Source organism: Salipaludibacillus neizhouensis, from assembly GCF_002886185.1.
Taxonomy (GTDB): domain Bacteria; phylum Bacillota; class Bacilli; order Bacillales; family Salisediminibacteriaceae; genus Salipaludibacillus; species Salipaludibacillus neizhouensis.
The window spans coordinates 3,056,609-3,114,279 of sequence record NZ_KZ614146.1; the positions used below are offsets into that span (position 1 = coordinate 3,056,609).

A 57,671-nucleotide genomic window follows, 5' to 3' on the forward strand; every position below is an offset into this window, starting at 1 on the left:
AATGCCTCATCTAGTGAAGATACTTCTTTTAGTATACCAATAATTGCTGTAAAACCATTATCATATAAACCTTCTACTCCGCTTCCAATTCGTCCTGCAAATGCAACAACAGGGACCGAATGCTTCCTAGCAATGTTTGCAACTCCATATGGTGTCTTTCCAAATAAAGTTTGTCCATCTATACTTCCTTCTCCAGTGAAAACAAAATCAGCATCTTTTATTAAGTCTTCCAGTCGCGTGTACTCGATTACAAGCTCTATCCCTTTTTGTAAATTTGCGCTTAAAAAAGCAAGTAACCCTGCCCCGAGACCCCCAGCAGCTCCCGCACCGGCTATATTTGTAATATCTTTTCCTAATTGCTCTTTAATCACTTTGGAATAGTGCACTAAGTTTTCATCTAAAACCTTTACTATTTCCGGAGTTGCTCCTTTTTGTGAACCAAAAATTGCTGAAGCTCCGTTTTCACCTGTTAATGGATTCGTCACATCACAGGCTACATCAATTTGAGTAGTTTTTAACCGTTCATCTAAACCATTCACATCGATCGAATGTAAACGATGCAACTCTCCACCACCATATAGCAGTTCATCGCCGTTTTCATCCTTGAAGGAAACACCAAGTGCTTGAAGCATTCCTACTCCACCATCATTGGTAGCACTTCCGCCAATACCGATTAAAAAGTTGCTTACACCTTTATCTAAAGCATCCTTAATTAGCTGACCTGTTCCATAGGTTGTTGTTCGTAATGGATTACGTTCCTCTGGTTTGATTAATTCAATGCCACTTGCACTGGCCATTTCAATAACAGCTGAATTCCCATCATTGATTATTCCGTATACGGCGGTCACTCTCTTCCCTAAGGGACCAACCACTTCAACACTGACCATTTCACCATTCGATATACTTACAAGAGATTCTACTGTTCCTTCCCCACCATCCGCCATTGGCGCAATTACACACTCTGCTTTGGGAAAAACATTCTTTATTCCTTTCTCCATTGCATGAGCAGCACGTTTCGCGTTCATACTTTCCTTAAAAGAATCTGGCGCTAGCACAAATTTCATTTTAATCGGTCCTTTCCTTTTAACAACACAGAAACGGAATTAGGCTGACTAATTTCAGTCTTACTTCTAACCCCGAAAACGAAAAAATACGAACACGAACATTTTTCATCACTTTCTATTCTCTAAAATTAATATTACATGACGTGAAATCTTTTCTCTCGGGAACCTTAGCCAACATTATTATACAATTAAATTCGCATTTTAATTTCTTTTTAAATTCTATTTGATACCTGAAATTAGCTAGACAGGCATATTGTCAAACTACATTTAATATCAAAAAGTTTTTTATAAGTATGTACCATGTGCACGACAAGAATAAACAGCATAATATTACGGCTAACTACAAGATAGAGATCCCAGTTCTTAATAACCGGACCAACACTTTTACTGTTATCATAATATACAACTCTTGATTTATATTTACAATGAGAAAGGAACTATTAATTCGTTCCCTTCTCATTATAGCTCTTCTTTAACTTTATCTAACTACTCTTAAGTTAAAACAAGAAGCATGACAATTCAGTCCTATTTTTTATGAACGTATTCTAGAAACTATCGGCCAATACGGATACCAGTCAGATTTTCATAATATTTAGCAATGGCAGAATGATCTTTATCACCATGACCGTTGTGATGCAAGTTTTGTAAAATCTCTTGGACCCCTGCAGTCATAGGTACAAGTGCCCCTACAGTATGAGCGCAATCCAAGGCATTGTTCAAGTCTTTGATGTGCAGGTCAATTTTAAAACCTGGTTCATCGTTACCGGAAATCATCATTGGTGCCTTGGCATTCATCACAGTCGAACCTGCCAGTCCCCCTTTGATGGCCTCAAAAACCAACTGTGGATCAACATCTGCTTTCTGTGCCATTGTCAATGCTTCAGATAAAGCCTGGATATTACATGCCACAATGATCTGATTTGCTAACTTCGTCGTATTCCCTGCACCAATTTCTCCGCAGCGAACGACAGATGCACCCATTGTCTCTAACAACGCTTTATAGTTATCAAATACTTCCTGCTTTCCACCCACCATAAAGCTAAGGGAACCATCGATGGCTTTTGGCTCTCCCCCTGAAACAGGAGCATCCAGCATCTCTACGCCTTTTTTAGCCAGTTCAGCTGCAATCTCTTTGCTTGCCACAGGATTAATTGAACTCATATCAATAAACACCTGTCCAGCTTTCATGTGATTTACAACACCGTCTTCTCCAAGCATAACCGACTTCACATGAGGTGAGTTTGGCAACATTGTCATTACAAGATCACAAGTAGAACCAATTTCTGTATTGGTTCCTGCTTTGGCACCTAATTCTACTAGTTCCTCCACTGAAGCTCTATTAAAATCATTAACCACTAAATCATTGTAACCCCCGTTTAGTATATTCTTTGCCATAGGTTTACCCATTATTCCTAAACCAATTAATCCTATTTTCATCTGAAATACCTCCCTAGTAAGTATCATTCTATTTTTGTTTCATTGTAAATTACACAATAACAGTCTTCTTTTTTCTGTATTCACTTGGTGTTTCACCAGTACTTACCCTAAAAATGCTAGTGAAGTAGCTTCGTGACCCGAAACTGGAAAAAGCAAAGTATCTGTTGACAACAACTAATATCAATATTACTATCCTCCAGTCAATGTCATAAGACGCTATACAAGGCTCCCTTCATTTTTACGTAATTCATCATTATTGCACATATGTTTATATGAATTATGAAAGAACTAGAGCTTCATAGTCTTTTAGCACATCCAAATTAACATTTAAATATCCATTTTCAAATCGATAGTCCACTTTACCGCCCCGTAAAGTTTCAATATGTGCACTTTCTTTCACGTCTTTCAGACGCAGAGAGATGTTGTGTATCGGAACCGGACTAAAGTTACTATTTCCGAAACATCCAGAGTTGTTAACAAACTGTATGATTTGTTTTTCATTATTTTTAACCATATTAATTTCTACCATTGGCGTTAGGTCCGGAGCAATCTCCTCTATTCCACATAGTGAGAAAAGAATATCCTGCATGATGTTCAGCGTATTTTGGTGGCCTTCCTCACGATAGAAGGTTCCGACTTTCCAAGGAATGTAGACACCACGTCCCTTATGATAATTCGACACGAGAATTCCCGGATCTTGGGTAACCTCATTATAGTAGCAAATCTCGGGCGGACCGAATGGGTGTTCTGGAATTAACTGTAAATATTTTTTTACGTTTTCTTTGGGTTCAACCATTACGAGATTGGTGCCCGGTGCAATCAATGGTGTTTTAATGCATCGTGGGAACAGGTCTTTCTCCGCCTCCGGGATTTCAAATATCGAAGACATCAGGTCATTCTGGATTTCTTTGACATGTTCAATCCCAAGACAGTTCAACGCCATACCGTTACGAGCTTCAAATTGATTATCATAGAGTCCTGTTTCTCCTGTTGCAATGATAGTTCCTCCATTTGCTGCAAAATCATCAAGCAACTTGGCCTGTTGGTCTGATATAAATTTGATATCCCCTAGAACCACAAACTCTTTGCCATTAAGCTGGCCTAAGTCATTCAGTTCCGAAAGGAACATCTCGTCGAAGGGAATATGGCTTTCTGTAAGTGCCCGGATCCATCCATATACTTCGGGATCATTTTGCTGCCACCTTGCCTTCCTCATGACAACAACCTTCGCCATCGAAACAAGGTTACTATAAAGTTTTTCGTGTTTTTTGTGGAATTGAAACACTTTTTTGGTGCCTTCAAAGCCTGAAGTGTCTTTATGATTATCAAGTCTGCCCATGATATACATACTTAGACTGCCAGCATTCGCCAAGTTCTGCCACTGCCGAAGTTCCATTAAAGCGGGCGATACTGAAACATGACGGTATCGGACGCCCATGAAATCAACACTGGCATTATCAGTAGGTCGGGCACGCTCCGGTCCACTGATTACCCTGGAATTTGACGAAGCACTGTACTGCCATTTGGCCCTTCCTTTATCAGTATTTGACTCACTTCGTATATAATCCAATCCATTTATTGCAATATCTGGATTTATATCTTTCACCAAATGTCTTAGACGCTCCGTATGGTCCTTCTCGCAATCCTTTTTGAAAATCATATACTTTTTGTACACAGGATTACGGGGATCATCCTTTTCTGGAAGTTCCAATCCGTATTGCTCTTTAAATTTGTGCTGGCAGTTCTCACAATGGCAAGGTCCATGATAGGTATAATTGTAATCCACTACAAGAAATCCACTCATATTGCAAAACAAGCCGTCAAAGGAATGCGTTGTGAGCACTTCCTGGAGAATATCGAGCATATATTTCTGCTGATAGTCGCCGTTCGGACAAGTATGCACAAAACCGTTATAGTTGACAATTTCTCCATCTCTCGTACGATAAGCCCAATCCGGATTCTGTTCATAGACCGAATAACGAATCTTAGAAAAATCAGTTCTTGCGATTACCCGGATTCCCTCCTTATGGCATTCCTCTATTATCTTCTTCAGGCTATCACCATGTAGATATTCGCTGCGTGGCTGAAATGGTAGCTTCGAATCGTAGCTGGCGATAATCCCTGCCGCATTAAGCAATACCACAGTTGCGCCAAATTCTTTTAGCTCCTTCGCATAATTGACAGCATCAATATCTTCCATATCAATTTCTCTTAAATTTGTCTGGATCATCCTCCAAGGATATCCATTCCACCAATGTTTCATTTTTATTTCCTCCTAGTCTTTATTCAAAATTCAAAATACTGTGACCTGACTTTGCCCTTTGTGTTAGACGGGTGACGAAACCTCTATCCTTACATTAATCTTTTACAGCACCAAGCATGGCACCTTTCACAAAATATTTCTGTATAAAAGGATAAACCATGATAATTGGAGTGATGGCAAATATGATAGCCGTTGCCCGAAGCGTATATTCATTATAGTTGGGACGTTCTTCAGCCATTAAAGCCGGCATTACACTCTCACTTGTAATAAATTGCCTTATTTTGAGCTGAAGCGGAAATAAATCGGGATCCTGAATAAACATCACAGGGTGCTGAAATTGGTTCCAGATGACAACTGCATAGAACAAACCCAGTGTAGCCAATACGGGTTTGGATAATGGAAGTACCAATTGAAAAAATACTCGGAAATAACCGCAACCCTCAACCTTCGCAGCCTCCTCCAACTCCTGTGGGAAGTCTTTAAAGAATGTCCTCATGATTATTAAATTAAATGCAGTCAAAACATGCGGGAAAATCAACACCAAAATATTATTGTACAATCCATACTCGCGCAACGTTAAAAAGTAAGGTACAAGCGGTGGTTTTAATACCAGTGTGATGACCGCTGCGATTATTAAAAATTTACCAAGCATAAACTCTTTTTTGGCTAAAGGATAAGCCATCAAGGCCGTGATCAGCAAAGATAATATCGTGCCAATGATCGTTGTAAAGAGCGTAATCCCAAAGGATTTCCATAAATCCGGTCTGAAGATCATATACTTCCATGAATCAAAGGTAAATCCAATCGGCCAAAGCGTCACTTGATTCATGTCAACTGGCAATCTCGAACTAAAAGATGTAGCCAGCACTGATACTACCGGTATAATTGCGATAATAGATAAAAGGCATAATGTTGTGACAATTATGACTTGTAATATTTTTTCCCCACGTGACATCGCCATCATTACCACAACCCTCCGTTTGAGTATTTTTTAGAAAGTTTGTTAAATACTATAACTAGCACCATACCGACAACAGCCTGGAACAATCCGACTGCGGTCGCAAAACTATACTGAGCTTGTTGGATTCCCGTTCGAAATACATAAGTGTCAAAGATGTCCCCAACTGAGTAAGTCATCGGGGTTAGCAGATTATAGACTTGTTCAAAACCCAATTCCATAAAATTACCTATGTCAAGCAAAAATAGGATGGCTGCCGTCGGTAATATCATCGGAAAGGTGATATAGAGAATTTGCTTTAATCGGGAAGCGCCGTCCACGACAGCAGCCTCATATAATTGAGGATTGATGCCACTGAGTGCAGCCAAATAGATAATCGTTCCCCAGCCCGCATCCTTCCATAACCCAGTAAGCACAAAAATCGGCCTGAAATAAGATTCCATCTGCATATACAACATGCTCTCTAGTCCGAACCATCCGCGAACCGTGTTGACCAAACCGCTTAAAGACGTCATTTCAAACGCAATACCGGCAATGATAACCCAGGACAAAAAATGAGGAATATACAATGCTGTCTGAACCCCTTTTTTCATTAAAGAATGCCGGATTTCATTAATCATAAGTGCCAAAATGAGCGGAACCGCAAACATGAATGTGACCCTTAGAAAACCCATTACCAATGTATTTCTAAGCACACGATAAAAATCGGGATATTCGAATAATGAAGTGAAATGCTTGAAACCAACCCATGGACTTCCATTTATTCCTTTAAACACTGAATAGTCCTGAAACGCAATCACCGATCCTCCGAGAGGTATATATTTGAATAATATAAAATACAAAGTGCCTGGAAGTGCCATCACATACAATGGCCAGTATTTCCTCATATTATAAGTCAATTTCCCCATATTCTAACCTCCTTTTTCAGTAATAAAGAGAACGGACAAATATGACATAATTGCAAAATCTGTCCGTTCCGCTATTTCAAAATGGTATTATTTCTCTAATTTATCATACCAATCTCTTGCTCTTTGTGTTACTTCTTCCCCACCGGTCTCGTACCAACGGTCCACAAATTCATCAAACTTCTCAATCGGATACTCCCCTAAAATAATTTTAGTCGCATATTCCTGATAGATCATATTGGACCGGATATCCGGATAGTCATTATAAACACTTTCAGGCATACCGTTGCCCGCAATGACCTTTACATATTTCTGATTTTCCTCCATATTCCTTATTCCTTGTTCAACGTACTCCATCTGCTCTTCACCAACTGCCTCCATTAGCAGATTTGACTTGAAATCAATCAAACTGAAATGATTGTAAGCTTTAATGACATCCATAACTTGCTGGGTGCTTTTATCTTCAGGAAGAAGAACACGTTTGCCGTCTATGATTTTATGATGCATGCCCTCCACACCATAATACATATCTTCCCAATTTTCCTGATTCGCATAATTATCAAGGAATTTCATGGTCGCCATCAATTTTTCCTCTTCCATACCGCTTTTGACCACCCATTGCGGACCCAATGTGGGCTCGTGGGAATAAAAACCTTCATATCCAGGGACTTTGGGAACTGGTAAAACTGGTAAATCTGCCTTTACACCGGTGCCCGCTTCTATTTGCGGTAGGCGGTCATATACAGTCTCCGTCCAATGAAAGTAACTTCCGACCAGTCCTGAATTAATCTTGCCGTCCCAAGCTTGCTTGTCATTCAAGAAGGTCTCCTGATCGATCAGTCCTTCCGCATACAACTCTGAAATAAACTCCAAGGCGTCTCTCATATTCTGTGTAACTGCGGAATTGGTCAACTCGCCGTCATAGATATCCCAGTCCGGAAAACCCTCGAACATGGCAATACCGTACATGGCAAACAGATGATCCATCCAGCGCCCGTTTTCCCGGCCTCCTGTCGGTATTTCATCCTGCATTCCGTTTCCATTTGGGTCTTCATTCTTGAATGCTCTTAACACGTCAACATATTCTTCCTGGGTCGTAGGCATTTCTAATCCGAGTTTGTCGATCCAGTCTTGTCGGATCATACCACCTGTAATCCCATAGTCCCGTATAGCCGGAATATAATAAATACGCCCTTCACCGGTCGGGTCATTGGTCCGAACTGTATCCCATACTTCATCAGGAATTAGTTCCCATAAATTTGGGGCATATTCCGGAAGTAAATCCGTTAAATCTTCAATCGCTCCGTTTTTGGCGAGGTCATACTCGATCCCATTATATGGAAGGAACATATCTGGCATCTCTCCGGCTGCAATCCGCATATTCAATTGATTAGTATACCCTTTACCTCCATTCCATTCTACGTATGGGCTGATGACGCCTACACCAATTTCGTCAACAATAAACTCGTACAATGGACTACCAGAATCGATTTCCTTAAAACCTTCGTTGACACTCCAGACTTCAATATCAACAATTTCTTCCTCACCCGTTTCTCCTTCACTTGAGTCGTTGTTTGTACCATTGTAATTTTGTCCAATTTCCTCGCCCGAAGAACATCCTACCGCCAATACAGCCACCATCAAAACTGTCAGCAACAAAATAAATAACTTTTTTCTCAATATGATTCCCCCTTATTATTTTGCTGTATCCCTTCAAGTGAATACGCTTACATTAAACATACCTGATTTCTTCCCCAGCTTAAACGGGCATCTCGCAGTACTTACTGTGTCATTTTTAAGATGTGCTGGAATCTCGTCTTTTTTTCCTGAATGCGCTTGGTTTACAGCCGACAAACTTCTCAAATAATCGGCTGAAATACGTAGTATCTATATATCCAACCGCCTCGCAAATTTCATATATTTTCATATCCGTTTGATCCAGAAGCTCTTTTGCGTGATTGACGCGAATACGCATCAAGTAATTCAAATACGTTTGCCCGGTTTTTTCATGGAACAATTGACTCAAATAATGTGGATTCAAATAAAAACGGGCTGATAAATCAGCAAGACTAATATTTTGATGATAGTTGTCCGCCACATACTTTTTAATCTCGAAAATGACATCCCGTTCTTGTGAGACCATGCTGGCTGAATGGAGATCATTCACCTTATGCAAAGAAGTTTTGACCCATGTTTTCAGCTCCTCCATCGTGTGAAAACTTGAGACCCCTTCCAAAGGTACGATCTCCGCGCGTATCCATTCGGAATGTTGAAAACGATTGTATGATACACTGCGAATGCCGAGTAATACCAGATTGAAACACTGGAGCTGAATCTTGGACCTACTTACACGACAGCGATAAATTTTCTCGAAAATATGATTAATCAAATGGTTACACGCTTCACGTTCTGCATTTTGTATATACTCCTCCAGATTTTTCATATCCTGCTCGTCAATCACGGTATCGTCGACAGGTTGACTTTCAATATCACTGAAATCTATAAGTCTGCCCGTCCCTTTAATCCATTTATAGTTCAATGATTGGTTTGCCGATTGAAAAGATTCACTTATTTCTTCCCAACATTGGAAAGTACGTCCGACGCCTATGGTCAATATTCGTTTCAATTGATTTGCCGCTTTATTTCTCGCACTTGTGATCAATTCATTAAAAGAGGAAGAAACCACGTTATTTCCCCTCGCTGCTGCAAGCATCCCGACATGAGCCGTTGTATACCTGAATGTATAGATATCTCCGTATTTGGAAAATGTATCTTGCAACGTCCCCTGCAATATTTCATATTCTTCTTTATCAAGCGCCTCTCCTTCCGCTTCCAGTAATACGCAAGTATAATGATCGGCATGGAAGGGAAAATCAATGCTTTCCAACAGACCCTTGAATTCACGGGTGTTTTCGTTACCTGTATCCAAAATATCTCTGATTATAAATTCCTTCAAATTTTTTATATTATTTTTGATACGGATTTTGTATCCATCCATTTCAAGTTGTCTTGTTCTTTCCGACTCAATTTCTTCAATAACACTACTGATGCAATGGTGAAGTTCTTCTTCCTCTACGGGTTTGTTGATATAAAACTTGACTCCAAGCTGTATTCCTTTTTTCGCATACTCAAATTCCGAATAACCGCTCAAGATAATGAATTTGGATGTACACCCCTCCGCAAGCAGCCGATCAATCATTTCCAATCCGTCACATTGAAGCATCCGAATGTCAGTAATGACAATATCCGGAATGATTTCCATGCAGGTTTCATATCCCTCCGTGCCGTCAAAGGCACAACCGACTACACTACAAAAAGGAAACTCTCGTTTGAACAAAGCCTTTAAACCTTCCACAATTCCTTTTACATCATCCACAATCACAACTGAATACATAATATAATCATTCCTCCAGTTTGTTTTTAGAATATTTAGGGATTAATATTTCTACTGTCACGCCGTTTTCCGTTTGTGGGATCAATTTCATTCCGTACCTCTCTCCATAATGCAATTTGATTCTTTGCGCTATATTTACCAATCCAATGCTCTTGTCTGAATCCCTGTTTTCTTCCTCTTGTTCCTGCATTCCCCTTAATCCAGTTTTTTCATTTTTTGTGAATTGGAGCTTTTTATTCAGTTCTTCAACCTGTTTTAAAGGCATGGAAACTCCGTTATCAGCTATTCGAATCAGTACATCGTTTTGTTCGACAATTTTTCCTTCAATACGAATAGTCAAAATGGTATTATGATATCTAAAACCGTGTGTAATGCTGTTTTCCACAATCGGTTGAAGAACGATTGGAAAGACAGGAGTGTTCATAATTTCCTCATTCAACTGCAATTTCAGTAAAAACCGGTCTTCATATCGCATATTTTGCAGTTTAATATAATTCGATACATAATCAATCTCATTTCTTATCGTATAGTTCCCGGTTTCTTTACCCAACGAAAGTTTGAACAATCGGGCCAGAATTTTAATCATATCGGCAATTTCATCTTGATTTTCCACAAATGCTTTCATACGAATTTGTTCCAGCGTATTATAAAGCATGTGGGGATTGATTTGTGTCTGCAGTGCCAAAAATTTGGCTTGCTTCTGTTTGATTTCCGCAATAAAAACGTCTTCAATTAGTTCTTTGATCCTCAGAATCATCTGGTTATAACTCTCGACCAGCTCTCCAATTTCATCCTTTCTTAGAGAAGAATCTGTAAGTGGGACATATTGTCCGATCTCCGCCAGTTTCATGCTTCTGCGCAAATACAATATCGGTTTTGTGATGCGGTGGCTGAAAATCACGGAAACGATTACGACAAACAGTACACACCCCATTGTCGCGAACAACGTCACATATCGGATCCTGTTGATGTTCGCTAACAACTTGTCCTTGGGAATTTCTGTACTTAACGATATCTCCCCTATATTCGATGAATCGGACAGAACAATCAGGTCATCCTTGGCCTCTTGGTTTTCTTCAACCACATACTCCTCCCCGATAATTTCACTCCAATCACGACGGTCTGTCGTTACATCTGAATGATAGATTATTTCTCCATTATCATTGGACATCACCAGTCGAATATCATACTGATTGCGAGCCATAAGAAAATCTTCATTCAATTTGATCAATTTCTGCGGTTCCAATTCCATTAAAATCATGCCGACATAAGAACCGCTGTAATTCGATAATTTACGACCGACCGTAACCACGGCTCCTTTGTTTCCGTTGTTATAATAAGACCCTTCATGTGCAGGCGTGATAAACAAGTTTTTTTTCGAATTCTTCAGTTCTTTCAACCATGGTTGCGACAGCAATATTTTCTCATCTATGGATACGCTTGTCCTAGTATACCGATAAACATCTTGATTGGATCCGATTAGCATCACTGTGTCAATTTCCGGTTTCAAATTCACCATTCTGATGAGAAAATTTTGGATAAGTTCTTTATCCTGAATTCTTTGCTCCATCGTTACGAGGGTTTTACCTTCAAGAATTTGTAAAATATGCGATTCTGCCAGGACGGACTTAGTCATTTGATCATATTCCATTATGAATTCATCCATGGTTGTTCTTGCCTGTGAAGTATACATCGAAGCAAACAGTCTAGCCGAATCCTCTAAGCTCTTGGCCGTCAGATTGTAAATGGTCAGAGTTATGATCATAATCGGGACAATCAAGGCGATCAGGTAACTGGAGATCAGTTTATGTTTTAATCGCATTTCCCGTATCCTCTTCAACGGAATCACCTTCTTTCATCAAGATAATATAACCATTTTGATTAAGTCCGTATAATTGTGTAAAAAGAAAGGGCCACTATCAGAACCTGTGTTACAATGTTTTCGACCAAAAAACAGACACGGAGGTAATGAGAGTAACCCAAGTCAATTTTACTTTTAATTTAGAAGATCTTAAAGAAAAAATCCAGGAAAGTACATTGGAAGCTACTGTTAAAGCTTCAACTACAATGGCGTAATGAACTTATAAAGAAAGAACAGGAAGAACATTTACAGGTTGATGCTTATGAACGTTCTTCGAAACGTAAAAGTTATCGAAATGGCTCATACGAACGTTCGCTCATAACGTCTGCTGGAACCCTTCTACTCAATGTTCCAAGAACAGAAATATGAGCGCATTGACCAGACTTTTACGCTTTCAATGATTGAGATGGTTAGGGCAACCCCCTATAAGTTCAAATTCTTAAAAGATCAATTTTACACTCGGTAGAATTTAATATATATTTATTAGTTGAAACATTGTATTTTACTTTTACACATAAATATGGACTTGACTACCATTTTCATCATTGTAATAGTGGAATCTACTAATTCAAGTCTACTGTACTATTTGGTTAATTGCTATTGGGGTTTTAGGATTATAAAAGCTAATCAATAACAAGGAAGATTACTTCTAATCTACTAAACCATCTAATTGCCTAGGTCTCGTGTCTAAATAATTCCTAGCATTTTCTTCTAGCCCACTAAACTAAAGCCAGCTACTCCTACCTCCATACGTATTTTCCTTTTAACATTCTTCTTCACTCGACCAAAATAAAGCGGTTTCATAAGTTCAAATTAAAATAAAATTACATCACTTTTGTTGCATCGATTTATTTTCTCTATAAGAAGCACTCAATATATTCAATAATACCGTATCGAATTTAGAGTTTCAGCAACTGGAACTTGTAAAATATCTCTTTATAATCCTTTGGATTAAATGCAATTTCTTGTTGAGCACCTTTAACATGTATTTGTAGCATATCAGGCATTAATTCTGGCATTGAATGATAATACTTTGAAAATGGTGTATTACGAATAATTGATGAAAAAGATGAAGAAGTACTAATTAAATAAATTTGAACTCGATTCTTTATTAACTTCCGATATTCATATATTTTTTCAGGATAGGCTTCTGACAACAGAAGAAAAAGCAAAAATAAAAAATCCTTATCGAGATCGTTTTGAAGGATTGAAAGGGGGAAAAGAAAAAATGCAAACTTCAGAAAGTTAGGCAGTGGAAAATGGTAGGCCCGTGCTCACAAGGATGGAAAATTAGTAAGCCTTGGCACATTCAAAACAAAAAAGGAAGCAGAAGTTGAAGCAAGAAAATATTATGGACAAATAATAAATGATCCAAATATGCTTTTTGATGAAGTTTTGAATGATTGGCTTGAACATAAAAAAGCTAATGTAAGGAATCAACATACATACAAATTGAAGTAGTTATAAGGAATCACATTTTGCCCCACTTTTGGACATAAAAAGATCAAGTCGATTCATAGACCTGAAATAAGAAGATGGATCGCTGCATTTGGTGAACTTGATGACAAAAGAAAAATATTCATTTGGTTCCAGGTTAAAAAATCTTTCTCATATGAACAGCATCCTACATTATGCTGTTCATGAACTTGTAGTACTGGAAAATTTAAAAAATAAAACTTTATTTTCTATATTTATTCTAGAAATGTCGTTAGATACAGTACATTCTTTCTCAAAGTTTATCTAAAATAGAATCTAACTGAGGGAGTATAGGTCAAATACGAAAAGACGATCACTTTAGAATGCAATCGTCTCTTAAAAGGATATTATTTGACCAGTATTCTTGTACTGTGCACCAAATTACTTTGTGTTGTTAGTTGTTCTTCTTAAACACAAGGCACCCTTTAGTTTAAATTATTTGTCTGAAGAAGGGTTCTCAAGTTTTAAAAAACCATCGATAAAATAATCTTGATGAATAATAAGATATACCTATAGTAAGGAAACTCCAAGACCATTTCTTTTTTATATTAAATAAGGTTAGTGAATCATTCCATCATCACTTCAAAATCTGTAATAATTCCAGAATGCATAATATAATAGAGGAGCTTGAAAAACTTATTTTCACTCTTTGGATAAAAGATATTAAAAATGGAACACAGAGCGGGAAAAATAAAGTACTCAAATGAGAAATTAGATTTGTTCGATTTTTTGAGAAATCTAACTGGATATTTTATCAGCCCTTTTTCTGCTACAATCAAACCCCAAAACCAAGTAAGAGTTTGCATATAGAAAAACGCCAAAATACCGTGTCTAGTTTTATTCTGTGGGATACATTTAAAAAGAACACCAGCCGTGATTGACAATAGCCTGTAGAGTAAAAAAGCCGGGGCAATAAATCTCCCCTGGCTTTCCGCTTAAATAATGCTTTCATTCTTTTCCACAAGTATTGTTTCGATTACAACCTTATGATATTGATTTGTCAGCAGCACCAACTACCACTATTACGACATTTTGAATGACGCTTTACGACTAAGTGAATAGGCTTATCGTCCACACCTTGTGTCAAACAGCAGAATTGCAGGCGTTGGTCTTCAACTCCCCTGGATGAATTCACTTTTTAATTTTTGATAGTTCTTTATTTAATACAAATACCAGCTTTTCAGGCATAGATTGAGGGGCCATATCCACCAAATTATCGATCGTAAATCCTTGGATCAAGCTATACGAAGAACTATCTCTAAAACTTTCCCCTAAATATTTATTAAGCACTGCTTCCGCTTCTTTATTGTCATAAAGCTCTTTAAACGTACAGTGGATGGAATAAACATCATCTATAATCTGTAATTCCTCTATCTCTACTCCATCCAAATCAGGAATTTGGAACCCTTTACTTGTTTCTCCGCCTTTGTCCTCTTCCTGATCCGGCGTATATATATCACTTTCCCGCAGTTGATTAAGAAGCGGCTCGCCAGCACGATAACGCCTGATATTCTCCCTGATAATGTCAATAGTGCGGCCGGTGCGGTCGGGTACCTGCGGCGTCGTATGCGGTGTAATCAAGGTATTAGGCGCATCCCATAACGGACTATCCACAGGCAGAGGTTCCTTTGTGAACGTGTCGAGACCAGCGCCGCCGATTAGCCCTTCATACAGCGCTTCCGTCAATGCTTCTTCATCAATGACAGCTCCGCGGGCCATATTGATAATGTAGGCAGAGCTTTTCATAAGCGACAGTTCCCGCCGGCCGATCAAGTGGTGCGTCGCATTGTTCAGCGGCACAGCCAACACGACGAAATCACTCTCGGTGAGCAGTCCATCCAGCGTGTCGCCATTCTCCGCACAGTAGAGCCGATCAACTCCCAGCGGCGGGGATCCTGCACTACGACGGTAGCCGAGCACGTTCATGCCCATCGCTTTCAGCCGTACAGCCATCTCGCTGCCGGTATGTCCGAGACCAACGACGCCTACCGTGCGTCCGTACAATCCGCGAAGCTCGTCCGAGCCCGGCACTCCAAATTGGTGAGCCCGCTGAGCATCAAGGAACCGCGGGTATTCATACGCCAAGTTCAACATGAAAAATATCGCATGCTCCGCAAGCACCGGTGCCGAACGTCCCGCAGAGCTCGTTACAAGCAGCTCCCTTTCAAATATCTTCGGCCCGGCGAATTTGTTTAATCCGGCGTGATCGCAGTGGACCCAGCGGAGCAACGGTGCCTGTAGAAACCGTTCATCGAGATCTCCTCCGATCACAGCGACATCGGCGGTTTTTAGCGCTTTCTGTATCCCTTCGTTATTGTTTGCTCGTAAACGAATGACTTTTGCCGGTGCGAAGGCCTCGACCAATTTCTCAAAATGTTCATCGCTGTAGTTTACGGTGGTAAGTACTTCGTTAATTTCCCTCATTTTATATCCTCCCCAATTTTTGTGCAGAACTTCGACGATCGGCATCAAAATTATATTATCCACCAGCACAATCGTCTCAAATAATTCGAGTTTTTCCAGTCTGAACGATACTTGTCCGTCGTTGTATACAGATGGAGGTCCCCGGAACGCCGCAGAGCATGGACGCGAGACGGTTTGTTCGCATCCGGCCTGCGTATGGATACCGACCATGAGCTGATTTCAACAGCTTGACAACCGTTCCGCTGCCGGTTTCACCTACATAATAAATATTTTGGCCAAGCTTCTCGAACGTTCCGCAGCTAATTTGATTTTCAAGTTCAGGTCCTCCGTTGATATAGTGCTGAAATCGATCAAGGTCAATCCGCTCCGCCCTTGGTTGACAATGCCTTCCGTACCGAGATAAATCTCTTCCATGTCCGAAGGCATCGGCAGACAGGTCATCACGATATCCGCTTCACCTACGAGTACCTTTAGCGTAAACCCGATCTTGCCACAAGCAGCCGCGAAGCTTTGTTCCTTGCCTTTACTTCGATTCAACATACACCTTGAACCCATCATTTACCAGATTCGTGGCCATTGACAATCCCATATTCAAAGTGCGATAAATGCAATTTTCATGATTATTTCCACTTTTTAATAATCTTTGTTTAAGGAATACAAGTGTTTTAATCCTCAAGAACGATTGTCTCAAATAAATCAAGTTCTCCTAGACTGAATGATACTTGACCGTCGTTGTAAACGAATGGGATGTCCCCGGAACGTCGCAGGGCATGGACGCGAGACGGTTCACGTTCTGCCTTCAAACTGAAATGTATATTCCGAATTGGCAGCGGTTCATGAAATGCCGTTCCGAGCTGACCAGATACGTTTACAGCGCTTACCAAGCGACGTGAACTACCTCGTGCTTCGTGGAGCGATATTTCAACTAGTGGAGAAGCCGTTACCTCCAACTGTTCACGGTGACCAAGCACATCTCGGAGCTTGGCCAGAAACACGCGGGCATGACCGTGATTGCTCATTTTTTCATAGTGAGCTCCAAGACCCCAAGGAATATAGGCGGTCTCCCCTTTTCCGTAACGATTGAAAATCAATCCCGGAGTATCAGTCTCCTCGGTGATATAACACTTTTCCGGCGGCCCAAACATACAGGAAGGAATTAAACCAAGAAAACCTTTTGCGTCATCCTCCAACTTACACTCCAAAGCATCTCCATTAAGGTACACAAGATCGAGCGATTCAAAGCCGTTCATCTTGGATTTATCCCCTTCTCTAATACGATAATAGGCACCCTGAGTCTTTGGTTTATGGGTGAAATCCTTCACCCCCAGGCTCTTTAAGCGTACCTGTCCCAGAGGACGGCCTTTCTTATCGGAGGTAGATGTCATACCAGTAACGAGCAGTTTTCCTCCCTGTTCAACATATCGATCAACGGTAGCCACCGCCACATCGCTCATATTTTTAAGGTCAGCTAGAATTATCAGCTTGTAACGCTGAAGTTTCTCGAAAGCCTCTGGTGATTCTAACACACTTTCATTTAATAAATTGTATTGTATGTGGTTCTCGCTTAGCATCCTCACGATTCCATTAAATTCCTTTTTACTGTCAGGCCTTTTGGTGTCTGGTGCAACCAGGCAAACCTCAGCCAACGATTGAAAGTTCGTATAATAGTGCTCATGTTCTTTATGAAAACGGTAAATATCTTTCACCAAATCAAAGCAAAGTCTATCGTCCTGATTGACGAGGGTACCGATCACGTAATAATCGAGCCAGCCACCGTTCACAAGATTTTGTACTAGTCGCAATGCAGTCAAATGAGGGGAAACTGCCGAATGACGCATGGCAAAATCAACGAAATGAACTGCTGCATTGCTCACAGCCATCCCCTCCCAGGATCCTGTTACCGTTCGTACATTTTCAGTAGCTGAGTAGTTACATTCCGGTAAGGGGAAGTACATACACGAACCGGACTCTTTACGGTAGATATCGGCGTTAGTGTGGGTATAATTACTTATAGCGATATTGGGGTTGATGTTCTTAACCAGAGTCACTCGTCGATCAAAAAGTTCTTTTACTGTTTCGATGCAGAACTGTGCATAGTCACGGAATACTGGGTCATTCGGATCTGCCTTTAATGGCAACCGATCGTGGCCGGCAAACTCCGTAAATCGTCTCAAGCAGTTATCGCATTGGCAAATCCCGTGAAAATTGTAGCTGTAGTCCATAGTTACATAACCAATCATATTAAAAAATACGCCATCTACAGGGTATTTCTCAACCACTTCCTTCAATATTTTTAATGAATATTCTTGTTGGTAATACCCATTGATGCAGGTATGAACTTGACCATTGTAATTGACGATATTCCCTTCGGCGCTGCGATACAACCAATCCGGATTGGATAGAGCATGCACCTCGTTTAACCGGCTGAAGTCGAAGCGGGCTATAAACTTCATCCCTTTCTCGTGTGCGCGTTCTATCACCTTACCAGTAAAATCGTCCTTCAAGAATGGATTTACATAATGATATTTAAGTTCTGATGGGTAATTAGCCGCAATTCCTCCGACGTTAAACAGCAGTGCGTTTGCGGAAAATTTCTCGAGACTCTGCATGTACGTATCGACATCAAGCGTTGCATCAATCTCTCTTAAATTTGTCTGAATTAGACGCATCGGTTTCTCTTGCCACCAAACCATAATTAATTCCTCCTCTAAAATTAACTTTAGACCCGAGCCTCCACAAATCATTAAAACCGCTTTACTGTTAATCATATCGATTTGTTCAATGAGCGACTAACAGTTTGACGACTTTTTGAATACCGTTTTGGCGATTCATTACTTTTTCTTAGGCAACATGCATAAATTCTTTTCAACACTTAATAATTATAACTTTTAAATTCCAATCATTATGGTATTATAGTTCTTTTTTTTGTATAAACAATTAAAAAAACATTCTCTAATAGGAGGTGGTTTAAGATTGGGGAATAACTTCATTTTTAAAATATGTTTAATCTCGCAACAGAAATCATTGCGAAAAGCATTAGAACTGGAGCTAAATTTAGAAGAATCTTATGGAGTTTGCTTATGTAAAAATGGAAAGAAAACGATTGAACAGATGGGGAAATAGGAAGTTCCAAAATCACTAAGTACGAAAAAATCAATCAGAACTACTAATCATTTTTCCAACAAAACTGGTGCCAAGTTTGGTGCCCATTTCAAAAAAATTGTTGATACTGCGTAATATTCTATATCACATAAACCTTATTAAATAGCACGTTACAGAACTTAATGGTACTACAAAATACTTACCACCAAGAACTTCAAAACCGCTTGGGAGGCGCGTGCCGTCTCCGGTAGGTTCGATTCCTACACAGTCCCGCCAAAAATGCCTATATATCAAGTGTTCGCTTGATAACTCATACAAATATCTTAATGGATATACCTCCACGGTCTTCTGGGCTAAAAAGAGGAAACCGTTGCAGACCGTTTAGACCGTGAGGAACAATTACTTGTAGTCGCCTATTAAAATTATAGGGGCTTATTTTTATGCAGAAAAAAACGATAAGGAAACTTTAAAGGAATCAATCGCCGATACAGACAAAGAATGTACTTAGTTCACTAACCTTACCCCGACTGTCCCTGGCTATGTTTCGAAACGGAAAAAGGAGTTAAAAGATTATCAAGAAGGTGCAGTTCTACCACTAGAGTCTTTCCCAGGAACAGCTCAAGTGGACTTTGGAACAGCATCATTTAAGTACCAATCAAAAATCATTGATTTGCCATATTTGGTTGTGTCCTTCCCTTTTAGTAACACCTTTTATTTTCAAGTATTTCCTTCGGAAAATACAGAATGTTTACTAGAAAGATTACAACGTATATTTCGTCATATCGGTGGTGTTCCAACAACTATTCGATTCGATAACTTGTCACCTGCGGTCTCAAAAATCATGGGAAAAGGAGCACGGAAACTGACCGATACCTTCGTAAGGTTTGTCTTACACTACGGTTTCCGATATGAGTTTTGTAATCCAGGGAAGGAAAATGAAAAAGGGCACGTAGAAGCGATGGTTAAATACGTGCGGAACAATTTTCTTTTGCCTGAATGTACGGTGGCTAACTTAGATCACTTTAATAAAACGCTTTGGAATAAGGAAGAGGAAGACCGGTACCGCGTGCATTATTAAGAAGCAAGTACTTCAACCAGAGTTATATAAAGAAGACCAAAGTAAGTGGCTTCACCTTCCTGAGAAAGATTTTGAATGTGCTTATTACCATGAAATGAAGGCTGATAAGTATGGCATTGTGAGTTTGGATAATAAGGAATATTCTACCTCTCCGAGGTTTGCGAAACAAAGAGTAAAAACACGTCTTACCTTTAATACTGTCGTGGTATTAAAGGTAAGACAATGAACCCATTGTCACGCATTCTCGACTATATGGTGTGAAGCGAAAATCGATGATATGGCAGCCTTATCTTGAATTATTATCAAAACGTCCGAAAGCTATTAAATATTCAAGCTTATATGATCAATTCCCTTATGCTTGGTCTCAATACTTAAAAGATTGCACAGAAAAGGAACGGAAAATGGGGTTACGTTTACTAGCGAAACTCTTAAAAAATGATGATTTCACATTACTGAACAAAGCGCTCCAATTCGCTTCCTCTCATGATCATCCTAGCGCACAGTGACCTATACTGGCGGCAATGCCCCTGAGACTGATCCCCTCATCGTGTGAATATTGCGGATGAATAGAGCCACTTGTGCGGAGTTTTGAGCCAGTGATTGCGGAAGATAGAGCCACCGTTTGCGGACGGGAGGCCAACAATATAAATTAGAACGACCTCTTGTATAATAAAAGTTGCATGCAATCAAGCATGACATTATTATACAGGAGGTTTTTTTGTGATTAATTGTCGTAAAATTCTAGAGTTGTATTTTGAAAAAATCACTCAAAGGACAATTAGTTCTAGTACTGGTCATTCGAGAAATACAGTCTCTGAAGTCGTTCATCGAGCGAAGAAACTTGGTGTGGAAAGCTGAACGATACCATGACCAATCCATGGCTAGAATCGTTTCTCTTTCCAGAAAAACAGGCTATTGAGAAAGGTTACTTCCCGGTTGATTGGGAAAAAGTGCATAAGGAGTTACAAAAGAAGAATGTAACTTTGACTTTATTGCATTATGAGTGTGCAACGGAAGCACGTGAGGGTGGAAAGATTCCTTACGCTTATCGAACATTTACCGAAAATTATGGAGAATACGCGAAGAAGTACAAATTGACAATGCCTATTCTAAGAAAACCTGGTGAAAGTATGGAAGTAGATTGGGCAGGTTCTACGTTGGAAATTATTGATCGCTCAACAGGAGAAGCTATACCAGCGTACATTTTTATTGCGACCTTACCCTATAGCCAATTCAGCTACGTGGAAGCTTTCATGGATATGAAATCGGCGAATTGGCTTATCGCTCATATTCATGCATTAGAATACTTTGGAGGTGTTCCTGAAACGTTGGTTCCAGATAATTTGAAAACGGGAGTTATAAAAGCCCTCAGGAGTGAGCCTATTCTCAATGAAGCCTATCGTGAACTAGCAGATTATTATCGTACGGTAATTGTTCCAAGCCGTGTCCGGAAACCAAAAGATAAAGCAAGTGTCGAAGGAACAGTTGGATATCTCTCTCGACAGATCATCGCTACATTAAGAAACTATCATTGTTTTCATATCGAAGATTTGAATCAACGAATCTTTGAAAAGCTAGAAGAAATCAATACGATTGATTTTCAAAAACGACCTGATTCTCGTAAAAAAGTATTTGAGGAAGAAGAGAAATCCTACCTTCAACAGCTTCCTCAAACACGTTACAAACTTACGGAATGGAAATCAGCAAAAGTTCAACTCAACTACCACATCCAAGTTGAACGCATGTATTATTCCGTTCCATATAATTATGTCCGTGAGTAAATCGATGTGCGACTAACCACGGATCTAATTGAAGTTTACTTCAAAGAAGCTCGAATTGCATCCCATAAAAGACTAAATGGTGAGATAGGTCAATATTCTACAAACATCGACCATATGCCTGATAATCATCGATTATATCTAGAGCACAATCCTGAAAACAATCGCAAATGGACAGAGACGATTGGAACTTCAATGGAGCAATTTGTTTCTTATATCTTAGAAATGAATGTTGAAAAAAAGCATTAAATATTCTTAGTACATTAAGAAATCTATCAACAAAGTACCCAAAAGATGAACTCGAAAAAGCAGTACAAATATTACTAGAAATATCAACAAACCCTACGGTTTCTGTATTAAAGGGTGTGCTGGAAAGAAGTAAGAAGCGAAAACAAAATCAAAAGACAGATACAAATAGAGATCAAATCAACAGCTATAACTACGGATTTGTACGTGGAGCTAAATACTTTTGGGGGAATAAATAATGATGAACCAAGAAACGTTACGTAAGTTAACTGAAATGAAAATGGGTGCAATGGCAGAAGTATATTAACAACAAGGGCAGAATAAGGAATATCACAGCATGGATTTTGATGATCGTTTCAACCTTTTGGTAGATTATGAGTATGATCGTCGTAAGTCTAATAAACTCGATCGACTAATTAAACAAGCAACATTTAATGAGCCAACTGCAGCTATAGAAGATGTAGAATATCATCCCGATCGGAATCTAGATAAGAAACTAATTCTAGAGTTAGCAACAGGAAACTACATTCAAAATCACCATAATATTATTTTAATGGGAGCATCCGGGAACGGAAAAACATGGATATCCAATGCATTTGGGGTCCATGCATGTCGGCAACTTTATAAAGTAAAGTATATCAGTTTACCAGAATTACTTGATGAATTGACTGTAGCGAAGTATGAAGCTGATGGCAGTTTCCGTAAGATCATTCAAAAGTATAAGAAGATCAAATTATTGATACTTGATGAATGGTTATTAACCGAGCTTTCAGAGGAGCATGTACTTCATGTGTTGGAAATCATTGAGGCGAGATTAAAAAGAGCCTCGACTATTTTCTGTTCACAATTTTCTCCAGAAGGTTGGCACTCAAAGCTAGGACAGGCACAAGTAGCTGATGCGATTCTTGATCGTATTGTTCATGATTCCCATAAGATCCTAGTAGATGGAGAAGTTTCAATGAGAGAACGTCATGGGTTGGGAGTAATGAAATGATTCCTGAAGAAGTTGAAAATCGCATAGCGAAGTACTTTTTCCATAATTATTTACCTGATGAAGTGATGATGGAAATAGTAGATAAACTATTACCGCCATGCATATACACCGAGGAAGAGGATTTAGACATTGATGAACTTATCCTTTGGGCTATTGAATAACAATAAAGTTAAAATCACCTCTCTAAAAAATTCATCGAGTTATCGTCATATTAAATTGGATAAGGATGTTCTCCGGGTATTAAATAAGTTTAAAGTAGTACAGAATGAAATGATCTTACAACATGAGTCTTTCCAACAGAATAATGACCGGATAATTTTCCAAAATGCTTTTGGAAGATATCTAACCCCCTCAACTTTGCGGGATTCTATTAAAGATTATTGTGGACAAGCCAAAGTGAGTTATAAAGGCTTGCATGGTTTCCGGCACACGCACGCTGTATTATTGATCGAAGCTGGAGCAAGTATTAAGTATGTATCAAAAAGGCTTGGTCATAAATCAATCAAGACTACAGCTGATACTTATCTAGATATAACACAAAAAATAGAAGAAGATGAACTCAACAAGTTCGCCTCTTACACCAAAAGAAAATCCTGAGTCGGCACTAAATCGGCACGGCTCAGGATTTATAATTTAGAAAACCTCTCAAAATGTTGATACATCAATGTTTAAAGAGTTTAACCGATTGAGCCTTCCATTTCGAACTTGATTAAACGGTTCATTTCATTCGTGAATGGCTCAATAAAGCCCATTACGATCATTTTAGTTGCTTCGTGCTCTAATGTGATATTGTTATTCAAAGTCTCATTGTATGGAATGGTATCTGATGTAGGTTTGTTATCCATAATGAGCGTATCACACTCGATATTCGCTTTAGAGCCCTCAGATTTACGGCCAAAGTGACAGATTCCTCTGTAAGTAACTTTTCCACCTTGTTTAGAAATTGATTTAGACACAATTGTAGATGAACAGTAAGGTGCCAAGTGATGCATTTTAGCTCCTGCATCCTGATGTTGACCTTTTCCTGCAATTGCAATGGAAAGAACATTACCACGAGCTCCGCGGCCTTTCATTACAACAGCTGGGTATTTCATTGTAAGCTTCGATCCAATGTTACCGTCAACCCATTCCATCGTTGCATTTTCATGTGCAACTGCACGTTTGGTGCCCAGTTTTGAATCGTTGTATAACGGCAGTAAGCGTCTTTCTTAACAATGATCTCTACAACCGCACTGTGCAAGGAGTTTGTAGTACAAACTGGAGCCGTACAACCCTCTACATAGTGAATAGAACTATCTTCATCGGCAATAATGAGCGTACGCTCAAATTGTCCCATGTTTTCAGAATAATACGGAAGTAAGCTTGTAAAGGCTGCTCCGTTTTAACTCCTTTAGGCACATAAATGAAAGATCCGCCTGACCATACTGCAGAGTTTAAAGCTGCGAATTTGTTGTCAGTTGGAGGAATTGTTTTACCAAAGTGTTCACGGATAATATCCAGAGAGACATCCTGTGATAAACCCAGAAGCTTTATCAGAAGTGGGTACACGTCGTTTTACTGCTGAGAAAGAATAGAAGAGACACAAATACATGCAGTTCAACTAGCAACTAGCCACGAGGAGAGGCTTTAATTTTTTTGCAACGCTATTAATCGACATACATTTTGCGCGGCAAAGGCCAGATTATCTTCTCCATTCTTTAATGCCTCATCTAGTGAAGATACTTCTTTTAGTATACCAATAATTGCGGTAAAACCATTATCATATAAATCTTCTACTCCGCTTCCAACCCGTCCTGCAAATGCAACAACAGGGACCGAATGCTTCCTAGCAATGTTTGCAACTCCATATGGTGTCTTTCCAAATAAAGTTTGCCCATCTATACTTCCTTCTCCAGTGAAAACAAAATCAGCATCTTTTATTAAGTCTTCCAGTCGCGTGTACTCGATTACAAGCTCTATCCCTTTTTGTAAATTTGCGCTTAAAAAAGCAAGTAATCCTGCCCCGAGACCCCCAGCAGCTCCCGCACCAACTATATTCGTAATATCTTTTCCTAATTGCGCTTTAATCACTTTGGAATAGTGCATTAAGTTTTCATCTAAAACCTTTACTATTTCTGGAGTTGCTCCTTTTTGTGGACCAAAAATTGCTGAAGCTCCGTTTTCACCTGTTAATGGATTCGTCACATCACAGGCCACATCAATTCGAGTAGTTTTTAACCGTTCATCTAAACCATTCACATCGATCGAATGTAAACGATGCAACCCTCCACCGCCATATAATCTGGGACCTTAGCCAACATTGTTATACAAGTTATTCGTATTTTCTAATTTCTTTTATTCTACTTGATATCTAAAATTAGCTTGGCAGGCAAATTTTCAAACTGCATTTTAATATCAATAATTTTATTGTAAAGTATGTACCATATGCACGACAAGAATAAACAGCATAGTATTACGGCTAACTAAAAGATAGAGATCCAAGTTTCTTAACAACCTGACCAACACTTTTGTCACTTTTACTGTTATAAATTATTTATATTTATAATGAGAAGGGAACTATTAATGCGTTCCCTTCTCATTATAGCTCTTCCTTTACTTTATCTAACTACTATTCAGTTAAAATAAGAAGCAAGACAATTCAGTTCTATTTTCCATGAAAATATTCTAGAAACTATCGACCAATTTGGATACCAGTCAGATTCTCATAATACTTAGCAATGGCAGAATGATCTTTATCACCATGGCCGTTGTGATGCAAGTTTTGTAAAATCTCTTGGACCCCTGCAGTCATAGGTACAAGTGCACCTACAGTATGAGCGCAATCCAAAGCATTGTTTAAGTCTTTGATGTGCAGGTCAATTTTAAAACCTGGTTCATCATTACCGGAAATCATCATTGGTGCCTTGGCATTCATCACAGTCGAACCTGCCAATCCTCCTTTGATAGCCTCAAAAACCAACTGTGGATCGACATCTGCTTTCTGAGCCATTGTCAATGCTTCAGATAAAGCTTGGATATTACATGCCACAATGATCTGATTTGCTAACTTCGTTGTATTCCCTGCACCAATTTCTCCGCAGCGAACGACAGATGCGCCCATTGTCTCTAACAACGCTTTATAGTTATCAAATACTTCCTGCTTTCCACCCACCATAAAACTAAGGGAACCATCGATTGCTTTTGGCTCTCCCCCTGAAACAGGAGCATCCAGCATCTCTACGCCTTTTTTAGCCAGTTCAGCTGCAATCTCTTTGCTTGCCACAGGATTAATTGAACTCATATCAATAAACACCTGTCCAGCTTTCATGTGATTTACAACACCGTCTTCTCCAAGCATAACCGACTTCACATGAGGTGAGTTTGGCAACATTGTCATTACAAGATCACAAGTAGAACCAATTTCTGTATTTGTTCCTGCTTGGGCGCCTAATTCTACTAGTTCCTCCACTGAAGCTCTATTGAAATCATTAACCACTAAATCATTGTAACCCCCGCTTAGTATATTCTTTGCCATAGGTTTACCCATTATTCCTAAACCAATTAATCCTATTTTCATCTGAAATACCTCCCTAGTAAGTATCATTCTATTTTTGTTTCATTGTAAATTACACGATAACAGTCTTCTTTTTTCTGTATTCACTTGGTGTTTCACCAGTACTTATCCTAAAAATGCTAGTGAAGTAGCTTCGTGACCCGAAACCCAAGTCCAAGCTTATTTCTTCAATATTGGTATTAGTTGTTGTCAACAGATACTTTGCTTTTTCCAGTCGTTCATTTTGTATATAATCGGTAATGGAGCATCCCATTTCTTGATTGAATTTCCTAGATAAATGGTGTTCACTGTAACCAACTTTCTTCGCCAGAAAACCCAATGCAAGCTTTTCTTCTAAATTAAGGTTGATATATTCACAACATTCTCGAATCTGGCTCGAACAAGAAGCAACCCTTTTTGACTCCCGAACACGATGTACATAATCCAACAAAATTTCATCACTTAAGGCATTAACCTCACTCATCGATGAACATTTATTCAGAAGCCGCCTATAGTCGGCGCATAATGAGAAAGCTAACTTTCTTGACATACCGCCTTCCGCAGCTGCACGTGACACTAATGTAAGTAAGATATGGATCTTCTGTTTATAAAAACCAACACTTTTTTTATCACCGTCAAAAATCCCACTCATAAGGGGGGTGGCCCGGTTTACTACTTTTATAACATCCAAGTCCCCATTGCGCACTCTGTCTAAAAGCTCATGTTCAATATTCCAGTAGCCACTCTCCCCCTCAAACTGATCAATCATTACTTTGAAAGTACTTTTCTTCTTTTTACTTATAGAACTTAAAGATGAAACGTGATCAACAGTAATAGTCTTACCCGTTAAGCAGTAATGGAGCATTAGCGCAAATTGCATAATGCTGGATGATGTAAGCATCGGTAATTTCTTTAGAGAGGCAAGCATAATTTCCTCTGTATCCGCTGTCAGTTCGATCGCATCGATAATATCGCTGTAACTCTTAGGGTCATTATACCCGCTAAAAAACGGTCCTTTCACGTAAATGGCATTAATACCAACAGAGGAAGGTTCAAAGGCAACAATCCATGAGAGCATTGTCGAACTGGTAAAAACAATCGGCAGTGTGCTTTTGCTCATGTATTCTTCAATTGCTGCACGCCGCCCATTTGCAAAGAAAAGACTATTGAACAAAGATTCATTCGGGCAATCACTCTCAATAACATTGAATCGGAAATCATATTTCCAGTTCCATATTTCATAACAGCTACCAGTAAGTTGTCGAAAGGCATCCAATATCTCATTTTTTCCAAGCATATTACCTTCCTCCAGTCAATGTCATAAGATGTGTACAAGGCTCCCTTCATTTTTACGTTATTCATGATTATTGCACCTATGTTTTATATGAATTATGAAAGAACTAGAGCTTCATAGTCTTTCAGCACATCCAAATTAACATTTAAATATCCATTTTCAAATCGATAGTCAACTTTACCGCCCCGTAAAGTTTCAATATGTGCACTTTCTTTCACGTCTTTCAGACGCAGAGAGATGTTGTGTATCGGAACCGGACTAAAGTTACTATTTCCGAAACATCCAGAGTTGTTAACAAACTGTATGATTTGTTTTTCATTATTTTTAACCATATTAATTTCTACCATTGGCGTTAGGTCCGGAGCAATCTCCTCTATTCCACATAGTGAGAAAAGAATATCCTGCATGATGTTCAGCGTATTTTGGTGGCCTTCCTCACGATAGAAGGTTCCGACTTTCCAAGGAATGTAGACACCACGTCCCTTATGATAATTCGACACGAGAATTCCCGGATCTTGGGTAACCTCATTATAGTAGCAAATCTCGGGCGGACCGAATGGGTGTTCTGGAATTAACTGTAAATATTTTTTTACGTTTTCTTTGGGTTCAACCATTACGAGATTGGTGCCCGGTGCAATCAATGGTGTTTTAATGCATCGTGGGAACAGGTCTTTCTCCGCCTCCGGGATTTCAAATATCGAAGACATCAGGTCATTCTGAATTTCTTTGACATGTTCAATCCCAAGACAGTTCAGCGCCATACCGTTACGAGCTTCAAATTGATTATCATAGAGTCCTGTTTCTCCTGTTGCAATGATAGTTCCTCCATTTGCTGCAAAATCATCAAGCAACTTGGCCTGTTGGTCTGATATGAATTTCATATCCCCAAGAACCACAAACTCTTTGCCATCAAGCTGGCCTAAGTCATTCAGTTCCGTAAGGCGTATCTCGTCGAAAGGAATATGGCTTTCTGTAAGTGCCCGAATCCATCCAAATACTTCAGCATCAGCCTGAAACAATGATGCATTCCTTACGACAACACCCTTCGCCATCGAAACAAGATTATTATAAAGTTTTTCGTGTTTTTTGTGGAATTGAAACACTTTTTTGGTGCCTTCAAAGCCTGAAGTGTCTTTATGATTATCAAGTCTGCCCATGATATACATACTTAGACTGCCAGCATTCGCCAAGTTCTGCCACTGCCGAAGTTCCATTAAAGCGGGCGATACTGAAACATGACGGTATCGGAAGCCCATGAAATCAACACTGGCATTGTCAGTAGGTCGGGCACGCTCCGGTCCACTAATTACCCTGGAATTTGACGAAGAACTGTACTGCCATTTAGCCCTTCCTTTATCAGTATTTGACTCACCTCGTATATAATCCAATCCATTTATAGCAATATCTGGATTTATATCTTTCACCAAACGTCTTAGACGCTCCGTATGGTCCTTCTCGCAATCTTTTTTGAAAATCATGTATTTTTTGTACACAGGATTACGGGGATCATCCTTTTCTGGAAGTTCCAATCCGTATTGCTCTTTAAATTTGTGCTGGCAGTTCTCACAATGGCAAGGTCCATGATAGGTATAATTGTAATCCACTACAAGAAATCCACTCATATTGCAAAACAAGCCGTCAAAGGAATGCGTTGTGAGCACTTCCTGGAGAATATCGAACATATATTTCTGCTGATAGTCGCCGTTCGGACAAGTATGCACAAAACCGTTATAGTTGACAATTTCTCCATCTTTCGTTCGATAAGCCCAATCTGGATTCTGTTCATAGACTGAATAAAGAATCTTGGAAAAATCAGTTCTTGCGATTACCCGAATTCCCTGCTCATGACATTCATCTATAATCTTGTCCATGCTATCGCCATGCAGATATTCGCTATTAGGCTGAAATGGCAGCTTCGAATCGTAGCTGGCGATAATGCCTGCCGCATTAAGTAATACCACAGTTGCGCCAAATTCTTTTAAGTCCTTCGCATATCTAACAGCATCAATATCTTCCGTATCAATTTCTCTAAAATTTGTCTGGATCATCCGCCAAGGATATCCGCTCCACCAATTATCCATCTTTAGTCCTCCTGATTCATTTCCTATAGTCTTGACTCTTCCCTTTATATTAGTCGATTGACGAAACCACTTTATCTGTGAACGGCTTTGATATTCTGATGAATACATTTCAGTTCCGATTTCGTCCCCGTCTGGCAATCGTGGCATATACTCCACATTGATAGACTAATATATTCTTGGGATGTACTCTATTATAAAATCATGCATGCGCTTTCACAATAAAAATAATGATAACATAGTAAAAATACTGCTAACTTCTTGAATATTAACAATATTTTTATTTTATCGTCATTTTTTTAACAAGATAATTTTTCCCAAACAACTGATTTATAGGTTGCGACGCTTTTTTTACTTCATTCCCAAACATATTGTCTCAACCTTAGGTGATGTATTTGTGTTTATTTGTATAAAAAAGCCGAATAAAGTGGATATCACTCTTTTTATACCCTGTTATTGGTTAGACTCACTTTTTATAATCGACAATTTTCATAAATGAATTTTAAAAATAGGTTGTTCAAAAATGCCATTATAGATTGACATTTTTGAACAACGATAAAAATTATAATATGAAATTCAACTATTATTTTGTAAGTGCAGTTGGCTCGTCGTCAATTATATCAGCTTGTCTCCGTCTTTCAAGTTCCTCTTGAATTTCTTCCATACGATCTTTATCTAAGTCATAAAATTTCATTGCAATTAACGATGCAATATACGCTACTACCATTACTCCAATACTGAGAAGCATCGTCATCCAAAAAATCTTGTCTGAATATGGAGTATCTATATCTGGAAACGCACTTTTAAAACCAATAAATGCAAGCAACAACCCTACAAAAGTTTGTTGTAATGATGAAACCACTTTGTCTATAAGACCATAGAGAGCAGATATTACACCTGCACCATAAGTATTCGTTTGATACGTATTGTAATCGATAACATCTGTTAACATCGGACTTACAAGACCAGAAGATACATAGCGAAAACAATTTTTAGCTATGAATAAAATGAAAAAACTGACTGTCATAAAGTTCATATTATCTATACGAATTTGTGTTGGGTCACCTAACCATAATAGGAAGAACATTAAGACGTAAGTAATTAAAGCTGCCCATGTTGCAAACACATACGCCCTCTTTGACCCAATTCTCATTGCAAAACTAATCCCTAAGATAAGAACTATAATATTAGGAATCATTGAAACTCCTTGTGTAAGACCCAACGTTGAATAGTCACCTATAATTATACCAAATAGCATTACAGCTACAATGGAATTACCAGCAATTTGCATACCCAATTTATCCGTAACCATAGCAACGGAAAACGCTTGTAATGGTCTGTTCCGTTTCAGTATAGGCCACAAGTCTTTGCTCTTAATCTTTACTGTATTCTTCCCAATACCAAAATTCTCAAGACGGTCCTTCGACCAAATCCCTATAATTTGTGCTACCATAGCAATCGCACCTACTATTAGAGTGAAGATTAGCATCTCGTGAAATAGCTCTACATCACTATACGTGTATTTTCTTGTTAAAAAGACCGAAAGATATATGGTACCGGCTGTATAAAAAAGCATCGTATATATCATACCGAGTCCACCAAAAATCGGACGTTGCCGAGGATCATTTGTAAGAACATTATTACCAATATTACCGGCCACACCATTTATAGTATAACCAATGATAAATACTATATATAATAAAATAAAGTAAATCATTCTAAAGCCCTCAGGTACTAGATGGGTTGTAAAAAACATAACGGAAGTTGACGTGGCCATGGTTAAGTAACCAATCAACGCAGTTGGCCTAACCTTTCCAAATTTCCCTTTTGTTTTATCAACAATCAAACCAACAATTGGATCTGTAATACCATCAAAAATCCGAGTACCAGTAATAATAAATGAAGCAATAACAGTACCAAGACCTACGGGACCAGCTGCGTAGTATGAAACTATTGCCATCATAAACGAAAATGCGTTATGCCCCATCGAATACATTGGGTAGAGAGCTAATTGCCACCATGTTGCACGTCTGAACTTTTTGTTTCTTTCCATTTCCGCCATTTTCCGTTGTTCTCTTTTTATTTTTCTTTCTTCTTTCATACTCATTATATCTTGCCCCCTCACTTATTAACCCATAACATTTCCTAATTCAATGTAATGTTAAAAAGACTTCTTTACTCATTGAACTTTGAAGTGATATTTCGTATAGCTGTTGTTTTCACTATTAAAATTAAAATTGAAAGATATAACTACATCCCCCACATATAGTTCCTGTCTTTTTCGAATAAAACCTGTATTTTTTTCCTATTAGTTAAGAAAAATGACTAAAGACAGATCAAATCTAAATCAACACCCAAACTATCGAGTTACTATATCCCATATCATCACTAATCATTAGAATAAGTCAAAACGTGATAACGTTTACAAATAATCCAATGCTTATTTATCCTTTTTTCATCTTTCTTACTCATAAACATTTTCTAATTCCATGTAAAAGGTTAAGAAATAAGAAACTTCATTTTAAAATTAAAATAGATATAACTAGATCCCCATCTTTATCGAATAAAAGCTGTATTTTTTATCATAGTAGTTAAGAAAAATGACTAATTCAGACTAAATTCAAATCAACACCACAACTATCGAGTACCTTTATCCCATATCATCTCATGAACGTCGCACAAAATGATAACGTTTGCAAAATACCATTATCTACCTCTACTGTGTTATTACTTACTATATTGGTATAGCCACCTCTCTCCGCATAAATTATTGAACCTCCCATCATTACCTTTTAGATTCCATGATATGATACTTATTATACTAGCATTGAATATTCAGACAATTAATATCTTGCTTATATAGTTAAAAAAATGTCCACTTCGTAAAACAAAACATTTTTTTTATTATTTTGACAGTTTTTTTACCAACATTACTAGAGAAGTCTATCAATAACACCCGGAAATGGATGTTTTATCATTAATAAAGGTCAGCATCCAAAACTAGATACTGACCTTTATCATAAAGCCAATATTATTAAATTTAGTACCCAAGATTGATTAGCCTAAGTACTCTATCCATCATTTTCTTATTAATTCTCCCATGAGTAAAATCTCTATATCTTCATGCCAATAATATGGAATCGTTCGACTGTATGCGGGTGTAAAGGTTTTAATTGGCTAATTTGAATGATAATCAATCTGTTACTATTGATATTGCATGATTTATTCCTCTTCCCGAAAGAGGTTTTAAATCTACCTATTTCGCCGTTTAGCTTAGTTACGTTTTTTATTACATTCATTTATCCATAGAAATGAGACTTGATTGACTCAAAAAATAAACTTTTTTTCAAATATTCTTTTTCTTTGTCTTCATGGATAATATTACGCCATTCTAAATCTCCTCGTTCCAATGATAGAATTAGAATCTCCGCTGACCCCATATTTGTAGCTAGTGGAATGTCGTACACGTCACATAATCTCATCAAAGCGGTAATATCCGGTTCATGTGGTTGGGCTGTTAACGGATCTCTGAAAAATATGACCATATCCATTTCATTATTAGCTACCATGGCTCCTATTTCTTGGTCACCACCAAGAGGACCTGATCGAAAACAATGAATATCTAATCCTGTCTTTTCATGAATCAATGCTCCCGTTGTACCAGTAGCAAACAGTGTGTGCTTTTCTAAGTACGATAAGTACGATCGTGTAAAATGAAGCAATCGATCTTTCTTCTTGTCGTGGGCAATTAAAGCAATTTTCATAATTAATACCCCTTCCTATATAAAAAATTATTATCTTTCTTACACTTTATCAATAAACTTTAATTAGTTATGGTATTTTAGTAGTTATTTTAGTAGTTGAGTGTAGTTTATTTTTGGGGATGACAACAAAAAATAACCCAATCTACTGGGTTATCTACACTAATTATAAAATATAGAAAATCTAAAATTACTACAACTATGAATCAGTTCGGAGAATATTATCACTTACAAAGTAAAACCTCTGTAGCATGATTATATAAGTTAAAATCATTCATGCAGCTGTCAGTTTTTCGGGCTCTCCATATACTCATAAGGTGTTTTTTTATAGATTTTTTTAAACACCCTGCTAAAATAAGAATAGCTTGTATATCCCAATAAATCAGCAACCTCATTAAATTTATAAAAATTGGTTTCCATTAGTTCAATTGCAAAATCTATTTTCACTTTATGAATATAGTCAGTTATTGTAGATTCAGTTTCCTCTTTGAATTTCTTTGAAAGGTAACTACGATTGGAATTTATGGCGAGGGCAATATCTTTTGCGAAGATAGAATGAAATTTATTGTTATGGATGTTCTCAATCGCCATCTTTACAATTGGTGAATACTTTTTCATGGAGTACTTCTTCATTCCAGTAATCAGTTCTTCCACGACTTTATAATAGTATTGCTCTAATTCTACTTTGCTGTCACAATGCGCAATGTTTACGAAGTACTTTCTTTTGGCATTTTCCGCCACATCTTTAGGTAAGCCTTGTTTTATTGCTATCTCAACAAATGAAGCAACCGTTGAGGCGATATATAGTCTTTGGACATCTATTTCTTCATTTATAATAACCTTTATGTCTTCTATTTGTTCTGCTTGGTTTTTTACCTGTTGGAAAAGACCCATATCACCGGTAACAATAGAACTAATTAGTAGCTGTTTTAGGTGTGTACTCTTTTCAGAATAATCTTTTCCATGTTCCGATTGGATAGAAAGATTTTTATTTAAACGATTTTCTCTACTCATTATATCCCCACCATAATATTTCATTTTTATATAATTAACAACACAACACAATTTTACAACAAAAACAACAATAATGATATTGCCGTTGTTTTATTTGTTCTATAATTTTAGTGTAAGTCGTTAGTTTTATTTATAAAAAGGAGGAAATATAATGCTTTTCAAAGACGCTAATATGAGCACCTCAGAAAGAGTCGAAGATCTGCTACAACGAATGACACTAAAAGAAAAAGTCGCTCAGTTGTATTGTATGGTGAATCACGGACAAATGGATCCCATTAAAAACGCTAATGATAATTTTGAACATGGCGTTGGTACACTAGCTTTTTTAAATAGTTCCCAAACCGGGGACACACAAAAAGATATGGAAACTTTGAATCGTATTCAGCAGTTTTTTGTTGAAGAAACTAGATTAGGAATTCCAGTACTCGCACATAATGAAGGGATTGCCGGTGCTCAAATACCGGGTGCAACCACCTTCCCACAATCGTTGAATGTTGCTTCTACTTGGGAACCGGAATTAGCAAAAAAAATAGGTGAAGTTGTTAAAAAACAATTAATGGCCTTTGGTATTAGAGCAGTACACTCTCCACTATTCGATTTAGGACGTGATCCAAGATGGGGAAGAATTGGGGAAACTTATGGGGAGGACCCTTACTTAGTTGCACAAATGGGTACATCCTATGTCAAAGGGATTCAAGGAGACAACCAAGTGATGGCAGCTGCCAAACATTTCGTTGGATATGGTAACACAGAAGGTGGCCGTAATGGAGGAGAGCAACAAATCTCAGATCGAAAGTTGTTTGATACCTATTGCTTCCCATTTGAAGCAGCAATACATGATGGTAAAGTTAGCGGGATCATGAATAGCTACGGTATATTAAATGAACAAGCTGTATCTACGTCAAAGTGGTTACTGACTGATGTATTACGTGAGAAACTAGGATTTTCGGGACTTACGGTTGCAGATTATGGTAGTGTTAGTCATGCAAATGCACGTTATCGCGTTGCAAAAACACAAAAAGAATCAGCTGTTATGGCACTTAAGGCTGGAATGGATGTTGAACAGCCCAATAATACCTGTTACCGATACTTAGAGACAGCAGTAGAAGCTGGCGAATTGGAAATCGAGTATATTGATCGCTCCGTTAAAAGAGTATTAGAGACTAAATTTAGACTAGGATTATTTGAGAATCCTTATCAAGAAGGTGATTTCCTAGAAGAAATAAACAAAGTAGAAAATCAAGAACTATCGCAGGAAATTGCTGAGAAATCAATGGTGTTAGTAAAAAATGATAATGACATTTTGCCACTAAATCAGAAACTAAAAATAGCAGTAATTGGCCCATCTGCTGATAATAAAGTAAACTTCTTTGGAGGTTATTCATCCGTTGGAACAGCAGATACAACGACAGCTGATTTTGATCGTTCTGAGAATGATAATTTCATTAAAATGGCTTATGATGCGGTCATCTCAGAACATAAAGAAATGCTAAAATCAAGAGGTATTGTTTTTGATAAGCAGCCTTCACCGGAACAAAAAGTACAAATCATTGATATGCTAAAAAAGAACCGTTCGAAATCAAACAAGGTATATAACACTATCGATGAATTCATTAACACCTATTACCCAAATTGCAGTACGGTTAAAAATAGGTTAGAAGAAGTATTCGGCAAAGAGAACGTTCTTTATGCCAAAGGCTGCGATATAAAGAAACCAATTGAGGGCGGTTTACAAGAGGTTAAGAAAGCTGTTGAGCAAGCTGACATTGTCATTGCAATTCTAGGTGGAAAAGAAAGTATGCGAGCACCTGATGCAACAGCTGGAGAAAATAAGGATAACACCAATATCAATCTCGAGAAACCCCAATTGGATATGATGGCAGAAGTCTTTAATTTAAACAAGCCCGTAATATCCATTATTGTAGATGGAAGACCTTTATCTACTCCAGAAATTCATGAAAAAAGTCAAGCAGTACTTTATTCGTGGTTACCAGCACAAACTGGTGCTCAAGCAATTGTGAATACGTTAACCGGTAAGAACAACCCAAGCGGTAAACTACCAGTAACAGTCTTAAAGGACAAAGGACAAATTCCGATGTACCATAGCAGATTACCATTCTTTGTGGATACCAACGAATGGGCTGAGTACATTAATCATGATAACAATACACCATTATTTCCGTTTGGTTATGGATTAAGTTATACGACTTATGAATATAATAATCTGAGTTTAGATAAAGAAGTATCTATCGACGAAAAACTACAGGTAACATTTACGATTAAGAATGTTGGTAGCTGTTCAGGTGATGAGGTTGCTCAACTATATGTTAGAGACTGCCATAGTAGTATCGCTCGACCTACCAAACAACTGGTTGGATTTAAACGAGTTAGCTTGGATGTAAACGAAGAAAGAACAGTTACGTTCACTGTTGATATGGCTCAGCTGGCTTTTCATAATATCGATATGAAACAAGTGGTAGAACCAGGTGAGATGGAACTTTATATAGGAGCTTCATCGGAGGATATACGATTAAACAGTCCCTTTGAGATTATAGGAGAAGAAAGATTGATAGGTCGAAAAGTATTTTCCTCAAAAGTGACTGTTAATTAACTTACTATCATTCATAGTTAGACTGCAATTATGCTAAAACTTGATTCATAGGTCTACAATTCATTAAGAGACGGTTTCTTTCTAAAATAGAAAGTGAGCCGTCTCTTAAAAAATATATGAACACAATAACCAGATAGCTTTAATATAAATCCAAAAAAACATCTTCGTCGCTTTGTCATCGATATAAGTTGGAAACACGAAGAATCCCCCAAGATTAAAGTTGCTAGAAAAGTCAAAAAATCAGGCTGTCGAGACATTTTCTCGACAGCCTGATCTCAAACTACGATACCAGCAGCATAATATGATACCTTCTCGCTTTTTTCTTACTCATTAAATTCCCTTAATTGCAAATGTTTATTTAAGGTTCTTTTCAAACGGACAAATTGATAAATTGATTACTCTTTGCCCGAAGTAGAATTTACAATTACACGGACACGCCCAATGTTTTGTATTTGGGTGAAGATATTCTTGGCGTCACCATGACGATTTGACTGTACACGTAACACTGGGAAATATGTGCCCGGACGAGAGAAAGTATGCTCTGCTTTTGTACTTAAAACTGATCCATCATAAATCATGTTGGTAAACTCACCTTCAATGTAGTCCTCAGATTCTCCCTCGAAATTCCATTCTACCTTTGTTAATTGACCGTCATTTGATATTACTTCTATTTCTGCTGTAAAATGGACAGGTTCACCGGCTGCAACAACGATGCTTTTTTCACCGTTAGCCATTAATTCAACTGTCGGTTGAATTCCTTTCCGCTCATTTGCTTTGGGCGGAATAGAAACTTGGCCATCTTCCACCATATATTTGCTACTTTCAACTGGAGCTACGCCTCGTTCGACCCAATCACTGAGATCAAGTAGTGCTTGATGAAGAGCTCCAAGGTAACCGACTAGATGCAGATCATCCAATGTTTTTTCATAATCGCCATGCGGTGCATGATCGATATACCAAATCCGGAAATGCTCCGACTCCTTCTCCCCTAGATTTTCCCTTACCTTACTACGGTACCAATCTGGCTGCCATGGATAAGCATCATGGTCTAAGAGGGTTGCAACCACTATCATTTTTCCATTGAAACGACCGCTCTGTAGAGAACCAGAACCTCCACGTGTAATCATAGGACCAATCAGGAACGGGCGCTGTGGATACAAAGGTTCGCCATCGCCGTTTCGGAACTGGTCCCATACCTTGTAATCAGAAGATGGAACTTGGTGGCGGTGATAGGTTTGAACTGCTATAAAATTGGAGTTATCTAGCATAATCTCATCACCTGGCTTTACCTTTTCAAGGATTTCAATCATATTCTCCTTCTCATAACCAACCCCAACAAACGCTTTATCCCCTTCTAATTTGTCTAGCGGTAGCTTAAAACCTGCGGCATCACCGCTTAGGATTACAATTTTTGCACCTGTTAAGTATACATCTCCCTCAGGTACACTCTCTAGCTTCATCCATGGTTGGACATTTGAAGTGTCCATTGCTTGCAGTCTTTGCCAAGCATCATCAACACCCGTTTTTTCTTCTCTATTTTTAAAGTTTACTAAGTGGGTTTCGGTAATAACTGTCTTGTGTTGAATTCGATCTCTTACAGCCGAACCATTAGGGTCTGCACCCAGATAACCAGGCTTCATCCAAAAGTCTGTAAAATATTCAGGATCAACTTGCTCCATCATTGGAACAAAAATCGGAAATGCTCCTAAACCAATACTTTCCTGTAAAAACCATGACCTCTTCGGAAACCCCATTTTTGTTGCTTCTTCTAATGCCTCTTTTTCTTCCTGATTGAGACCAGCATAAATATCGTCGCTGCCTCCAGGTTCGATTGCATCTGCAATCATCGGGAGCTTGTTTCTGAGAACACGCAATGCATGGGCACGAACAGTAAATACACTCGGTATTGCCATAGGTGACCCAATAACATATGGTACCGCTCCGTCCCAAGCATTCGTATTTTCAAAACAGCTCATCGTCTTGAAGCCACCCCCGCTTCCCCCATAGATATACCCATAAGGACGATGTTGACCATATAACTTAGCAGCGATTAAACGCGAATACTCTGCAACAGCTGCACTACTTCGGTAAAGGGTCTCACCTTTGGCTTCAGGTCCTCCCATATTGGATTCAACAAAATAAGCGCCATTCATAATTGCAAAACCAATTTTATCTACGATTCCTTTAAGTTGTTGCGAAGCATCCTCATTACCTTGAACAGGTGCAACAAAGTGGAAAAAACGCCTTAGATAGTCTTTTTCATCAGGAAAGTATAAAGAGAATCTAACTTCTGTGCCCTCAAATCCACCATGGATATAATGATACCGTACCGAACCTTCTCTCCATTCATCTACATCCACATACGGCTTTTGGAATTCTAGCTCTTGCAAAATGTTTTCGATTATATCTTTTTTTTGTTCCATTTTTGTTACCCTCCAAAAAATACCATAATTTCAAAGACCGACATCTTCTACTCATTCTCCCGTAAGATTAAATAATTACCAACACGAAAGTTAATCGGTAGGCAATTATTTTACTTATTGAAATCATTAACCAGCATCCATATTTTCTTGACGGCGCGCCTCTAATACTTCTGCAATTTCATCCATTTTTGCTTTATCTAATTTATAGAACTTCATGGCAATTAGTGTTGCAATCCACCCTATAATTAGCACACCAAAAGCTAAGAACATTGTCACCCAGAATAAGGTTTCTGAGTATGGTGTATCAAGGTCTGGAAATGCAGCCCTAAAACCGATCATGGCTAAAACTAAACCTATAACTGTTTGTGCTAATGAAGATACTAATTTATCAACGAATGTGTAAAGGGAAGTGACTATTCCTGGTGTAAAACGTTTTGATCTGTAAGCCTCGTAATCAATAATTTCTGGTATCATAGGTACAACATATGCAGTTGCTAAAGATCTAGCTGCACCGGCTATTAAGAATAAAACTAAGAAAGCAATTGTCATAAAACCCCAATCATTAAAAGCGATTTGGGTCGGATCACCTAACCACAGAACTACGACCAATAGAGTTGTAGCAAAGATAGCTAGCCAAGTTGTAGCTACTAGTCCCTTTTTCAAACCAACTTTACTCGCATAACGCATTCCAAATACGATTAATAATATATTAGGTATTATTGCAATCGATGTTACTGTGCCCAATAATGCAAAGTTTCCCATTATAATACCGAATAACATCACATTAATCACTTGATTACCTTGAATTTGCATACTTAGTTTATCTGTTGCTGCCGCAACTATAAACATCTGAAGTGGTCGGTTACCCTTTAATATAGGCCACATATCTTTAAATTTAATAATTACTGGATTACCATCTCCGTAATTCTCTATACGGTCTTTAGGCCAAATAACAAATAGACCAATTGCCATACATGTACCTGCTACTGCAATAACGACAAGAGTAAACTCCTGGAACAATCCAGGATCACTAAAGCCACCATACTTAGGAGCCAAATAGCTAGATAAATAAATTGCTCCTCCTGCTGCGAAAAAAGACATATAAATGGCTTCGGCTGCTCCAAAAATAGGGCGTTGTTTTGGATCTTTTGTTAAAATAGCATATCCTGACCTGGCTGCTATTACATACAACGTGTAACCAATAATATATAATGCATACAACCCCATAAAGTAAACCGTTCGCATTTCATCAGGTACAAGGTAAGCGGTATAGTAAATTAATGCGGTTGAAATAGACATTACCACGAAACCAAGAAGTAAAAAGAGTTTCACCTTCCCCAACTTGCCATTTGTTTTATCAACCAAATACCCCATAAATGGATCCAAAAATCCATCTAAAACCCTTGAGCCTGTTATAATAAATGAAGCAATGACAGTTCCTAGACCCACAATGCCTGCTGCATAAAAGGAAACTATCATCATCAACAACATAAAGCAATTACCTCCTAACGCAGTTAATGGATACAGAATCAATTCCCATTTTTTTGCACTACTTGCATCTTGCCTTTCCGTTAGCATTTCACCTTGTGTGTTTATCGCTGACATTTCTCTTCACTCCCACTTTCATATTTTCAAATATAACCATAAGTTAGAACACCATTCCGCCCAAACTGTTTTACTAAATCGATTGTTAGTAATCGCTTTCATAATTTAGTTTGTTTATTAAACAAATAATAAAGACATATAACAGCCTCGATTTCAGGGTACTACTTATCCCCTTATCTCTATGTTCTAAATAATGCGCTTACACACAATATAATGTTTTTAAATCGCTTAGTATTGTATGTTAGTTTCTTTTTTGGTGGAATAGTTATATTTTTTAATTTATTCCTTTGTTGTTAGATGATCTCTAATTGGTCATACCTTTCCAATACTTCATCCTTTCTTTGCTCTCATATTACGAGAGCGCTTACAAAAGCATACGACTAATCCCCCCCCCAGGTATTGTAGACTAGTACTATTTTTTGTGTGTTAGTTAGCTTTTGATTATTAATTATACTTTAAATGAATTAGTTTTATAAATAGAGAGCTAAGATAAAGTCGAAAAGATGCCTTCTTTAACATAAGTTATAGTCTTGAGACATTTCATTGTAGGAAATATCCATCGCTTTACTCTCATCTTGTTTAATAAATTTCTAAGTTTGATTTATGATACTATTAATTTCATTACAGTCTACTATCTATAGATATTTTTTATCATATTTATAGTTAGGTAATCAAAAAGATATACATAAAGTAATCTTTATGCATATCTTTGGATTATAAAAAGCATTTAACATTAAATAAGCAGCTTAATCTTTTAATTTATGAAATAGTAAACGATAGAATGTCAAGTGACCCTTCCCCTTCAAATAGAAAGTAAATAGGATAAATATCATCGCTAATAGAAAGCGTATTTTGACAAATAATCCATTCATTTGAGTTACAATTTACTGTAATCTCTGTGATTGAATCACCTTCATCTTCTATGAGCACTTTCATTTTACCCTTAGCATTCCCACGAATTTTTATTGCAATTTTGTTGACATCTTTGATTTGAAAGTATTTAAAACCGGCGAGACAACCATGTTTAATATCACTAACATATTGTATAGGAAGCTCCATATCTATTACTTCTTCTTGAGTTATATAAGGCCCTGTTAGTGGATTGCGCACTCCATCTATCTTTTCATTCATAAGATTGCAGGCAATATATGCAGAATATTCCCCTTTTCCTATTAGTGTTCCCCCATTAAGCCCACAACTAGTGCTCTCTACTTGGTTAATACTACCATTTGGTTGTATTATTATTGGCTCTGCTACTGTTTGTCTGGAATATAGATTGCGATTTGTATTACGGTGATTAAATACGTAGTACTCGCCATTTACACATTCTATGCTTCCATGATTATTACCAATCTCATTGGCTGCATTCTTTGTTGTTCGACCATTTAATCCTAGGTCTGCAGATGAATGCACGCGTCCACGATATACAAAATCACGGTCAGGATATTTGCTCGTACAATAATTTAACCTAGAAATATCAGTAGCAAAGTAAAAAAAGTAATACAAATCATTAATCTTTCGGACAGATGAACCCTCAAAAAAGTTTGGCTTTGTTCTATCTTCATCTGCATGCATAATAATTTTGGATTCAGTTATAACTGTACGCATATCCGTATCCAGCTTGCGAACGAAGGAACCTACAACTGGATTTCCAACTTTTTCATTACTTTTTTGACCGGAACCAGAGTACAGATAAATTAGTCCATCAGTATCTACTAACACCGCTGGGTCAAATTCGAAATAATCAGATTTAACACTACCAGTAATATGGCCATTCTTATCCCGCACGTCCCCGTAATACTTATATTGACCGGCAGGAGTATCACATACTGCCACTGAAATAATGGAAGAGTCAGCTACAGAATAATATAAATAGTAACGACCATCTGGACCTTTTGCTACATCTGGTGCATATAAGTTACCTGTTCCAATTTCATATGGATGTTGATCTTTTCTATAAATTACTCCATCATATTTTCAGTCAGACAGGTCATTTACTGGAGCAGACCAGCATACATAGTCTCCCAGGCAATAGTCATCTCCCCCAAAGATGTCATGACTTCCAAAAATATGAAGCCTGTCATCAAATACATGTGCCTCTGGATCTGGAACATATTCATTGCTCGGTAGAAATGGATTAAATACTTGTTTTCTCATATATAACTCCCTTTTACTTAGCTTATTTATTTTATTTACTTAAATTGTTAGCAATCTCTTAAAATGAGCTTGCATTATTCCACATTTTTGAGTTAAATCTATTTCGGTAGTTTTACCACTTAGTGTAAACAGAAAATGCACACCATTACTGAATGGACGAATGATTTATTCCAGTTGAGCTGGCTCTGCTAGAAGCTTATATTGATCTATTGGATTGGTCCGCAAGAATTACTACCTACCAAGACCTCCCTATATAGATGCATGTTAATTCACTTCAATTTTATAGGAATAGAATCGCTCTCAAGTCCTTCAATGCCAATCTTTAATTCAGATGTACCGGACTCGTAGCCAGCACGAACTATTGCGAGAAGTTTCCCTTTATAGGTAGTAAACTTACCAGTCGTATAGTTTTCGGTCGTTTGTCGTTTACCAGTTCCAAATGCCTCTAAGGTTGCTGCACCGTCTACTTTAGCTGTTGCCTTTAAGTTAGATGTAGGAACTAATCTCCCTTCTTTATCAACTACTTCTACAACAGCATGGACTAGTGATTGTCCATCAGAAGAAACCTCTTCCTTGTCAGGAACAATTCGAATTCCTACTGGCTCACCAGCTGTTGATAATATGTCAGAAGAAACCTTATGACCTTTTATATAACTAATAGCTTCCAAAGTTCCCGGTTCAAAAGTTAGGTTGAACTTTGCAGTTAAGTGATTGGCTTTACCTGAAGGCTTTTTCCCAAGACTCTTTCCGTTTAAGATTAATTCCACTTCCTCAGCCGCCGAGTAAACATCCACGCGAATAGGCTTCCCTTCATATCCTGACCAGCTCCAATGATTCTCACAATCCGGCCATGCCCAACGTCCTAAAACCTCCGTCTTTCCATGGTTTTTAGGATTATGTGTAGCTATAAAAGTCTCCTCTCCCCCCCATAATACTCTGCGATAAGCAAGCTGCGGACGCTCAAATCCACACAAATCAATGTCGGCTCCTCCCGCAAGACGCCAAGGATACTCTGCGATATGATTTTTTTTATTAGACTTAGCAGCTTCCTCTGGATCATCATAGTAATCTTGTCTACCAAGACCCGCTTCACCAATGTAATCAAAACTCGTCCAAGTGAAATCACCAATTAAATTGGGTAAACGCTCAACTTCACTCCAGTATTCAAACATCTCCATCGGTTTGCTTTCCGTTGAACATATCACTCGGTTAGGATAAGACTTTATTGTTGCCTCGTATTGATGACTCAGATAATTATAGCCGACTACATCTAATGGAGCTGCATAAGCTTCTGTGTAATCACCCCATATTTTCTGTCCGAACTCACCATCTAAGTTGATAATCCCTCCACCTTGCTTTTTGGAATTCTCCATGAGATCCTGAAAAAACTTCGATTGATCTTCATCTTCAAGTCCATTAAAGAAAGAAGGTATAGAATTAGTAATTGGACGAGTCGTATCTAACTTACGAACAAAATCAGCAATCTTTGCTGCCCAATTATTACCGTTAGACAAACCACCGCGCTCAGGAACTTCATTACCTGTTGACCACATAATTACGCAAGGATGGTTACGATCTCTTAAAATGAATGATTCCATATCCTTCTGCCAGTCGCTCTCGAAGTATTGACTATAATCATGAGTATTTTTCTCCATCGTCCAAACATCAAAAGCTTCATTGATGACGAGTAACCCCAAGCGGTCACATGCATCTAACATATCCCTCGACATTGGATTATGGGAAAATCGAATGGCATTAAACCCGTTATCTTTATGAATTTTCATTCTACGATATTCACTATCCTTAAAGGATTTAGCACCAAGAATGCCATTATCATGATGTACACAACCACCTTTAAGGTTTAGCGTTCTCCCATTTAGCATAAAACCATTTTTGGTATCAACGGAAATCGTTCTAATTCCAAACGTAGTAATCTCGCTGTCAATCACAGATTTTTTACTGCATAATTTAGCAGTAATCTTATAAAGATTCGGGGAATCAATGTCCCAAAGTTCAGCATTTTCAACAGCGATTTTCACTTGTCCAACAGCCTTTTCTCCAGCTGGCACGTGCACTTTCACTCTACCAGTGCCAGCAAGAGAGTTATCAATATCTTTTGCTATCTGAATATCTAGCCATATATTATTATCTTCGCCAGTATGATTCTCTAAGGTTGTCTCAACCACTACAAATGCAGTACCATTGACAACATGTGAAGCACGAGCGTAGATTCCCCATGGGGCTATATGTGTCTTTGGAGCTGTAATTAAATCAACATGGCGGTAAATACCTGATCCAGAATACCAGCGCGAATTAGGTTGAGCATCATTATTTACTATAACTGCCAGACGATTCTTCTTTCCTGTCTTGATATAAGGAGTAAGGTCCGCGTGAAACGGAGAATAGCCGTAATGGTGTCTTGCTACCACATGACCGTTTAAAATGACTGTTGGGTTCATGTAGACACCGTCAAACTCCACTAATACTCTTTTACCTTCATATTCCTCGGGAATTTCTAGTATCTTTGTGTAGGTTCCTACTCCTCCTCCGTAATAACCAGTTAACTGACCTCCTGGTGCCTCTGGATTCGTGTCCGTTTCAATGGTGAAATCATGCGGTAAATGGACTGTTTTCCCCGGTTGGCCATAGCCTGGTACCATAAACGGCTTACCGTTAATAAATTCCCAATTTTGGTCAATATTTTTTCTTAACATAAATTCTCCTCTCTAATTACACTAATAAGTTATTATCATAGCTAGTCTCGAGGAAATAATTCTTGTTTCTTATATTTATTATAAAGTCTCCCTCCACATCTTTATGATAACTTGGTGCTTTTTTTATAAATAACCGAACTACTAAACCTCTACTTTTTTTTCACGAAAGAACTTTTTATGTTCACATCAATTAAATCTACATATGGTAATTGTGTTTTCGAGTATCTTGAAGCTGAAAAAGTGCCAATAGCCTTCATGCTAGCTGCTATAGCAGCATCTATTCCATCCTCTTGTTAACAAGGTGCTGATCACGTTCATCCACTCCATCAGCTGGTGGTGATTTGGATTAATTCTCTTTTATCTAGTTCAATAAAATTAAAAAAATGAGGCTATCCTTTGTTTTATCAACAAGCAAATCGATAATTGGATCTGTAATACCATCTAAAATCCGAGTACCAGTATTAATAAATGAAGCAACAACAGTTCCAAGACCTACAGGACCAGCTGCAAAGTATGCTACTATTGCCACCATAAACGAAAATGCGTTATGAGCAACTCCATACATTGTTTTTATACACTTTTAAGACTCTTTTGTAGGATATGAGTAATTTAAAACCTACAAGATGGACTATAAACGAGTGTATCTATCCATTGGAAGTATTCATCATTCAACTTATGTTCGCTGATTCAAATTGACTATTATACATATCAGCATAGAAACCATTTTGCACTAATAATTCCTGATGGGTTCCTTGCTCAATAATATCACCGTGGTTCATTACTAAGATTAGATCGGCATCTTTAATAGTTGATAATCGATGAGCGATAATAAAGCTTGTGCGATCTTCCATAAGTCGGTTCATTGCTTTTTGAATTCTTAATTCTGTTCGTGTATCCACACTACTAGTCGCTTCATCTAATATAAGAATTTTTGGATCTGATATAATCGCTCTTGCTATTGTTAAAAGTTGTTTTTGTCCATGGGATATATTTGATGCATCTTGGCTTAACATTGTATCGTATCCTTCAGGAAGTTTTCGGATAAAGTCATCTGCGTTGGCTGCTTTCGCTGCGTCTAGGATTTCTTCTTCTGTGGCTCCTTTTTTCCCATAGCCAATATTCTCACGAATCGTCCCACTAAATAACCATGTGTCTTGTAGAACCATGGCAAACAAACTTCTTGCTTGTTCCCGAGACAAGTCTTTAAGATCAATACCATCTACAAAGATGCGTCCACTATTAAGACGGTAAAACCGCATGAGCAGATTAATTAATGTTGTTTTCCCGGCCCCAGTCGGACCAACAATCGCCACGCTTTGACCTTCATGGATATCAACATTGATATCTTTCATTATAAGGGAATCTTTTTCATAGCCAAAACCAAGGTGATCAAATGTGACTTGGCCTTTCATGGATTCCAAATCAATTGCAGCATCTGTTTCTCTCTTCTCTTCTTCTTCATCTAATAAATTAAAAACACGTTCGGCAGAAGCTAATGCATTTTGAATCATGTTAGCAATACCTGCGACTTGCATCATCGGTTGTGTAATCTGTTTGGAGTACTGAAGAAATGCTTGCAAATTCCCAATTACCATACTGCCGTTTAAAACAAAGATTCCACCTAAAATACTGACAAACACAAAGCCTAGATTTCCAATAAAGTTCATCATTGGATTCATAATTCCCGAGATGAATATTGCTTTTTGACTAACGGTATATAACTCGTCATTCATTTCATCAAAGCGTTCAATTGATTTTTGCTCATAGCCATACGCCTTCACCACTTGATGGCCCGAGTACATTTCTTCCACATGACCATTCACCTTACCCAGATTATCTTGTTGTTGTTTAAAATACTTTTGAGACTTTGAGAAGATGAACCTAATGACAAGGAAACTTAAGGGAACGGTGATCGCAATAACAAGGGTTAGTAATGGACTAATCACAAGCATCATTACAATAATACCTATGACAGTCACAACCGATGTAATAATTTGGCCGATGGCTTGTTGAAATGAATTATTAATATTATCTATATCATTCACAGCTCTACTCAACAAATCACCATGAGAATGCTGGTCAAAATATTTTATTGGTAATTCCGAAAATTTTTCATTGACTGCTTTTCGTAGTGTCGCTACCGCTCGTTGTGAAACACCGGCCATTAAATATGCCTGTAAAAATGAAAATAGCGAAGATAGTACATAAAGAACGGCCAAAAAGACAACTAACTGACCTAGATAACCAAAATCTACCGGGCTATTAGATGTTACACTATCAAAAATAGAAGTTGTAGCATCTCCTAAAACTTTAGGAGAATAGACATTAAATAAAGTTGCTATAATAGTAGAAACAGCAATAAATATTATAATTTTACAATCTGGCTTAAGATAACCAGTTAAACGGATTAACGTTCCTTTAACATCTCTCGGTTTCGCCATTCCTTTTGGCTGGTGAGAGGAAGCAGTTGTTTTTTCTTTTTTATTACTCATGAAACTTCCCCTCCCATATGTTGTGAAGAAACAATTTCTTGATAAACAATATTCGTCTTTAAAAGGTACTCGTGTGTGCCCTTACCAACCATTTTCCCTTCGTCTAACACTATGATTTGATCAGCATTCATAATTGAACTGACCCTCTGGCCAACAATAATCATGGTTACATTTAATCTTTCTTTCAGCGTTCGTCTTAACTTAGCATCTGTCTTATAATCTAATGCAGAAAAACTATCATCGAAAATATAAATTTCTGGTTTTCGGAGAAGTGCTCGTGCAATAGAAAGGCGTTGCTTTTGTCCACCTGATAAATTAGATCCAGATTGATTCAGTAGGCTATAGATACCTTGTTCTTTTTCCTTTACAAAATCAATTGCCTGGGCTATCGTCAGTGCTTCCATTATTTCCTCTGTTGTTGCATCCTCTTTACCGACACGAAGATTTTCTACTATCGTCCCACTAAATAACGATGCTTTCTGTGGGACATAACCTATTTTTTCTCTTAATCTTTTTTGTATCATTTCACGTGTATCTATTCCGTTCACTATTACCTTGCCCTCTTCAGGGTCATAGAAACGAGGAATAAGCTTAATTAGTGTTGACTTTCCTGAACCAGTACTACCAATAATGGCGGTCGTCTGCCCTTGTTTTACTTCAAAGGAAATGTTTTCAATCGCTGCTTTTTCAGCTCCGGCATATCGATAAGTAACATTTTCAAATTTTATTAGCCCTTTTTCACTTTCATTTTCACTTGATTTTTTCGGATCCTTAACCGTTGGATCTACGCTAAACACTTCACTTATCCGGTTTGCAGATGCCTGAGCACGTGGAATCATAATAAAGGCAAACGATAACATAACAAATGCCATAAAGATCATTAATGCATATTGCAAGAATGCCATCATGTTTCCTACTTGCATCGTACCTTGGCTAATGCGAATCGCACCAAACCACACAATAGCTATATTTGTAAAGTTCATGATTATTTGCAGAAAGGGAAATAATAATGCTATTGTTTGATTTACCTTTGTCCCCGTTTCACGAAAGTCTTCATTCGCTACATTAAAACGCTTTTTTTCATAAGTAACCTGATTAAAAGCTCGGATTACACGTGTTCCAGTGAGACTTTCTCTAATTACTAAATTCAATCGATCTGTCTTTTTCTGCAACATAACGAATAGAGGAGTTGCTTTTTTAAAAATCACAAAAATAATCAATACTAATAGAGGAAGAGCAACAATAAATATTAAACTTAATTTAGAATCTCTACTAAACGCTAGGAGGGTACCACCTATAAGCATTAGTGGTGCTCTAGTAGCCATACCTAAAACCATATTTAACACATCTTGTACTTGTTTAATATCATTGGTTGTTCTAGTGATCAGAGATGCAGGACCAAACTTCTCATAGGTTTCGACTGAAAAACTTTCCACGTTGACAAACAAGTGTCGACGTATATCCCTACCAAATCCAACAGAAACTTTGGAGGACAAATAATTACTAGATATCGTGACAAGGATTGCCATCACGCTAAGTACCAACATCCATGCGCCAGTTTGAATAATATAAGGCATATCTGAATTTACGATCCCGATATCAATTATATTAGCCATCAGAGTTGGGACATACAGCTCGAATAAGGTGCCAGCTAATGTGAGCGCTATAATGGACACAACTAACCATTTGTACGGTTTTATATATTTTATAATTGTAAACATAGATGAATCACCACTCATTTCTTTAATCTACTAAAACCACATAATTACACAAGGATGATTACGGTCTTTTAAGATTAATAATTCCGTGTCCTTCTGTCAGTCGCTCTAAGTATTGTCTATAGTATTTTTCTCAATCGTCCAAACATTAAAAGTTTCATTATGATAAAAATCCAACAATTTACCCTTTAACTTCCTTCATGATTTCTTATATTTATTATAAATTAATCCTTTCACTTCCTTATGGTAATTTGGTATTTTTTTTATAAATAAACCATCCTACTTCACCTAAATTTTTATCAAGAATAAATTTTATTTATGTTTTATTTGGTATTTTCGGTTAATTCCTTAAATTTGTAAAAAAAAATGAGGATACCCTTACATGGGAAAACCTCATTTAAAATATAGATTTTTATTTCATCTTTTTAGCAATCATGTCCGAAGCACGTCTAGGACTTAATCGATACAGTTTATCCATAATTTTTGAGTCTTTCCCAGCCAATACTCTGTTTTGATCATTTTCCATTCCTAAAACAATAATTTCTGCTGCTTCTTTCGGTGTTAATAGTTTCGACATATCTTTCTCACTTGCATCTGTACCTCTAGAACGCTCTACTCCGGAATTTTTCATAATATCAGTACCAACACCACCAGGAAACACAACGGTAGCTTTTACGTTGGTATCTTTTAGCTCCGCTTGTAACCCTTCAGTCATAAGCTTAACAGCAGCCTTAGATGCACCATAGATGGATTGACCTGGTACAGGAAGAAATCCGCCCATACTCGATATGTTTGTAATGTGTCCAACAGGTCTTTCCAATAAATAAGGAAGGAATGTTTTTGTCATATAAAGTGTACCGTAAAAATTGATATCCATTACTAATTTAATTTTGTCATAATCCAAATCATTTACATGTACAAAAGGCTGAATAATCCCAGCATTATTAATGATTCCATCAACTGATCCGTGATGAGCGATCACTTTCTCTGGAAGAGCCTCAACAGCTTCTAATTCAGTTAAATTAACGATGTGTGTCGATATCTTGTCTGATTTGTCTCCTGCTTGATTAACTGTTTCCTCCAGTGCATCTTTATTAATATCTACCGCCGCTACACTCGCACCTTTGGATAAAAGGTTAAGGACTATTTCACGTCCTATTCCCCCTCCAGCACCTGTTACTACAACAACCTTGTTTAAAACCTTCATAATATATACCTCCATTTTTTTAATCTATATATTTCAAATAGACTCCCATTCTAGCATTAAAGATTAAATCATATTTATATTACCTAAAAAAGATAAGCTTTGTTTTGGATACCTCTTTTGAGTAGAACGATCAACAGCAATCAATCCAAACGTTTGAGCATAACCCAATTGCCATTCAAAATTGTCAAGCAATGACCAGTACGTGTAACCAATAATAGGAATTCCATTCTCTATACACCGATGTACACCCGTAAGTGCTCGTTCGATGAACTCCACTCTTTCTTCATCATTATCCGTAGATACACCATTTTCCGTTACAATAATCGGTTTATGCCAATGCTTAGAAACAAATTCCAGAACATTTCCAAGTGCTTCAGGATAATATTCATAACCCATTTTCGTTAACCTGCTTGTTTCGACCGGTTTGACTACTCCATCTGGCCCGTGAATTTTTCGCGAGTAATTTTGTACACCTATAAAGTCATCCTCTTTAATATAAGGAAGATAGCAAAGAAAATCCTCGTATTGCTCTTTTTTAATTGATTCTTCTCCTCCTGGCAATGCTTGATGATCATATAGCGAGAATGTTATTCCCACCTTAATTGTTGGGTTTAATTCATTAATGACCCTCCTAGCTTGTTCATGACATTTCATAATGATTTTTTCACCATTTTCTGTCCTAGGAGCAAGAAAAGTGTGGATATATCTTGGATCCATTCCAAAAGCCTCTCCCAAAGCTCGGTAATATTTCTCCATTTTTGTTTTCATATTAACATTAAGGCCCACCTGCACATCAGCATTGTCCGGTTTCTTAGCTTGATCGCTTTCATTTACGCTTGTCATTCTCTTCATAATTTTTGCTATTTGTTTACCCATATTCGCTTCATTAATTGTACAAATATAAGGAATTAAGTCTCCCAATTCTGAAACTACAAAATGACAATAGTTAATGAAGTATTCAATTGTTGATTCACTTTCCCATCCACCTTCAGATATCAACCATTTCGGTGATGAAAAATGATGAAGCGTTACAATCGGTGTCACGTTATGATGATGACAAAATTCAAGTACCTCTCTGTAATGTTCAATCTCGTTTTTATCAAACTTGCCTTTGATTGGCTCTATTCTTGCCCATTCAATCGAAAATCGATATGTGTTACAACCTGCATCTACTAATAATTGAATATCTTCTTTGTACTTACGGTAATGATCAGCAGCATCTAGCGAAGGTTCTTTGTACATCGAACCTGGAACATTTTCCATAACCCAAAAATCACTGTTTACATTGTTACCTTCCACCTGATGGGCTGCAGTAGCAGCTCCAATCATAAAATCATTTGAGAACTTTTTCATACAATAATTCTTCCTTCCTCATCAATTGTTCGTCCAACACATTTACTTATCAATTCTTTTTTGAAGATATTGATAGTAAAGTTCATCATCTATTGGAAAGTCTACCCAATCATCGGTCCAAGTAGATAACTGCATTGCATTCCCCCCCAAAAAACATTTTCGTTATTCAGAAATACTTTGCTTCTTTTTTCTTCGCACAGCCAACTCTTTCGCTATTTGATTTTGCTTCTCCTCTGTAATGTCAAACCATGCAACAGATGCTGTAAATAAGAAGATAACTGCTGGGAGAAATCCCATAAGTACCTTTAAACCAAAGATTGTCTCGCTGCTTTGTTCAGCACCAGGTACATAACCAATGAATGAGAGAGAAACTGCTGCCACTGAACCCGAAATAGCAACTGCAAGCGACTGCATAACCCCTTGGAAAGAACCCATAAACCCATTTATGTTAATTCCAGTTTTCCATTCTGTGTAATCCATCGCGGCTGGTAGCATCGTAGCCTGAGCTGGATTGGCAAAGCCCATAAATAAGTTAGCAATTGCTAAAGCAGCAAAAAATGTAACTACACCGCCAGAAGTAGCAGGAATGAACATAATAGCTGCAGTACAGGTTACATTCACAGCCGTGCAGGTAAGAATAACCCTTTTAATACCAAAACGTTTAATTAATTTTCCGCTTATCATGACACCAAGGATCGTCGGTATTAAGCTCATAACACCAAATATAACTACTAAACTTTCATTAAGAAAAAAGTATTTGAAATAGTGAATCATAACCGCTGACCGTATTCCACTTGCTAAAGTAATTGCTAATATATAAATGTAAACCACCACTGCATTTTTATTAGTGAAAACAGCTTTAAACATTTCCTTAATAGGTGTTCTTTTGTCTCCTTTTTTAGGTTTTACAACATACCTTTCCTTTAAGGTAACGACCTGAAAAATGGATGCAATTATACAAAATAGTCCAATCAAGCCCATTAGAATGGAAAATCCCCTAGCATCACTGCCACCACCTAAAGCCTTATAAGCAGGTTGTGCTATAGTGGTTACAATTGCTGCCATCATCACAGCAAAATATGTGTATTGACCTAAAGATACACGATCATCTACTCGTTTTGTAATTGCAGGACCAACAGCATGAAATGGTGCGGCTCTAATAGAAACTAATATGCTATAGATCAAATAAGTAACTGTAGCATAAACTAACGTTCCTGTAGGACCAAAATTAAAATCTGTAAAGGTTAACCAACCCAATATAGCAATTGGTACTCCTAAGATTACATACCAAGGGACGTACTTGCCCCATGGAGTTGTCACCTTATCAACAACAATACCAAATGCAGGAATCAATGAAGCTCCAATAATTCGGCAAATTAGTAGTAAACCAGCTACATAAGCAGGATTTATTTCCATTACGTCTGTATAAAAGAAAAGGATAAACATAGAAATCATTTGCGTATGAATTGTCCCGGTCATTCCACCAAGAGCAGCGGCAATTTTTTCACGTCTTGTAAGCTCTCTATCTTGCTCGAAGGATTGATAGTCAATATCTGATGTACCCTGCATTCCTATCCCCCCTCACTAAACTAACAAAGATTATTATTACTAGGATTAATTGTTTTCTATCCTTACTTTTATTCTTGGCCAGGCACATATTGGAAGTAATCAAAATGAGCAGGTGCAGTTGAACATTTGCCATTTCCTGTTGCATACAAGCCGAAGTATAACCCGGTAAATCCACCCGCGATCTGAGTAGAAAGTAAAGATGTCTCTCCAGATCCAATAACTTTCTCTTCACCTGTTGGTGTAGCATAACTGAAAGTAAAGCTAGTGTCTGTTGCTTTTATTTTTAAAACTACACTTGGTTCATCATACAGAATTTCCTTTACTACCTTCCATAGACTTCCAACACGACAGCGAAATAAGATAATAGTTTGGCCTTTTTGTATCATTTTTGCTATATCATAATGATAATTTTCATTCATAAATACAGTTAGTCCAGCTTCCTCTCCCTCTTCGGTCGGAGAAAACTCCATTAGCGTTGAAACTTCACAGTTAAAGTGTTGCTGCCTGCGACCAACAAAGGTTGGTGATTCTAAATCATTTAACGTACAAGACTGGCCATAAAGTGTTAAAAACCCTTGTTGTTCTGTCAGTGACCAGGAACTTTCTAGTGGATTACGGTAGAAGTTCCATACCGTTGCCAATGATTCACAATTGAAATCATCCCTCTCTAGCCATGGTGTGGGTTCGTTAACTAAAAGTAATTTTGCATCGTGTTCCACTTTAGCCCTACCATTTTCACCAATAACCGGCCACCCTTCCTCTGACCACTCAACCGCTGCAAGGTTTGTCTCTCGACCTAGATGGTGAACCTTTGTACTTTTCACTGGTCGGAAACCTAAAAAGACAGCCCACCATGTACCATCGGATGCTTGTATTAGATCAGCATGTCCTGTTGCTTGAATTGGTAGCTTCGTGCTGCGATTAGAAAGAATTGGGTTATGAGGATTACTTTCAAATGGACCGTAGGGTTTCCTGCTTCTAGCGATAGTTACCATATGTCCATACTCTGTTCCACCTTCAGCAACTAATAAGTAATACCAATCATTGATTTTATATAAGTGGGGACCTTCTGGTGAACTACCACCTGTCCCTTCCCAAACAAACTGACTTTCACTTATCATTTTCCCCGAATCAATATCCAACTCTGCTTGAAATATCCCTTCAGGTCCAGCACCTGGAAAGCTTGCACCAGTAATATATACTTTGTCATTGTCATCAAAGAATAAAGATGGATCATAGCCTCTAAATCCATCAATAAAGATTGGATCAGACCACGGACCCTCTGGATGTTCTGCCCACACATAAAAAGTCTTTCTAATCGTAATATTCGTTGTAATAACATAAAATCGACCTTTATGATAACGAATAGTTGGAGCAAAGATACCTTGTGATGGAATAAATGAATGCTCACGTTTTAGAGGTAACTGGGCTTCACGCGTTAACACATGGCCAATCTGTTCCCAATTCACTAAATTTTTACTTTGGAAGATTGGAATTCCCGGAAAATATTCAAAAGAACTAGTTACTAAAAAAAAATTTTCACCTACTTTACAAATACTTGGATCTGGGTGAAACCCACTTATAACTGGATTCTTATATTTCATCCATTACAACTCCTTCCTATTGTTAAACTTTCATATTTTATTAGTTAGCATCATTGTTAGATTAAACGGTTACAGGAATATTCATATCACCTTTTTACTAATGTATAATCATTGTTAACTGTATCGTAACACTAGGTTAGAATTCATTATGGTAATTTGGTATTTTTTTTAGTATGATTTATAAAGAAGTAATAATACCGACACTTAAGGAGATGAATAATATTGGATGACGATATAGAAACGATAAAGAATAAATGTAATCTGGTTGCTAATACAATCCTTTTACCAGTTTTTTTCATCGCGCCTAATGGGAAGGTTATTTATGAGAATCTACAGAATCACACGTTGAATCCTCTTTATGAGAATCAAAAAGAGAAGTTTTTCAACCCATTGAACTTCCAATCGGATATAGAATTTGATTTTCCAGTCATTAAAAAATCAGCATTTTCTGAGAAATATATCATAATTAGTGTTAATCCAAAAAATGTATTTGAAGGAACGGTAATTATTGGCCCGACTCTATCTTTCCAATTAACGGAAGAAAGAATAAGTGGAATTATAAATGATTCAAAAGCATTTTTTTATAGAGAAAAAGTATATAACTATTATAAATCTTTACGAATTATTCAATCCGAACATTTAAAAAACATTTGTGTTATCCTTTTCCATTTGTTCAATCTACAGCTCATTTCTCCAAATTCAGTAATTCGCGAGAATGCTGATTTAACAAATGAAAAAATTGAAAAAGTAAACTTAGCTGTTTCTGAAAATTTACAAACTCAAGTATTTCATCACGACAGATTATTTGAAAAGAAAATTTTATATATTGTTAAAGAAGGTAAAGTAGATGAATTAAAAAAGCTTACCGTTTTAAAAGAAGAAGAGGCTGCTAGTATTTTATCTAAATCCAGTTATCTTCGATCCATAAAGAATCATATTATTACTCTTGTCACCTTGGTTTCTCGAGCATCCATTGAAGGAGGAGTACACGATGAGGTCGCTTTCAGCTTGCATGATAGCTTTATTCAACAACTGGAAGAATTGGATCGATTGGATGAAGTAAGAAGCATGGCAAAAGATGTTCTTTACACGTTTGCGGAAAAGGTAAAAGAGGTAAAAGATGAACGTTATTCTAAGACAATTACGCTTTGTAAAAATTATATTTATAAGCACATTTATGAAGAAATCAGCCATGATGATATAGCAAATAAGGTTCAATTAAGCCCGAAATATTTGTCTGTTCTGTTTAAAAAAGAAGTTGCCATGACTGTAAGTGATTATATTCAACAAACAAAAATGGACGAGGCAAAGAAGTTACTTGCGTACAGTAAAACACCAATATCTGAAATTGGTTCTCTACTAAATTATAATGACCAAAGTTATTTCACAAAGGTGTTCAAAAAAGTTGTTGGTACAACTCCAAAACAATATAGAGAACGACACCACTTGTTAAAGCAAAAATAGTCCTACAACTCGTACTTTAGGATAAATCCCCGAACTAATGAATATTTCTACCTACCTTAATAACACCAAGAAGGCATAGAATAAATCTCTATGCC

The 57,671-nt window shown here is 37.7% G+C and carries 42 protein-coding genes and 4 pseudogenes (1 of these 46 cut by a window edge); 13 read left to right on the forward strand and 33 right to left on the reverse strand.

Annotated features, from left to right (window positions below):
- From CEF18_RS14470 to CEF18_RS14505, 8 genes are all read right to left on the reverse strand, one after another.
- Window positions 1–1,064: the 5' portion of a glycerate kinase gene (locus CEF18_RS14470; RefSeq protein WP_110937120.1), read on the reverse strand. Its footprint begins 73 nt before the window's first position; only the first 1,064 of its 1,137 coding nucleotides appear in the window; its start codon is at window positions 1,062–1,064; the stop codon falls past the left edge of the window.
- Between the two features lie 552 nt (window positions 1,065–1,616).
- Window positions 1,617–2,528, reverse strand: coding sequence for a 2-hydroxy-3-oxopropionate reductase (gene garR, locus CEF18_RS14475; RefSeq protein WP_110937121.1), 912 nt, complete (start codon window positions 2,526–2,528; stop codon window positions 1,617–1,619).
- Between the two features lie 250 nt (window positions 2,529–2,778).
- Window positions 2,779–4,764 carry an alpha-amylase family protein gene (locus tag CEF18_RS14480; protein ID WP_110937122.1) on the reverse strand — a complete coding sequence of 662 codons (1,986 nt, stop codon included), beginning with the start codon at window positions 4,762–4,764 and terminating at the stop codon, window positions 2,779–2,781.
- 94 nt (window positions 4,765–4,858) lie between these two features.
- Window positions 4,859–5,728 (reverse strand): carbohydrate ABC transporter permease, encoded by an 870-nt coding sequence (locus tag CEF18_RS14485; RefSeq protein WP_223292312.1) that lies wholly within the window; start codon window positions 5,726–5,728, stop codon window positions 4,859–4,861.
- Complete coding sequence (locus CEF18_RS14490; RefSeq protein WP_110937123.1) at window positions 5,728–6,630, reverse strand: ABC transporter permease; 903 nt, start codon at window positions 6,628–6,630, stop codon at window positions 5,728–5,730. The genes CEF18_RS14485 and CEF18_RS14490 overlap by 1 nt, the downstream gene beginning before the upstream one ends.
- 87 nt (window positions 6,631–6,717) lie before the next feature.
- Entirely contained in the window at window positions 6,718–8,307 is a 1,590-nt protein-coding gene (locus CEF18_RS14495; protein WP_223292313.1) for an extracellular solute-binding protein, read from the reverse strand.
- A gap of 115 nt (window positions 8,308–8,422) precedes the next feature.
- Window positions 8,423–10,021: a helix-turn-helix domain-containing protein gene (locus CEF18_RS14500; protein ID WP_110937125.1), complete on the reverse strand. Its 1,599-nt coding sequence runs from the start codon at window positions 10,019–10,021 to the stop codon at window positions 8,423–8,425.
- Between the two features lie 7 nt (window positions 10,022–10,028).
- Window positions 10,029–11,843 (reverse strand): cache domain-containing sensor histidine kinase, encoded by a 1,815-nt coding sequence (locus CEF18_RS14505; RefSeq protein ID WP_110937126.1) that lies wholly within the window; start codon window positions 11,841–11,843, stop codon window positions 10,029–10,031.
- 146 nt (window positions 11,844–11,989) lie between these two features.
- Between CEF18_RS14505 and CEF18_RS27330 the strand changes: the two are divergent.
- Window positions 11,990–12,294: pseudogene (locus CEF18_RS27330) on the forward strand (transposase); the annotation flags it as partial.
- Between the two features lie 487 nt (window positions 12,295–12,781).
- Here CEF18_RS27330 and CEF18_RS14515 read toward each other — a convergent pair.
- Window positions 12,782–13,054 (reverse strand): hypothetical protein, encoded by a 273-nt coding sequence (locus CEF18_RS14515; protein ID WP_110937127.1) that lies wholly within the window; start codon window positions 13,052–13,054, stop codon window positions 12,782–12,784.
- 279 nt (window positions 13,055–13,333) lie between these two features.
- Between CEF18_RS14515 and CEF18_RS27210 the strand changes: the two genes are divergently transcribed.
- Window positions 13,334–13,381 carry a hypothetical protein gene (locus CEF18_RS27210; protein ID WP_407690419.1) on the forward strand — a complete coding sequence of 16 codons (48 nt, stop codon included), beginning with the start codon at window positions 13,334–13,336 and terminating at the stop codon, window positions 13,379–13,381.
- 543 nt (window positions 13,382–13,924) lie between these two features.
- Here the strand turns inward: CEF18_RS27210 and CEF18_RS27040 are convergent.
- From CEF18_RS27040 to CEF18_RS14540, 4 genes are all read right to left on the reverse strand, one after another.
- Window positions 13,925–14,164 (reverse strand): CBO0543 family protein, encoded by a 240-nt coding sequence (locus CEF18_RS27040; RefSeq protein ID WP_310793599.1) that lies wholly within the window; start codon window positions 14,162–14,164, stop codon window positions 13,925–13,927.
- Window positions 14,165–14,489: 325 nt separating this feature from the next.
- On the reverse strand, window positions 14,490–15,782 hold the full coding sequence (locus CEF18_RS14530; protein WP_110937128.1) for a D-2-hydroxyacid dehydrogenase: 1,293 nt from the start codon (window positions 15,780–15,782) through the stop codon (window positions 14,490–14,492).
- A 255-nt stretch (window positions 15,783–16,037) separates the two neighbouring features.
- Complete coding sequence (locus CEF18_RS14535; protein ID WP_190238689.1) at window positions 16,038–16,322, reverse strand: NAD(P)-binding domain-containing protein; 285 nt, start codon at window positions 16,320–16,322, stop codon at window positions 16,038–16,040.
- A gap of 125 nt (window positions 16,323–16,447) precedes the next feature.
- Window positions 16,448–18,475: an alpha-amylase family protein gene (locus CEF18_RS14540; protein ID WP_183041247.1), complete on the reverse strand. Its 2,028-nt coding sequence runs from the start codon at window positions 18,473–18,475 to the stop codon at window positions 16,448–16,450.
- A 280-nt stretch (window positions 18,476–18,755) separates the two neighbouring features.
- Between CEF18_RS14540 and CEF18_RS25970 the strand changes: the two genes are divergently transcribed.
- From CEF18_RS25970 to CEF18_RS14565, 9 genes and pseudogenes are all read left to right on the forward strand, one after another.
- A complete protein-coding gene (locus tag CEF18_RS25970; RefSeq protein WP_183041248.1) occupies window positions 18,756–18,905 on the forward strand; it encodes a hypothetical protein in 150 nt (49 codons plus the stop codon).
- Window positions 18,906–19,506: 601 nt separating this feature from the next.
- A complete protein-coding gene (locus CEF18_RS26505; protein ID WP_223292314.1) occupies window positions 19,507–19,962 on the forward strand; it encodes a hypothetical protein in 456 nt (151 codons plus the stop codon).
- Window positions 19,963–20,056: 94 nt separating this feature from the next.
- Window positions 20,057–20,188, forward strand: a complete 132-nt coding sequence (locus CEF18_RS27215) for a hypothetical protein (protein WP_407690401.1) — start codon at window positions 20,057–20,059, stop codon at window positions 20,186–20,188.
- A gap of 494 nt (window positions 20,189–20,682) precedes the next feature.
- On the forward strand, window positions 20,683–20,820 hold the full coding sequence (locus CEF18_RS26510; protein ID WP_223292315.1) for a hypothetical protein: 138 nt from the start codon (window positions 20,683–20,685) through the stop codon (window positions 20,818–20,820).
- An 8-nt stretch (window positions 20,821–20,828) separates the two neighbouring features.
- Window positions 20,829–21,743 (forward strand): IS21 family transposase, encoded by a 915-nt coding sequence (gene istA, locus CEF18_RS26515; RefSeq protein WP_223292316.1) that lies wholly within the window; start codon window positions 20,829–20,831, stop codon window positions 21,741–21,743.
- A gap of 6 nt (window positions 21,744–21,749) precedes the next feature.
- Entirely contained in the window at window positions 21,750–21,989 is a 240-nt protein-coding gene (locus CEF18_RS26520; protein ID WP_110937131.1) for a hypothetical protein, read from the forward strand.
- Between the two features lie 235 nt (window positions 21,990–22,224).
- Window positions 22,225–22,980 (forward strand): annotated as a pseudogene (gene istB / locus CEF18_RS14560) (IS21-like element helper ATPase IstB).
- On the forward strand, window positions 22,977–23,141 hold the full coding sequence (locus CEF18_RS25980; RefSeq protein ID WP_183041249.1) for a hypothetical protein: 165 nt from the start codon (window positions 22,977–22,979) through the stop codon (window positions 23,139–23,141). The pseudogene istB and the gene CEF18_RS25980 overlap by 4 nt, the downstream one beginning before the upstream one ends.
- Window positions 23,113–23,577 carry a tyrosine-type recombinase/integrase gene (locus CEF18_RS14565; protein ID WP_110937132.1) on the forward strand — a complete coding sequence of 155 codons (465 nt, stop codon included), beginning with the start codon at window positions 23,113–23,115 and terminating at the stop codon, window positions 23,575–23,577. Before CEF18_RS25980 ends, CEF18_RS14565 begins: the two co-directional genes overlap by 29 nt.
- A gap of 80 nt (window positions 23,578–23,657) precedes the next feature.
- Here the strand turns inward: CEF18_RS14565 and sufB are convergent.
- From sufB to CEF18_RS14605, 8 genes and pseudogenes are all read right to left on the reverse strand, one after another.
- Window positions 23,658–24,477, reverse strand: a pseudogene (gene sufB, locus CEF18_RS14570) (Fe-S cluster assembly protein SufB); the annotation flags it as partial.
- 129 nt (window positions 24,478–24,606) lie between these two features.
- A pseudogene (locus CEF18_RS14575) lies at window positions 24,607–25,245 on the reverse strand (glycerate kinase family protein); the annotation flags it as partial.
- A gap of 406 nt (window positions 25,246–25,651) precedes the next feature.
- Window positions 25,652–26,563, reverse strand: coding sequence for a 2-hydroxy-3-oxopropionate reductase (gene garR / locus CEF18_RS14580; protein WP_110937134.1), 912 nt, complete (start codon window positions 26,561–26,563; stop codon window positions 25,652–25,654).
- A gap of 22 nt (window positions 26,564–26,585) precedes the next feature.
- Window positions 26,586–27,809, reverse strand: coding sequence for a helix-turn-helix domain-containing protein (locus CEF18_RS14585; protein ID WP_110937135.1), 1,224 nt, complete (start codon window positions 27,807–27,809; stop codon window positions 26,586–26,588).
- A gap of 92 nt (window positions 27,810–27,901) precedes the next feature.
- Window positions 27,902–29,887 carry an alpha-amylase family protein gene (locus CEF18_RS14590; protein ID WP_190238690.1) on the reverse strand — a complete coding sequence of 662 codons (1,986 nt, stop codon included), beginning with the start codon at window positions 29,885–29,887 and terminating at the stop codon, window positions 27,902–27,904.
- A 580-nt stretch (window positions 29,888–30,467) separates the two neighbouring features.
- Window positions 30,468–31,991: an MFS transporter gene (locus CEF18_RS14595; RefSeq protein WP_110937137.1), complete on the reverse strand. Its 1,524-nt coding sequence runs from the start codon at window positions 31,989–31,991 to the stop codon at window positions 30,468–30,470.
- 1,192 nt (window positions 31,992–33,183) lie between these two features.
- Window positions 33,184–33,648 carry a methylglyoxal synthase gene (mgsA, locus tag CEF18_RS14600; protein ID WP_110937138.1) on the reverse strand — a complete coding sequence of 155 codons (465 nt, stop codon included), beginning with the start codon at window positions 33,646–33,648 and terminating at the stop codon, window positions 33,184–33,186.
- Window positions 33,649–33,930: 282 nt separating this feature from the next.
- Entirely contained in the window at window positions 33,931–34,659 is a 729-nt protein-coding gene (locus CEF18_RS14605) for a helix-turn-helix domain-containing protein (RefSeq protein WP_183041195.1), read from the reverse strand.
- 151 nt (window positions 34,660–34,810) lie between these two features.
- Here CEF18_RS14605 and CEF18_RS14610 point away from each other — a divergent pair, with 151 nt between their 5' ends.
- Window positions 34,811–37,270 carry a glycoside hydrolase family 3 N-terminal domain-containing protein gene (locus CEF18_RS14610; protein ID WP_110937140.1) on the forward strand — a complete coding sequence of 820 codons (2,460 nt, stop codon included), beginning with the start codon at window positions 34,811–34,813 and terminating at the stop codon, window positions 37,268–37,270.
- 395 nt (window positions 37,271–37,665) lie between these two features.
- Here CEF18_RS14610 and CEF18_RS14615 read toward each other — a convergent pair whose 3' ends face one another.
- From CEF18_RS14615 to CEF18_RS14670, 12 genes are all read right to left on the reverse strand, one after another.
- Window positions 37,666–39,693, reverse strand: coding sequence for a PKD domain-containing protein (locus CEF18_RS14615; protein ID WP_110937141.1), 2,028 nt, complete (start codon window positions 39,691–39,693; stop codon window positions 37,666–37,668).
- A 126-nt stretch (window positions 39,694–39,819) separates the two neighbouring features.
- Entirely contained in the window at window positions 39,820–41,298 is a 1,479-nt protein-coding gene (locus CEF18_RS14620; RefSeq protein WP_110937142.1) for an MFS transporter, read from the reverse strand.
- A 759-nt stretch (window positions 41,299–42,057) separates the two neighbouring features.
- Entirely contained in the window at window positions 42,058–43,260 is a 1,203-nt protein-coding gene (locus tag CEF18_RS14625) for a family 43 glycosylhydrolase (RefSeq protein ID WP_110937143.1), read from the reverse strand.
- Between the two features lie 15 nt (window positions 43,261–43,275).
- Window positions 43,276–43,455, reverse strand: coding sequence for a hypothetical protein (locus CEF18_RS14630; protein WP_110937144.1), 180 nt, complete (start codon window positions 43,453–43,455; stop codon window positions 43,276–43,278).
- A 269-nt stretch (window positions 43,456–43,724) separates the two neighbouring features.
- Window positions 43,725–46,169: a glycoside hydrolase family 2 TIM barrel-domain containing protein gene (locus CEF18_RS14635; RefSeq protein ID WP_110937145.1), complete on the reverse strand. Its 2,445-nt coding sequence runs from the start codon at window positions 46,167–46,169 to the stop codon at window positions 43,725–43,727.
- Window positions 46,170–46,530: 361 nt separating this feature from the next.
- Entirely contained in the window at window positions 46,531–46,734 is a 204-nt protein-coding gene (locus CEF18_RS14640) for a hypothetical protein (RefSeq protein WP_110937146.1), read from the reverse strand.
- A 103-nt stretch (window positions 46,735–46,837) separates the two neighbouring features.
- Entirely contained in the window at window positions 46,838–48,661 is a 1,824-nt protein-coding gene (locus tag CEF18_RS14645; RefSeq protein ID WP_110937147.1) for an ABC transporter ATP-binding protein, read from the reverse strand.
- Window positions 48,658–50,382: an ABC transporter ATP-binding protein gene (locus CEF18_RS14650; protein WP_110937148.1), complete on the reverse strand. Its 1,725-nt coding sequence runs from the start codon at window positions 50,380–50,382 to the stop codon at window positions 48,658–48,660. The genes CEF18_RS14645 and CEF18_RS14650 overlap by 4 nt, the downstream gene beginning before the upstream one ends.
- 409 nt (window positions 50,383–50,791) lie before the next feature.
- Window positions 50,792–51,586, reverse strand: a complete 795-nt coding sequence (locus CEF18_RS14655; RefSeq protein ID WP_110937149.1) for an SDR family NAD(P)-dependent oxidoreductase — start codon at window positions 51,584–51,586, stop codon at window positions 50,792–50,794.
- 63 nt (window positions 51,587–51,649) lie between these two features.
- A complete protein-coding gene (locus tag CEF18_RS14660) occupies window positions 51,650–52,939 on the reverse strand; it encodes a glycoside hydrolase family 1 protein (protein WP_110937150.1) in 1,290 nt (429 codons plus the stop codon).
- Between the two features lie 162 nt (window positions 52,940–53,101).
- Window positions 53,102–54,508, reverse strand: coding sequence for an MFS transporter (locus tag CEF18_RS14665; protein WP_110937151.1), 1,407 nt, complete (start codon window positions 54,506–54,508; stop codon window positions 53,102–53,104).
- 68 nt (window positions 54,509–54,576) lie between these two features.
- A complete protein-coding gene (locus tag CEF18_RS14670) occupies window positions 54,577–56,112 on the reverse strand; it encodes a glycoside hydrolase family 43 protein (RefSeq protein ID WP_110937152.1) in 1,536 nt (511 codons plus the stop codon).
- Window positions 56,113–56,334: 222 nt separating this feature from the next.
- On the opposite strand from CEF18_RS14670, the gene CEF18_RS14675 reads away from it, so the two are divergent.
- Window positions 56,335–57,576: a helix-turn-helix domain-containing protein gene (locus CEF18_RS14675; protein ID WP_110937153.1), complete on the forward strand. Its 1,242-nt coding sequence runs from the start codon at window positions 56,335–56,337 to the stop codon at window positions 57,574–57,576.
- Window positions 57,577–57,671 lie beyond the last annotated feature (95 nt).

Coding starts and splice junctions, on each gene's coding strand:
- CEF18_RS14595 (WP_110937137.1), bottom strand. CDS start 31,991: ATGAGTATGAAAGAAGAAAGAAAAATAAAAAGAGAACAACGGAAAATG.
- CEF18_RS14530 (WP_110937128.1), bottom strand. CDS start 15,782: ATGAGGGAAATTAACGAAGTACTTACCACCGTAAACTACAGCGATGAA.
- CEF18_RS14665 (WP_110937151.1), bottom strand. CDS start 54,508: ATGCAGGGTACATCAGATATTGACTATCAATCCTTCGAGCAAGATAGA.
- CEF18_RS27040 (WP_310793599.1), bottom strand. CDS start 14,164: ATGCAAACTCTTACTTGGTTTTGGGGTTTGATTGTAGCAGAAAAAGGG.
- CEF18_RS14585 (WP_110937135.1), bottom strand. CDS start 27,809: ATGCTTGGAAAAAATGAGATATTGGATGCCTTTCGACAACTTACTGGT.
- CEF18_RS14505 (WP_110937126.1), bottom strand. CDS start 11,843: ATGCGATTAAAACATAAACTGATCTCCAGTTACCTGATCGCCTTGATT.
- CEF18_RS14645 (WP_110937147.1), bottom strand. CDS start 48,661: ATGAGTAATAAAAAAGAAAAAACAACTGCTTCCTCTCACCAGCCAAAA.
- garR (WP_110937134.1), bottom strand. CDS start 26,563: ATGATACTTACTAGGGAGGTATTTCAGATGAAAATAGGATTAATTGGT.
- CEF18_RS14480 (WP_110937122.1), bottom strand. CDS start 4,764: ATGAAACATTGGTGGAATGGATATCCTTGGAGGATGATCCAGACAAAT.
- CEF18_RS14640 (WP_110937146.1), bottom strand. CDS start 46,734: ATGTATGGAGTTGCTCATAACGCATTTTCGTTTATGGTGGCAATAGTA.
- CEF18_RS14565 (WP_110937132.1), top strand. CDS start 23,113: ATGAACTTATCCTTTGGGCTATTGAATAACAATAAAGTTAAAATCACC.
- CEF18_RS14655 (WP_110937149.1), bottom strand. CDS start 51,586: ATGAAGGTTTTAAACAAGGTTGTTGTAGTAACAGGTGCTGGAGGGGGA.
- CEF18_RS14610 (WP_110937140.1), top strand. CDS start 34,811: ATGCTTTTCAAAGACGCTAATATGAGCACCTCAGAAAGAGTCGAAGAT.
- CEF18_RS14590 (WP_190238690.1), bottom strand. CDS start 29,887: ATGGATAATTGGTGGAGCGGATATCCTTGGCGGATGATCCAGACAAAT.
- CEF18_RS14605 (WP_183041195.1), bottom strand. CDS start 34,659: ATGAGTAGAGAAAATCGTTTAAATAAAAATCTTTCTATCCAATCGGAA.
- mgsA (WP_110937138.1), bottom strand. CDS start 33,648: ATGAAAATTGCTTTAATTGCCCACGACAAGAAGAAAGATCGATTGCTT.
- istA (WP_223292316.1), top strand. CDS start 20,829: ATGACCAATCCATGGCTAGAATCGTTTCTCTTTCCAGAAAAACAGGCT.
- CEF18_RS14485 (WP_223292312.1), bottom strand. CDS start 5,728: ATGATGGCGATGTCACGTGGGGAAAAAATATTACAAGTCATAATTGTC.
- CEF18_RS14670 (WP_110937152.1), bottom strand. CDS start 56,112: ATGAAATATAAGAATCCAGTTATAAGTGGGTTTCACCCAGATCCAAGT.
- CEF18_RS14635 (WP_110937145.1), bottom strand. CDS start 46,169: ATGTTAAGAAAAAATATTGACCAAAATTGGGAATTTATTAACGGTAAG.
- CEF18_RS14490 (WP_110937123.1), bottom strand. CDS start 6,630: ATGGGGAAATTGACTTATAATATGAGGAAATACTGGCCATTGTATGTG.
- CEF18_RS14535 (WP_190238689.1), bottom strand. CDS start 16,322: ATGTTGAATCGAAGTAAAGGCAAGGAACAAAGCTTCGCGGCTGCTTGT.
- CEF18_RS27215 (WP_407690401.1), top strand. CDS start 20,057: ATGAAGGCTGATAAGTATGGCATTGTGAGTTTGGATAATAAGGAATAT.
- CEF18_RS25980 (WP_183041249.1), top strand. CDS start 22,977: ATGATTCCTGAAGAAGTTGAAAATCGCATAGCGAAGTACTTTTTCCAT.
- garR (WP_110937121.1), bottom strand. CDS start 2,528: ATGATACTTACTAGGGAGGTATTTCAGATGAAAATAGGATTAATTGGT.
- CEF18_RS14620 (WP_110937142.1), bottom strand. CDS start 41,298: ATGTCAGCGATAAACACACAAGGTGAAATGCTAACGGAAAGGCAAGAT.
- CEF18_RS14540 (WP_183041247.1), bottom strand. CDS start 18,475: ATGGTTTGGTGGCAAGAGAAACCGATGCGTCTAATTCAGACAAATTTA.
- CEF18_RS14500 (WP_110937125.1), bottom strand. CDS start 10,021: ATGTATTCAGTTGTGATTGTGGATGATGTAAAAGGAATTGTGGAAGGT.
- CEF18_RS14615 (WP_110937141.1), bottom strand. CDS start 39,693: ATGGAACAAAAAAAAGATATAATCGAAAACATTTTGCAAGAGCTAGAA.
- CEF18_RS14630 (WP_110937144.1), bottom strand. CDS start 43,455: ATGAGAAAACAAGTATTTAATCCATTTCTACCGAGCAATGAATATGTT.
- CEF18_RS14650 (WP_110937148.1), bottom strand. CDS start 50,382: ATGTTTACAATTATAAAATATATAAAACCGTACAAATGGTTAGTTGTG.
- CEF18_RS14660 (WP_110937150.1), bottom strand. CDS start 52,939: ATGAAAAAGTTCTCAAATGATTTTATGATTGGAGCTGCTACTGCAGCC.